Origin of the sequence: Flavisphingomonas formosensis, from assembly GCF_009755815.1 — a bacterium.
Lineage (GTDB): Bacteria > Pseudomonadota > Alphaproteobacteria > Sphingomonadales > Sphingomonadaceae > Flavisphingomonas > Flavisphingomonas formosensis.
In genome coordinates this window covers 173,015-230,685 of the sequence record NZ_WRPK01000005.1, presented here as the reverse complement: position 1 = coordinate 230,685, position 57,671 = coordinate 173,015, and the positions used below count along the sequence as shown (strand labels likewise).

Below are 57,671 nucleotides of genomic sequence, written 5' to 3'. Positions count from 1 at the left end.
GGATGTGAGGACGAGGCGGGGCGCGATGCCGAGCGCCCTCATGCGGTCGACCAGCTCGCCCCGCGCGCGATCGGGATCGCCGGCAAGCGGGTGCAGCCCTGTGTCGAGCTCACTGATGAAGCCATAAGGGCCCGATCCGAGGATCAGCATCGCGTCATAGGGCCGATGATGCGCCTGCACCCAGCCTGCCACCATGCCGCCCATCGAGTGGCCCACGCCGATCGTCCGGAAGGACGGCACCGGCGGATAGCCGTCGAGGCCCGCCCGCAGCCGCTCCGCCATCGCCGCGACCGCGGCGGCATGCGCCGCGGTGACGCGGGCGGGATCGATCATATAACCGTCGTCGACCGGCGAGCTGTCCCCGGCGCCGAGATGGTCGAAGGCGATCGTGATCCAGCCATTCCGCGCCATCGCCTCGGCAAAGCTGAAGCGCCGGTCGTTCGGACCGCCGAGATCATAATAGAGGCGCGTCATGCCGCCCCCGGGCGCGCAGAACAGCACCACCGGATCGGCCGCGAGATCCACGGGCAGCGGCGCGACAATGTGCACGGCCAGCGTCGCGCCGGGCAGATCCGGCACCGCGCCGCCGACGGCCACGCGCGCGCTGAGACGCAGCGTTTCACCCATGGCGCGGTCCTTGCGCGGCGCGGAGACGCACACGAGCCCGGGCTGCTGGGCAAGAGCCGCCCTCCCGCATGTCGCCATCCCTCGGCCGCGCCGCCCTCATCCCGATCGCTCTCCCGGCTCACGGCCCGTCCGACCGCCCTATGCCAAGGCTCGCATGGGGCACGGCGGGGAGAAAGATCATTTTCCGACACCAGAAAGGAACAGAATCTGCCTTTTCTCCCAACGCTTCTCCGCGGCGCCACAAAGCGTTTGTCATCCCGGTCCGTGGTGATAACGCTCGCCGAAATCAGCCGATCTGGAGAGTGTTGTGAAGGTCATCAGCCGGCGCGACGGCACCGTCGCGGTGCTCGCCGTCGCCAATCCGCCCGTCAACGCCCTGTCGATCCGCGCGGGCGTGATCGACGCGCTGCGCACAGCGGTGGATGCCGCGATCGAGGATGGCGATGTGGCCGCGATCGTGATTGCCGGCGAAGGGCGAATGTTCTCGGCGGGCGCGGACATCGCCGATTTCGATAGCCCGCCTGCGACACTCGACCGCTTCCGCGATCTGCTGCTCCGCATCGAGCACTCGCCCAAGCCGGTGGTCATGGCGATCCATGCCGTCGCGCTGGGCGGCGCGCTGGAGCTGGCGCTGTCGGGCCATTACCGGATCGCGACCGAGGATAGCCGGCTCGGCCTGCCCGAAGTCACCCTCGGCGTGCTGCCCGGCGGCGGCGGCACGCAGCGGCTGCCACGCCTTGCCGGCTTTGCGCGCGCTATCCCGATGATGGTCGGCGGCGGCCCGGTTTCCGCACGGGAGGCACTGGAGATCGGATTGGTCGACGCCGTCGTGGACGGCGATCCCGTGGCCGGCGCGCTGGCCTTCATCGCCGGACGGTCACCGCTCCCGCCGCGGCCGACGGGCGCGCTGCCGGTGCCGCCGGGCGGCGCGGAGGCGGTCGCCGCCGCCCGCGCCAGGCTGAAGCCGGGCGCACTCAACCAGGCGCCGGCGAAGATCGTCGATTGCGCCGAGCAGGTCTTCACCACCGATTTCGCCAGCGGCCTCGCCTTCGAGGCCGCCGGTTTCAGCACGCTGGCCGCGACCGAGGGATCCAAGGGCCTGCGCCACGCCTTCTTCGGCGAGCGCAAGGTGGCGCAGATCCCCGGCCTGCCGCGCGAGACGGCGCCTTTGCCGATCGACCGGGTTGGCATCGTCGGCGGCGGTCTGATGGGCACCGGCATCGCCATCGCGATGCTCAATGCCGGCCTGCCCGTCACCCTCGTCGAACCGCGGGCCGAGGGGCGCGACAAGGCCGCGGCGAAGATCGCCGTTACCATCGGCCGCGATGCCGAAAAGGGCCGCATCAGTCGGCAGGAAGCCGATCGCCGCATCACCCTCCTCACGATCACCGATGCGATGGACGCCGTCGCTGACGCCGATCTGGTGATCGAGGCGGTGTTCGAGGAGATGACGGTGAAGGAGGGCGTGGTTCGCGCACTCGATCGGATCGCGAAACCCGGCGCGATCCTGGCCAGCAACACATCGATGCTGGATCTCGATGTCATCGCCGGCTTCACCGGTCGGCCGGACCATGTCGTCGGCCTGCATTTCTTCTCGCCCGCCAACATCATGAAGCTGCTGGAGATCGTCCGCGGTCGGGAGACGGCGCCGGTGGCCCTCGCCACCGCCCTCGCGCTCGCCCGGAGGATCGGCAAGACCGGCGTGATCGCCGGCAATTGCGACGGCTTCATCGGCAACCGCATGTTCGAGGAATATCTTCGCCAAGCCTATTTCCTCGCCGAGGAAGGCGCTCTGCCGCAGCAGATCGATGCCGCGCTGGAGGCGTGGGGCATGGCGATGGGGCCCTATCGCACGCTCGATCTCGCCGGGCAGGACGTCGCCTGGAGCGTGCGCAAGCGCCGTGCCGTCGACCAGCCCGACCGCCCCTATTCCTGCTTTCTCGACCGGCTGTGCGAGCAGGGGCGGTTCGGGCAGAAAACCGGCGCCGGCGTCTATCTGTACGCCGACGGCCGCACCGCCGAGATCGATCCCGAGATGGAGACGCTGCTCCTCGCCCATTCGGCCGAAAAGGGCATCGCCCGCCGCCCGATCGGCGACCGCGAGATCGTGGAGCGCTGCCTCTTCGCGATGATCAACGAAGGCGCGCGGATCGTCGCGGAAGGCATGGCTTATCGACCGGTCGACGCCGACATCGTCTATCTCAAGGGCTATGGCTTTCCTGCCGAGCGCGGCGGCCCGATGCATTATGCCGACCGGATTGGCCTGCCAGTGCTGCTGGACGCGCTGCGCACCCTGTCCACCCGACGCAATGGCTGGGCCTTCGAACCTGCACCACTGATCGTCGATCTGGCGGCGCGGGGCGACAGCTTCGAAACGCTCAACGGATGAGGGCGGGCATGAACGATCGCGGCATCTCATGAGCGGTAAGGGCCTCGGATCGATACACAGCGGCGCCGAGATCGCCGCCCTCTCCTCCACCTTGCCGCCGCGCGAGAGCTTCGGCCCGGAGAGCGATCGTCCCTGCCTGGTGCTCCGCCTGGCCGATGCCGATCCCGGCCTCGCCTCCTGGCTCACCACCCTGCCGTGCCCGGTGATCGGGATCGGCCACGGGCCGCTGGCGGAGTCGTGCGACATCCAGCTCGATGACGAAAGCGCGCTGCCGCTGCTCGTCGCCAATATCGCCGAAACACCGCTCGCAGCGATGGTGCTGGTCCAACTCCTGCGCACCAGCGGCACCTTGCCGGAGGCCGAAGCTCTGATCGCGGAGAGCTTCGCCTATGCCACCATCCAGGCCGGCCCCGAGTTCCGGCGCTGGCAATCGCGCCGCTCGATCGCCTCGGCGACGATGCTCGAACCCGGACCGCCGGTGATGATGGAGCGGGACGGCGGACATCTCACCTTGACGATGAACCGGCCGGCCAGCCTCAATGCAATCGGCATCGAGATGCGCGATGCGCTGGTCGAGGCGTTCGACATGGCCTCGATCGATCCCGATATCTCGACCATCCTGCTCAAGGGCCGCGGCCGCTGCTTCTGCATCGGCGGTGACATCCGCGAATTCGGCCAGGCGAGCGATCCCGCCACTGCCCACTGGATCCGGACGCTGCGCCTGCCTGCCGCCTCGCTGCCCAGGCTGCGCGACCGCCTGACCGCGCGCGTACAGGGGGCGGCGATCGGCGGCGGCGTGGAAATCGCCGCTTTCGCCCGCCGCATCGTCGCAACACCCGATGCCTGGTTTCAGCTTCCCGAGCTCAAATATGGATTGATTCCGGGCGCCGGCGGCACGGTCAGCCTTCCCCGCCGCATCGGTCGACAGCGCACCGCCTATATGGCGCTTTCGATGCGCCGCATCTCGGCTCAGGTCGCGCTCGCCTGGGGCCTCATCGACGCGATCGAGCCCATGGCCCCGGCCAGGGCCAGGGCCAACACCGGCCGAAAGGCCAACTGACCGCCTCTTCTCCCCCTTCCCGGAGCCGATGGATTCACCATTATTTCGATCGGGAGTCCTCCGCCGCGCGCGATGAAGCCTATGCTGCGAGTTCCAGCCTGTTCCGCCCCGCGCGCTTGGCGCGATAGAGGGCCTGATCCGCGGCACGCAGAATTTCGGTTGGCGCACGGCCGTCGACCAGCGCGATGCCCGCGCTCATCGTAATCCGGATGGGGCCGCCGCTGATGGCGTGGACGGCGCTGTCCTCGATCTCGCCGCGAAGGCGATCGCAGATGCCGCGGACCATGGCAGCATCGACGTTGCGCAGCAGCAGCGCGAATTCCTCACCACCGAAGCGTGCGAGGAAATCATCGGGGCGAATCAGGCCGCGCGCGATATCGGCAAAATGGCGCAGCACATGATCGCCCGCATCATGCCCCCAGCGGTCGTTCACCTGCTTGAAATTGTCGAGATCGATCAGCGCGAGCCAGATGTAGCCGCCAGACCTTTGCCGCGCGTCGCCGACACAGCGATCGAGCGCTTCATCGAAGGCGCGCCGGTTGGGGAGATTGGTGAGAATGTCGGTATTGGCGGCGCTTGAGAGCGTCAGCTCGATCTCCTTATATTGCGATATGTCGCGCAGGCTGCTGACCACGCCGGTCAGATGGCCGGCCTCGTCCCGCACGGCACGCGAATACGCCTCGCACCAGAAGGGCTCGCCGGCCACGTTGCGCAGGCGCATCTGCGTGCGATGCGGCATCCCGCCGAGGGCGAGCACGTCCTCGATGCTCGCGGGGACGAAGAGGCCGTCACCGGCTTCGGCGAGATCACTCACCGAAAGGCCGATCAGAGCATCGGCTTGCACCCCCATCATGTCTTGCACAGACGGCGAGACATAGCGGATGACGCCTCCCCGATCGATGTTCAGCACGACGTCTATGGAGCGCTCCGCAAGCAGCCTGAAGCGCGCCTCGCTTTCTCGCAGCTTCTGAAAGGTGTGTCGCCGGGTCTGCAATTCGGTGGCCACCGGCAGTGCGATCAGCATGCAGCACACGATGTAGAATTGCAGAAACAATATCTGCTCGCCCCTGCCCGCATGCAGCAGCTGCATGGGGCCGTCGCCATAGACGGTGAGAGTGCCGCCGATCAGCACCAGCGCCAGCGTCGATCCCGCGGCGCCGATGAACTCGAACCGAAAGGCAGCCACCATCATCGGCACGATCGGCAGGAAGAGCAGCGGCCACCGATTTTGCCCGAAGACGCCGAAGGTGATAGCGACCATCACCGACAGCATGAGCATCGCGGCCCATCGTTCGACCGGCGAATTCGCCGCGAACCAGCGACGGATCTCACCACTGAAGATCCAGGAAACGACAGGCGCCAGGGTCATCGTGCCGAGACCGTGCGCGAGCGTCCAGCGCAACCAGTTGTCGAAGAATGCCGCACCGGTGAGACCTTGGATCAACACCGAAATCGGTATCGCCACCAGCGCGGGCGAGACGACCCCGACGATGAGCGCGAAAAGCCAGACCTGCTTCAGACCAGCCAGATTATAGCCTGTGATTCCGAAATATTGCAGCAGCACTGTGCCACACACCGCTTCCAGCATGAGGAGGGATGCCAGCGGAATCGCGCTTGCGAGGGGCAGGCCCGACCAGATGGTGGCCGCCATCGATCCGAAGAAGCAGCAGAAGAGGAAGACCGGCCAATCCCTGCGCGGTGCGTTGAGCAGCTTGCCGAGAAGCAATGCATTGGCAAACCAGACGAACGCGACTCCGCCGTCGAAGCGAGCGAAACGGATCACCACCGCGGACAGAGCGAAATAGCCAAATCCAAGCAGCGCACCGTGCAAGGCAATTCGCCGATACACTCTTCCTCCCAGACTCACGGCGCACGATAGCAGAGTCCGGTTAACCAAAGCTTCCTTGCCTGCCTCCGGATCGAATGATCAAAGTAGGCTAGCCGATCATCATGAGGCTGGCATTGCCGCCCGCTGCGGTGGTGTTGATAGAGGTCGACACCTCTTCGAGCAGCCAGTCGCAATGATAAGCGAGGCCGACCGCGCCATCCGCCGCATGCACCGAGACGATCGGCCCCGGCATCGCGGCGAGCTGCTCGGTCGCCGCGACCACCCGGCAGCCGGCCCCCTCCACCAGCGCCGCCGCATAGCCTTCATCCGATCTCGGCGCGAAAGTCGCGGCGACGCTGGCGGGAAGCCCCGCCGGCAGATCCATGCCCTCGACGAAGCCCCGGTTGCCGGTCGCGAGCACCGCGGCCATCTGCTCGATGAGTCCGTCGCGGGTTGCAGGCCGCATCAGGATGCGGCCGCGCGGATGCAGCGCATAGAGATTGCGCTCGCCGACCGGCCCCGGCAGCATCAGCTCGACACCAAGAGCCGACGCCTCGCCATAGCGGCGGACGATCGTGGCGGACTGCGCCTCGCCCTGCCCTTCCAGCCAGTCGGCAAAATCGTGAAGGGCCGAATCTAGATGTCCGGCGCGGGCGTCGAAGATCGGCGGCTTCGCAACGAGGCGGCCGAGATAGAGCGGGCCGCCCGCCTTCGGGCCGGTTCCCGAAAGGCCGCGGCCGCCGAAAGGCTGCACGCCGACGATCGCGCCAATGACGTTGCGGTTCACATAGATATTGCCCGCCTTCACTCGCGCGGTGACCTGGGCGATGGTCTCATCGAGCCGGGTGTGGAGCCCGAAGGTGAGGCCATAGCCGGTCTCGTTGATCGCATCGATCAGCTGCCCCACCCGCTCTCGCCGGAAACGGATGACGTGGAGCACGGGGCCGAACACCTCGCGTTTCAAATCCGCGATACTGTCGATCTCGATGATCGTCGGCGGCACGAAGGTGCCATGCGCCGCTTCCGCGGGCAGCGCCTGCTGCGCCACGCGCCGGCCGAGCCCGCGCATCGCTTCGACATGCGCCTCGATCCCCGCCTTCGCCTCGGCCGTGATGACCGGACCGATATCGATCGCAAGCCGATCCGTGCGGCCGATGCGCAGCTCCGCGAGCGCGCCTTCGAGCATGGCGAGGGTGCGGTCTGCGATCTCCTCCTGCAGGCAGAGGATGCGCAGCGCCGAGCAGCGTTGCCCCGCGCTGTCGAATGCCGACGCGATCACATCGACCACTACCTGCTCGGCCAGCGCCGACGAATCGACGATCATCGCATTCTGGCCGCCAGTCTCCGCAATCAGCGGAATCGGCTTGCCGGCGGGTGAAAGTCGGGTGGCGAGCTGGCGCTGGATCAGCCGCGCGACCTCGGTGGAACCGGTGAACATGACGCCGGCCGTCTCCGGCGCGGCGACCAGCGCGGCGCCGATCGCGCCGTCGCCAGGGAGAAGCTGCAGCGCATCGCCGGGGATGCCCGCCTCGTGCAGCAGGCGCACCGCTTCGGCCGCGATCAGCGGGGTTTCCTCGGCCGGCTTGGCGAGCACTGGATTGCCGGCGACGAGGGCGGCAGCGACCTGGCCCGTGAAGATGGCGAGCGGGAAATTCCACGGGCTGATGCAGACCACCGGGCCGAGCGGCACCTGGCCTGGGCCGAAGGTCGCACGGGCCTGGGCCGCGTAATAGCGCAGGAAGTCGATCGCCTCGCGCACTTCGGCGATGGCGTTCGGAAGCGACTTGCCCGCTTCGCGAACGATCAGGCCGAGCAGGATCGGCATGCGCGCCTGCATCGCATCCGCGGCACGATCGAGCATCGCGGCGCGTTCCGCGACCGGCACGGATGCCCAGTCGGAGGCCGCCGCCCGCCCCATGGCGGCGCGGGCCTGATCGGCCGAGGCTTCCACAACCTGCCCCACCACATCGCGATGATCCGCCGGATTGAGCACCGACCGCACTGTCCCCCGCCCGTCCGCCGAGGATGCCGCCCAGGCGATGCCAGTGCTCTGGCGCAACGCCTCCGAAAGCGTGGCGAGCGACGCTTCGTCGCTGAGATCGATGCCATCGGAATTGCGGCGATCCGGATAGAGGCCGGCCGGCAGCGCGATCTGATCGTGGCGCGCGCCGGGATGCGGCATGGCGCGCACGATCTCGACCGGATCGGCGATCATCTCCTCGATCGACACGGCCGGGTCGGCGATGCGGTTGACGAAGGAAGAGTTGGCGCCGTTTTCGAGCAGGCGGCGGACAAGATAGGCGAGCAACGTCTCATGCGTGCCAACCGGCGCATAGATGCGGCAAGGACGATCGAGCTTCGCCTTGCCCACGACCTGTTCGTAAAGCGGCTCGCCCATGCCGTGCAGGCACTGGAACTCATATTTGCCGACCGCAAAATCCGGCCCGGCGAGATGATAGATGGTCGCCAGCGTTTGCGCGTTGTGCGTCGCGAATTGCGGGAACACCGCATCGGGCGCGGCCAGCAGCTTCTTCGCGCAGGCGACATAGGCGATATCGGTATGGAGCTTACGCGTATAGACGGGGAAGCCGGCCAAGCCATCCACCTGGGCGCGCTTGATCTCGGCGTCCCAATAGGCGCCCTTGACGAGACGCACCATGATCCGCCGCTGCGACCGGCGCGCGAGATCGATGATCCAGTCGATGACGAAGGGGCAGCGCTTGCCATAACCCTGCACGACGAAGCCGAGACCATCCCAGCCGGAGAGATCGGGATCAAGCGCCAGGCTTTCGAGCAGATCCAACGAGAGCTCGAGCCGATCCGCCTCTTCCGCATCGATGTTGAGGCCGATGTCATAGCCCTTGGCGAGCAGGGCGAGCGTCTTCACGCGCGGCAGCAGCTCGCCCATGACGCGATCCGCCTGCGCACGGCTGTAGCGGGGATGCAGCGCGGAGAGCTTGATCGAGATGCCTGGCCCCTCATAGATGCCGCGCCCGTTCGACGCTTTGCCGATCGCATGGATCGCCCGCTCATAATCGGCATGGTAGCGCGCCGCATCGGCTGCAGTCGTCGCCGCCTCGCCCAGCATGTCGTAGCTGTAGCGAAAGCCTTTCGCCTCCATCTCGCGGGCGCGCTTCAGCGCTTCGGCGATCGTCTCGCCGGTGACGAACTGCTCGCCCATCATGCGCATCGCGAGATCGACGCCGCGGCGGATCACCGGTTCGCCCGCCCGCGCGAGCAGTCGCGCCAGCGCGGCGCCGAGACCGCGATCGTCGACGCTGCCGACGAGCTTGCCGGTGACCACCAGCCCCCAGGTCGCCGCATTGACGAACAGCGAGCGGCCGCCGCCGATATGCGAACCCCAATCGCCGTCGGCGATCTTGTCGCGGATCAGCGCATCGCGCGTCGCATCGTCAGGAATGCGCAGCAGCGCCTCGGCAAGGCACATCAGCGCCACGCCCTCCTGACTGGACAACGAATATTCCTGCACCAGCCCCTCGACACCCGTGCCGCGATGATTGGCGCGAAGCGTGCTCACCAGCGCGCGTGCGGTTTCCCGTATGGCGACGCGCATCGGCTCGTCCAGCGTCGCCGCCGCGATCAGCGGACTGAGCGCCTCGGCCTCGTCGCGTCGATAGGCGGCGGTGATCAACTGGCGAAGCGCGGACTGCTCGCGAATGGGGGGAGCGAAGGCGGCGAAGGGCGGCTGGCTGGTCATGGCGCACATCATAGCGACTCGGCTGGCGGCAATCCGACTTTTCAGATAGCTTCCACAGGCCGATATAACTTATATTCTCCTCATATTTAGGTGATGGTCGTGGAATATGGCGCATCTATAGCCAATCTGGACGATTTCGACCGGAAGATCATCGCGGCGCTGGTCGCGGATGGCCGGATGACCGTCACCGATCTGGCGCACGCTGTCGGCCTCTCCAAGACGCCTTGCCAGGTGCGGCTGCGCAAGCTGATTGATTGGGGCGTGATCCGTGGCTTCCAGGCGATCGTCGATCCGGCCAAGATGGGCCTCGACCATGTCGCGTTCGCGGAGGTGAAGCTGTCCGATACGCGCGAACAGGCGCTCAAGGAGTTCAACCTGGCGGTGCGCCGCATTCCCGAGGTGGAAGAGTGCCACATGATCGCGAGCAGCTTCGATTATCTGCTCAAGGTCAGAACGTCCGACATCCGCCGCTATCGCACCGTGCTCGGTGAGAAGATTTCGAGCCTGCCGCACGTCGCCAGCACCTCCACTTTCGTTGCGATGGAAACGGTCAAGGACAGCCGCGGCTGAGGCCGACGTCCGCGCGGGGATCGCATGGAAACCGAAAGAGGCTTTACATTTCGCCTCGGCGGGAGATAGTTTCTGCAAAATAAGAATGTGATTCTCGATATAAAGAGCAATATTCTCGGGAGGGGTCATGGAGCGCGAGCTTCTGATGACCGGCATCGGCGGCCAGGGGGTCCAATTGGCGACCCAGGTGCTGGCGCGTGCGCTGACGCTGGAAGGCCGCTATGTCATGTCGCTTGGCACCTATGCCGGCTCCATGCGCGGCGCCAATACCGACACGTCCCTGGTCTATGCGGATGCGCCGATCAGCACGCCGCCGATCGTCGCGCGCGCCTGGTCGGCGGTGGCGATGCATCACCGCTTCTGGGGTGACATGAAGTCGAAGCTCGCCGAGGGCGGGCTGCTCCTGGCCAATGCGCCGGTGGTGGAGAGAGACGGCGACGTCGATCGGTTCGACTATGTGGAGATTCCCGCCGTCGCCATTGCGACGGGGCTCGGCGCTGCGCTCGGCGCCGCGATGGTGATGATCGGCGCCTACGCCAGGATGACGAGCGCGGTTTCGATCGACAGCCTCCGGCAGGCCATGGCGCAATCGCTGCCGCCCTATCGCCAGAAGCATGTGGCCAGCAATATCGCGATGCTGGAGGCCGGCTATGCCCATGTCGCGCAGCCCCTGCATTCCGCCTGGGAGGCCGCCCGATGAGCGCCACGATCCTGACTCGCGGCACGGTCACGATCGACATCGCATTGTGCAAGGGCTGCGAGCTGTGCATCCCGGCCTGTCCGATCGACGTCCTCACCATGAGCGAAGCGCGCAACGATCGCGGCGAACATTATCCGGAACTTGCGCCGGGCTGCACCGGCTGCGGCGCCTGCTATTTCGTCTGTCCGGATTTCGTCTTCGGAATCTACGAATATGAGACGCCGAAGACCATTTCCGTTCCCGAGGGAGCCGCGTCATGAGCCGCGAATTCGTCGAAGGCGCCGAAGCCCTGGCGCGCGCCGCGATCGATGCGGGCTGCCGCTTCTTCGCCGGCTACCCGATGACGCCGTTCACCGAAGTGCTGGATCATATGGCCGAGAAGCTGCCGGCGGCGGGCGGCGTGTGCATCAATGCCGAGAGCGAGCTGGAAGCGGTCGGCATGGCCTGGGGCGCGCTCGCCACGGGCGCCCGCGCCGCCACCGGATCGGTCGGCCAGGGCCTGTCCCTGATGCAGGAGAGCTTTTCGGAGATCACGCGCGCCGAATTGCCGCTGGTCGTGTTCAACATGGCGCGCGGGCAATCGGACTATTTCCAGTCGACCCGCGGCGGCGGCCATGGCGACTATTATCACATCATATTATGCCCGATCGATATTCACGAAGCGATCGACCATGTCCATCTTGCCTTCGATCTGGCCGACCATTGGCGCAATCCGGTGCAGATCTATGGAGATTACCTGCTTGGACATACCTGGGAATCGGTCGATCTCTCGCCGCGTCCATCCGCGCCCCTGCCGCCGAAGCATTGGGCGCTGGACGGATCGCTGAACGGCACCGGCCGCGCCCGGAACATCAATTCGCTGGGCATGACCAAAGGCGCCAAGGGCATCGATCCGGAGAGCTTCTGGAACCGGCTGCAGGGCAAGTTCCGCCGGATCCAGTCGGCCGAGGCCCGGATCGAGACCGAGTTCACCGAGGATGCGCTCTATATCGCCGCCGCCTTCGGCACGGCCGCGAAGTTCGTGCGCCATGTCGTGCGGGAGATGCGGAGGGAAGGCTATCGGATCGGCTATGTCCGACCGATCACGCTGTGGCCGTTCCCGGCGGACGCCTTCAAGCAGGCCGCGCGCGGCGTGCGCGAGGTCGGCGTGTTCGAGCTGAACGGTGGCCAGATGATCGAGGATGTGCGGCTCAGCCTGCTCGGCGATGCGCCGGCGGTCTCGATCGGCGGGATCTCCTCGGATACGTCCGGCTTCGGCGTCGGATCGCTGCTGAACACCGCGCGCATCCGCGAGATCCTCGAGCGCAACTATGCGCGCGTCGCCGCCCGACGCGCGGCCTGACGTGCGAGGAGCAGAGACATGAGCGTCATCGACACGACCCGGCCGCCCTCCGAGCCCGCACGGCAGAAGTGGGATACCCGCCCGAAGCTGCTGATCGACGGCGACCATGATCTGTGCCCCGGCTGCGGAGAGCCGATCGCGCTGCGCTGCATGCTGGAGGTGATTGACGAAATGGGGCTTTCGCAGAGCGCCATCGGCGCAGTCGGCATAGGCTGCTACACCGCGCTGACCTCGCTGCTCGACACGGACATGGTGCAATGCCTGCACGGCCGTGCGCCGTCCGTCGCGACCGGCATCAAGCGGATGCGGCCGCAAAGCCTCGTCTATACGATGCAGGGCGACGGCGACATGGTGAACGAGGGGCTGCAGGAGATCATCCACTCCGCCGCCCGCGGCGAGAGCATCACCTGTCTTCTCCTCAACAATGGCGTGTTCGGCGAGACCGGCGGCCATATGACGGCGACGACGGTGATCGGCCAGCGCACCAAGAACACGCTGGAAGGCCGCGACGCCGCCTATCACGGCCATCCGATATCGATGACCGACCTGCTGACGCCCCTGGGCGGCGTCGGCTATGTGGCGCGCTCCACCGTCACGACGGCGAGGGACATCCAGCGCACCCGCCGCTATTTCCGCAAGGCGTTCGAGACGCAGGTCGCAGGCAAGGGCCTGTCCTTCGTCGAGGTGCTGACCATGTGCCCCACCGGCTGGTTCCTGCCGGTGCAGGAGGGGCCGTCCTATCTGAACGAGACGATGAGCCCGGTCTTCAGGATCGGCGAGTTCAAGGTCGACGGACAGATCTTCACCCCCGGCGCATAGGATAGCTGCATGGCAAGGCGCTCCGCTTCTCCCATCGATCCCGCCCCCCGGAGCGATGGCGCGCGCATGGCCGCGCAGCGCACGGTCGATCGCGTCCTGGCGCCGCGCTATGCCATCTATCTGGATGAGGTGAACCGCTTCATCGCCGCCTGCGTGAAGGTGATGACGCGCACCGGCGATTTCTCGCCGCGCGTCAAGGAGGTGATCGACGAAGCGGGCCTCTCCAACCAGGCCTTCTACCGGCACTTCGCCAGCAAGGAGGAATTGCTGCTGGCGGTGATCGATGCCGGCACGCGTGATCTGGATTCCTATCTGCGCCACCGCATGGCGTCCGTCGACACGCCCGTCGAGCGCATCCGCGCGTGGGTGAACGGCTTTGCTGCGCAGGCGATCAGCCCCGAGGCGGCCGCCGCGACGCGCCCCTTCATGATCCCGTCCGCGCGCCTGGCCGACCGCTTTCCCGACGCCGTGCGCGCCAATGGGGCGCTGCTGACCGCGAGCCTCGAGGAAGCGCTGGCCGACGCGTTCGCGGGCGGCGCGGTGCGCGGCGATATCGATCCGGTCGAGGATGCGCGCTTCATCTATGATCTGGCGAAGGAATGGCTGCAGCGCCAACTGACCGCGCCGCAGCTTCCCGCGCCCGAAGAGGCGCGGACAAGCGCCCGCCGATTGGAGGCCTTCGTCGTCGCCGCGATCGGAGGGCAATAAAAAGGAGAGGAGCATGTTCATGCCGGCGAAATTGAGCCCACGCGAAATGATCGGCACGAAACTTCTGATGGAAAATGACCGGGTACGCATCTGGGAGCTGGCGCTGCAGCCCGGCGAGCGCACCACGCTGCACGAGCATGAGCATGACTATGTCGTCGTGCAGGTCCATGGCGACCGCGTCGCCGTCGAGCCGCATCCGGATACGAAGAGCATCTACAAGCGCTATCAGGAGGAGCCGGTCATTCCCGGCCGGAGCATCTATGTCGAGAAAGGGGGCCTGGAGGTCGCCTATAACAGCGGCAATGCGCCCTATCTGGAGCTCATCGTCGAGCTGAAGGACTGAGCGCGGCGGACAATCGTCCCGCCCGGCGCGTGCGAGCCGCAACCCAGGCGGCCGAGATCCAGGGGAGCGAAGCCCGTGAAAATCGTCATAGCCTATCCGCAGGCGTGGGAAACGCGCCCGCCCGAAGACATTGCCCGCTACGACGCGGCGCTGCGGGCCCTCGTTCCCGATGCCGTGATCGTGATCGCCCCCTATGAGGAAAGCGAGCAGCTGCGCGTGCTGCGCGGGCGGCCGCCCTATGACGAGGCCCGGCGGCTGGCGCCGCAACTGACCGACGCGCAGCGCAGCGCTTTTGCCGACGCCGAGGTCATCCTGACCTTGAACCTGCCCTTCGACATGGATCGGTTGGCGCCGAAGCTGCGCTGGGTCCAATCGATCGGCGCCGGCGTCGCGCAGCTGCAATCCGCCGGCCTGGAGATCAACGGCGTCACTTTGACGAACGCCGCCGGCACCGCCTCCGTGCCGATCGCGGAGTTCGTTCTCGCCCGGCTGCTCGAGCAGTGGAAATTGCTGCCGCGCTACGCGGATATGCAGCGGCAACGGGACTGGACGCCCACCTATGGTCGCGATCTGGCCGGCAGCACGCTCGGCATCGTCGGCCATGGCGCGATCGGCGCCGCAGTCGCGGTGCGCGCGAAGGCGCTCGGCATGCGCGTGCTGGCGACGAAGCGGACGGTGACGCCCGGCCTGAAGGACGCGGCCGTGGATCGCTTCTTCGCGTTCGGCGATCTGACGGAATTGCTGGCGGAGGCCGACGCCGTCGTCCTGGCGGCACCGGAGTCGGCCGAGACCCTCCATCTGTTCGACGCACGTGCCTTCGCTGCGATGAAGGAAGGTGCCTTCTTCGTGAATGTCGCCCGCGGCTCGCTGGTCGACGAGGCCGCCCTGATCGATGCGCTTTCCAGCGGCCACCTTGCGGCGGCGGCCATCGACGTCGCCTCTATCGAGCCGCTGCCGGCGGACAATCCGCTCTGGACCGCGCCCGATATCCGCATATCGCCGCATAGTGCCGCGACGGTGGCGCGCTACTTCCACGCGGTGTGGGACCTCTTCCTCGACAACATGGGCCGCTATCGACGCAGCGAACCCTTACGTAACATTCAATCTTCGGCATATGTGGGCTAGACAATGTCCTTGACCGTCGACGAAATCATCAGCCGCAACGCGCGCTCCATTCCCGACCGCATCGCGGTGACGATGGAGGGGGCGGCGCTCAGCTATGGCGAGCTCGACGCGCTGGCGGACCGCATGGCGCATGCGCTGCGCGCCCAAGGGCTCGGCTATCGCCAGCGGGTGATCAGCTGGTCGGAGAATCATCTGCTGCTGCTGCCTTTGTTCCTGGCCACGGCAAAGCTGGGCGCCGTGTTCGCGCCGATCAATGCGCGGCTGTCGCTCGACGAGGCGGCGAAGCTGGTGGAGCTGGCGGATCCGGTGCTGATCGTCACCGACGGTCCGCGCTTCGCGATGGGCACCGAGATCGCACGGCGCGCCGGCGTGCCGATCCTGACGCTGGACGATGCTCCGCCTGGGGCCAGCCTGCCCGCTTTGGCGCGCGCGGCGCCCGGCGGTCCGGTGAAGGAGCCGCGCCTGGACGAGCGGGACGGCCAGGTCCTGTTCTTCACCAGCGGCAGCACGGGATCGCCGAAGGGAGTCATGCTCTCCCATCGCACCAATTATCTGCGCAGCTGGCAGGGGCATTATATCGACGAGCCTCTGCGCATGGTGTGCATGTTCCCGCTCTTCCACATGGGCGCCTTCACCCTGGCGCTGCAGGCGTGGCAGACGCAGGGCGAGATCACCTTCGTGCGCAGCCCCAGTGCCCGGGCGCTGCTCGACGAGGTGCAGGCGCGGCGCGCCAACCATCTTTACTGCATCCCGGCAGTGTGGAACCGCATCCTTGCCGAAGACCTCTCGCAATGGGACTTGTCGAGCCTGGCGATCGTCGACACGGGAACCTCGGCGACGCCCCCCGAGCTGATCCGGGCACTGAAGACCCGGTTTCCGGACAGTCGCGTGCGCGTCTTCTACGGATCGACCGAGGCGGGCTTCGTCGCGGGCCTGTTCGACGTCGATGTCCTGCGCAAGCCGGGCAGCGTCGGGCGACCGGGCGTGGGCGTCGAGGTCCGCCTGTCCGACAGCGGCGAAATCTGCGTCCGCACCCATCCGATGTTCGACGGCTATTTCCGCAATTCGGACGCGACCGGCCAGGCGCTGCGCGACGGCTGGTATCATTCCGGCGATCGCGGCGCCTTCGACGACGAAGGCTATCTCTACGTCACCGGACGCCTCAAGGAGATCATCCGCAGCGGCGGCGAAACCATATCGCCCGTCGAGGTGGAAAGCGCGCTTGCCGATCATCCGGCGCTGCGCGAGATCGCCGTCGTCGGCATCCCCGATCCGCAATGGGGCGAGGTCGTCTGTGCGGTCGTCATCGTGAAGGACGGCGCGCAACTGACCCTGGACGATCTACGCGCGCACGCCGAAGCCAGGCTGGCCCCCTACAAGGTCCCACGCCGGCTGGAGTTCGTGGACTCCATCCCACGCACCGCCGCGACCAACCAGATCCAGCGCGCGCTCTTGATCGAGGCGATGCAATTGAGACGCTGACCGATCCTGCTGCCAGTGAAACGATGCGTTTTTCATGACCAGGAGGGTGGCGCCGCTCCGGAAGGCAAGGCGCGACATTCAGACGGCGACACGCCGAATCTGCGACGGAAGGCTCGCGCGAAATGGCTGCTGTCGCTGAACCCGGCAGCGAAGGCGACCTGGCTCACCGAACCATGATCGGCACCGCCGTCGAACAGATAGCGATAGGCCTGATCGAGCCGGACGTCGTTGATCCAGCGGCCGGGCGTCGTACCGAGCGTTGCGAAGAGCCGGTACAGGCTTCGGCGTGACATGCCGAAGGTGCGGGCGAGCATGTCGGCGTCGATCTGCGAATTGCCAGGATCACGCGCGACCCACTCGCGCATCTTCTCGATCTGGCGGCGGCTGCGTGCATCGCAATGCACCGCCGAATGGGCACCGTGCAGAGCCTCCTCCAGCAGCGTGAGAATGGCCGAGCGGATCGCGCGCGCTTCGCCCGGATCGCTGCAATCGTCCCGCACCACGCTCTTTATTGTCCGCAACAATATCCGGCAGATGCTGCGCGTCGAGGAGAGATGCACGCCAAACAGGAATTCGGGCCGAGCCCGCAACCCGAGGAAGGAAGCGCGGGACATGCTGACCGTGAAGGCGTGCGCCTTGTCGAACACGTCGATGCTGCAGGCCTCCTTGGAATCCAGGAGTGCCATGTCGCCGCTGCGAAGCGCGACCTTGCGGCCATAATGTTCGAGGGTAAGCTCCCCATCGAGAAGGGCCAGGATGAAACCGGAATTTTGCCATTGATTGCCAAGGGATGGCCGAATGCTGCGCACGGCGGCGGCGTGGATTTCGAACCCTTCGAGCGCGGCGGACATGATCGGCCTCACCGCGCCGAATGCGCGCTCGGCCTCGTCGCGCGAGGTCGGCTCCGTCTCGAAAGCCCCATAGGCCGCGCGAAGCGATTGTTGGAACGCTTCCGCATTGGTTGAACATGACAACGTCACGCCAGCTCGCCCATCGATCACATTTCCCCGAAAAATGCGCTCTTTCGGCACATCATGCTAGATTGATCACTGTCATTTTCAAGTAGCTTGAGGAAGGCGCTATAACCGACTTTGGCACGCAGAGGCCGAAATCTGACAAGATTGGACGCGCGCCGTCAGGGCCACCACCGCCATGATGGCGGAGGCATCGGCACCCTGCGGTGCGCCGTCTTCACAACCATGCCTGGCAAGAGCGGGCAATCCGCCGCCACGAATCCAAATGGGGGCAATATGAGACTATCCGATGCGGCGCTGCTCGGCGCCGGAATGATGATGCTGGCAACCTCCGCCCACGCCGAGGCCGATGTGGGGCCCGTGCCGGGGGAAATCGTGGTCACCGCGCAGAAGCGCGCCCAGTCGCTGCTCGACGTGGGCATTACCATCACTGCGATCGGCAGCGACGACCTGCGGCGGCTGCAGGCGACGGACGTCGGCACGCTGGCCAATCAGATCCCGAGCGTCGTCGCCACGACCAGCTCGAACTTGCCCGCCTTCACGGTACGCGGCGTAGGCCTCAACGAATTTGCATCAAACTTCGATTCGCCCGTCGCGATCCACATCGACGAAGTCTATCGTTCCAAGCCCTATATGGCCAGCATGCCCTTCTACGATATCGCTCGTGTGGAAGCATTGAAGGGGCCGCAGGGTACGTTGTTCGGTCGCAACACTACAGGCGGATCGGTCAATTATTATACCAACGATCCCAGCTTTACGCATGAAGCAGCGATGAACATGCAAATCGACAATTATGGCAGGGCGCGGGTCGAAGGTTATGCCAATACCACCCTATCCCCGGATCTTGCCATCCGCGGATCCTATTTCGTCGCGCAAGGCACGGGCGGACCCTATCACAATTTGCTGACAGGGGAGCGTTTCGGTGCGCCGAACCAGATTGCCGGCCGACTGCAGGTGAAATGGAGACATGCCGGCACCGTCATCCGCCTCCTCGGCTACGGTTTCCGCGACAAGAGCGATCTCACGCCTTACAAGAGTCCGGGGCTTTACAATGCCGACGGCAGCTTCTGTTCCAATGTCTTCAACGGCGGCCTGCTCGACCATCCCGAAGCATGTCTGAAGTTCGGTGCCACCAATCCGGGGACCGATCCGCTCGGCCAGCGCGAGCCCCGGAGCATCCGCGATTTCGCGGCGGACAATCCTTGGCGCGCGAACAACCGCGCTTATGGCGCCTATGCCCGCATCGAACAGGAACTCGGCCCGGTGACCCTGACGTCGATCACGTCCTTCGATACGTTCACCAGGGACCAGACCGAGGATTCGGACGACTCCGTCTACGTCACCGCCAATGGCAATCTCTACAGCCATATCAACCAGTTGACGCAAGAATTGCGCGCAACCGGACATTTCGGCCGCTTCCGCATGCTGCTCGGCGGCTTTTACGAGCATGATTCGATACAGACCAACGAAAGCAACAACCTGTCGGCAAATCCGCTCGTCGGCCTCCCGCCCTTCGCGCCGCGGCTGGCCTCCGCATTCCATCAGACCGTCCGTTCGCTCGCCGTGTTCACCAACAACGAATATCAGCTCACCGACCAGCTCACCCTGATCGGCGGCGTACGCTACACCAGCGATCGTACCGCAGTGGACGGATCGACCTTCCTCGGTGCAAACGATCCGCAGGGCAAGAATCACGCGATTACGCCTGTCATTCCCGTCGATGCGATCGACTCGCACCGTACCGACGGTACCACCTCCTTCCGCGCCGCGATCAACTGGAAACCTTCCCGCGACCAGCTTTTCTACGCGTCGGTTTCCCGCGGCTTCCGCAGCGGCGGCTACAGTGTTCCATTTGGCGGAACCATCACCACTTTCGCCCCCGAAAAGCTCACGGCCTATGAAATCGGTTCGAAATCGCGGCTACTCGACCGCAAGCTGGATCTCAACGCCTCGTTGTTCTTCTATGATTACAAGGACATCCAGATCACGGTGAATGATCCGCTATCGCCGTTGGTCGCAATTACGCGCAATGTCGGCGGCTCGCGCACCTATGGCGCGGAGACCGAGCTGACCTGGCGGCCAGACCCCACCACCACGGTTCGACTCGGCGGCACCTATCTCGACGCCAAGTTCCGCAATACGGATGCGGTGATCCAGACCTATAACGGCCTGATCCCGCTGGACGGCAAGCGCCCGATCAACGCGCCGAAATGGTCGGCCCAGGGCTTCATCCAGAAGAGCTTCCCGATCAGCGACGATCTGTCGATCATCGCCAATACCGATTTGCGCTATGTCGGACGGCGCTTCCTGCAGCCGACCAACCAATCCTTCGACACCGCGCCCGCTTATTGGCTTCAGAATGCCCGGCTCGCGCTGGCCAGCGAAAAGGGCCGCTGGGAGGTCGCCGTGTGGGGCCGGAACATCTTCAACAAGAATTACCTTACCTACATCAACAATGTGAGCTTCTTCCGTATCGAGATCTACGGCGAGCCTGTGTCCTACGGCCTGTCCGCCTCATTCAAATTCTGATCTTCCCCGTCCGCCGGCGGGCGGACGGCCAGTTCCCAAGGGTTTTGCGATGACGACCGGATTCTATTCCGACGAACGGACTTTCTGGCACAGCGTGGGTCTTCAGGCGCTCTTTCTGCCGGTTGGCGGATGGGTGCAGCCGCCATCGGGCGCCGCCGGTGCCGACACGCCCGATTCCAAGCGGCGCCTGCTCTCCCTGGTGCAGGCGAGCGGCCTTATCGCCAAACTTCGCTCGCGCAGCGCCGAGCCGGTTTCCGAAGAGGACATGATGCGTGTCCACAGCCGGCGCTATATCGAAGAATTCCGTGCGGTCAGCACCGCCGGCGGCGGCGATATCGGCGATCATGCGCCATTCAGCCGGGGCGGCTACGAGATAGCACGCATATCGGCAGGCTTGGCCAAGGCCGCGATCGACGACGTACTGACGGGCACCGTGGACAATGCCTATGCATTGTGCCGGCCCGCAGGCCATCATTGCCTGCCCGACCGCTCCATGGGATTCTGCCTGCTTTGCAACATCCCGATCGCTGTGGAGGCGGCCCGCGCACGCCACGGCGTCGGTCGGGTCGCCATCGTCGACTGGGACGTTCACCACGGCAACGGTACCCAGGCGATCTATTACGGCCGCAGCGACACGCTCACTATCTCGATTCACCAGGAAAACTGCTTCCCGCCTGGATATGGCGGAGCCGACGATCGCGGCGAAGGCGACGGCTTCGGCCACAATCTGAACATTCCCCTGCCGCCCGGGGCCGGCGACGAGGCCTATCGCTATGCACTGGACAAGATCGTCGCGCCCGCGCTCGAACGCTTCCGGCCCGAGCTCATCGTCATCGCCAGCGGTCTCGATGCCGGCGCAGCCGATCCGATGGCGCGGATGCTTGCCCACAGCGAGACGTTCCGCGCCCTGACCCAGCGCATGGTCGAGATCGCCGCAACGCTGTGCGGCGGACGCCTGGCGGTAATTCACGAGGGCGGTTATTCCGAGGCGCTGGTTCCATTTCTGGGCCACGCGATCATCGAGGCGCTGAGCGGTTGTCGCACCGAGGTGGTCGATCCCTCGCTAGACATCTGCGTGGCTCAGCAGCCGGGCGAGGCCATGCGCGCTTTCCTGCGCGAGACCATCGACCGGCTCGCCGCGGCGGCCGGCTGAAGCCGCCCGCGGGGACGACGCCATGAACATGCGCGGGAACACCGTTGGTTCCAATCCGGGAAGCGCGGCCAATTCGTCCCACGGCAGCAGATCGGGTGGATCGCCACAAGCGGTTCGCAAGGCGGGTGAAGTGTCCGCAGAGGAAATGATGATCGCTCCATTCAAATTGCTACGCGTCCTGTCCGGTTTCGCCTTGCTGGCGACCACCCAGGCGGCTCCGGCGCAGGATGTCGGATCCGGTGCGGTCGTCTTCAAACGCTGCGCTATCTGCCATTCGGTGACATCGGGTGGCACGTCCATTGGCCCCAATCTTTTCGAAATCGTCGGCCGCAAGGCAGGAAGCTATCCCAAATACTTCTATTCGAAGGTGATGGCGGCCTCGACGCTGATCTGGGACAAGCCGACTCTCGACAAATATCTGGCGAAGCCGCAGGAAATGGTGCCCGGCAACAAGATGGCATTTGTCGGACTGTCCAATCCCAAGGACCGGCAAGACGTGATCGCCTATCTTGCCACGCTGAAGAAGTGACGAAGGGGAGGCCGACCGTGCCGATATCCGCCCGACTTGCCGCCCTGCTGCTCGGCACTGCATTGGCTGCCGCGCCCCTGGCGGCGCAGCTTCAGCCCGAAGAACTCAGCCGTGTCGAGCTGAAGGACCAGTTCCAGCCCCATTGGGTCTGGGTCAATGACGTCTCCTTCACGCGCATGGCGGACGGGCGGGCCTATCTGCTCGATGCGGACAGCGGTCAGTTTCTCGGGATGGTGAGCGGCGGGCTCGCGCACGGATCGTTGCTCCTCGCGCCGGACGGCAAATCGGTCGCGGTTCCGGCCACCTTCTATTCGCGGGGCTCGCGGGGCGAACGCACCGACGTCGTCACCTTCTACGACGCCAAGACATTGGCGCCGGGCGAGGAAGTGGTCATCCCGCCCAAGCGCTTCCAGTCCCTGCCGTTTCTCAGCGCGATGCCACTAACCGACGACGGCCGCTTCGCGCTCATCTACAATTTCACCCCCGAACAGTCGGTCACGGTGGTGGACGTCGCGCAGCACAAGCTTGTCGGCGAATATCCGACCGCCGGCTGCGGTCTCGTCTATCCGACGGGCGATCGCAGCTTCTTCATGCAGTGCGCCGACGGATCGCTCCAGGGTGCCGCCATCGGCGAAGGGGGTGCCGTGACACTGGGCAGCGGATCGCCCAAGCTCTTCGAAGACAAGGATCCCGCGACCGAAAAGCCGGTGCGGGTGAGTGCCCGCCAGTGGCTCTTCTTCACCTTCTCCAGCCAGGCCGTGCTCGTCGATGCGTCGGGCAAGGCGCCGGCGGCAAAGGCCCGTTGGTCGCTGCTCGGCCCGGACGATGCGGGGTGGCGGCTGGGCGGCTTGCAACCGGCCGCCTACCATGCGCCATCCGGCCGTCTCTATGTGCTGATGCACCAGGGCGGCCCGAGCACGCACAAGGATCCGGGAACGGAAATCTGGGTGTTCGATGTCACCGCGCGCAAACGGATCGCCCGCTATCGCCTGGATCGCCCAGCAACCTCGGTGGCGATCAGCGGCGATCCCCACCCGTTGCTCTACACCATATTGTTCGGCGCGCGCGATCTCGCCATCCTCGACCCCGACACGGGCAGGAAACTGCGCGCCGTCGACGGTCTCGGCGATGAGATGACGGTGATCCAGCCCAGCCCCGTCGCGCAGGGAAAACGCTGAATGGACCCGCTGCTTTCGGCCATAGCGCGACTGTTCGTCGGCGGCCTGTTCGTCGCGGCCGGCCTGCACAAGCTCGCCCGTCCGACCGCCTTTCGCAATGCGCTGCAGGGACATCGCGTGCTTCCCTCCGCGCTGACGGTACCGGCTATGGCGCTGGTGCCGGCAATCGAGCTGGTCGCCGGTCTCTCTTCTGCGCTCATTCTGCTGCCGGCAAGCCGGATCGGCGCGATCGCCTGCGCGGCGCTCCTCCTCGCCTATGCCGGGCTGATCGGTTTCAATCTGGTCCGCGGCAACCGCCATGTCGACTGCGGCTGCCTGGGCTTTGGCCAGGCGCGCCGGGAGCTTGGGCCGGCAATGGTGGTGCGCAACATGGCCATCGCCGCCTTCGCGCTGATCGGCGCCCTGCCTGAAACTTCCCGCGCATTGGCCTGGCTCGACGGCTTCAGCATCGCCGCCGGGCTCGCCATGCTGGCGCTGCTCTATGCGGCGTCCGATCTCGCCATCACTCTCACGCTGCGGACAAAGGCATCATGATCACGGCGCTCGTCACCACCTCGATCCTCCTATGGATCGTCGTCATCGTCCAGGCGATCATTCTCGTCGCCTTGCTCCGACAGGTCGGGCTGCTACACGAACGGCTCGGTCCGGTGGGTGCACTGACGCTACCCGGCGGTCCGCAGACAGGCGAGGCTTCACCGCGTTTCGATCTCGAAGCGATCGACGGACGTAGGGTACGGATCGGCGGCGCGGCGGACGGGCGGACGACGCTGCTCTTCTTCCTTTCTCCGACTTGCCCGATCTGCAAATCGCTGCTTCCGGTGATCAAGTCGATTGCGCGCGAAGAGGGTGACGCGCTGCGCGTCATCCTCGCCAGCGACGGCGATGTCCGTGCGCAACAGGCGATGGTCGAGCGCGAGAAGCTGGAAGCCTTTCCGCTCGTCTTGTCGACACCACTGGGTCTCGCTTTCCAGGTTTCGAAGCTGCCCCACGCCGTGCTGATCGACGAGAACAACCAGGTCGCCGCCAAAGGGCTGGTGAACAATCGCGAGCATCTCGAAAGCCTGTTCGAAGCACGAGCCCGCGGGGTGGCCTCACTTCAAGATTTCAGGATGCGCAACCCGGGCCTCAGGATCGCGCACTGATGCAGGACGGGGGAGGACGGCAATGACCCGCTTTGATCGCATTGCGGAGAAAATGGCGCGGCGCGCGGCGCGTTCCATGTCGCGGCGCAGCTTTTTCGGGCGGCTCGGCAGCTTTGCCACCGTAGCGACAATTACCCCGCTATTGCCTGTGGCGCGCGCGGCAGCGGAACGCGCACCGAACAAGCCGCAGGACGGCGAGACGGGGGATCCACAGTCCTGCGACTATTGGCGCTATTGCGCGATCGACGGCTTTCTCTGTTCCTGCTGCGGCGGTTCGGCCTCATCCTGTCCGCCGGGAACGGAGCCGTCGCCGATCACCTGGGTCGGCACCTGCCGAAATCCCGTGGACGGCAGGAACTATATCATCTCCTACAATGACTGCTGCGGCAAAAGCGCGTGCGGGCGTTGCGAATGCTCGCGCAACGAAGACGACACGCCCGTCTATCAGCCGTCGACGTCCAACGACATCAACTGGTGCCTCGGCACTCAATCCGGCGTCGTCTATAACTGTTCGACCTCGGTGGTGCTCGGCGCAGCGGACTGAGCATGTATCGCAAGGCCATCAAGCTGGGCGTCGGCCTGGCCCCGATCGGCCTCTCGGTCCTGCTCTCAGCGGCGGCGCCGGACATGCCTCCGGCGCGCTCGCCGCGGGTGAACTATGCACTCAATTGCCAGGGCTGCCATCTGCCCGACGGCAGCGGCATGCCCGGCAAGGTGCCTAACATGCGGGGCCGTCTCGCGGATTTCCTTCGCGTCGAAGGCGGCCGTGAATATATCGTGCAAGTACCGGGAGCGGCCAATTCCAAGCTGAGCGATGCCGACACGGCCCGCCTGATGAACTGGCTTGTGCAGGAAATGGGACCATCCCTGCCCGCCGATTTCCGTCCCTATTCCACCCGCGAGGTCGCCGACCTGCGCGCGCATTGGCTGCGCAACCCCGCCGACATCCGCACACGCCTGATCGCCCGGATCGACGCCCTGCCGAAGACGCCTTGAACGCCTTCACCGCGCCTGATCAGGCCGCTGCCGCCCCGATGTCGAACCGAACCAACAGATTCTGGTAACGGACGCCCCCCCCTCAACTCGTCATCGTGTCGAAGTAGGTCATTCCGGAGTTGGCGAGCAGCGATCCGCCATCCACGGCGAGCACGGCGCCGTTCACGAACGAGGCCTGCGGCGACAGCAGCCATATGATTGCCTCCGCCGCTTCCATCGCGGAACCGGCGCGGCGCTGGGGAACATGCTCGCTGACCTTGCGGTAGGCCGCGTCGAGATCGTCGCCGATCGGCAGCATGCGCATTTCCTCATCGCCCATTTCAGTCCGGATCCAGCCTGGCGCGACGACATTGGCGCGCAACTCGTAACGCGAATATTCGTAAGCGACGCTCTGCAGGAAATGGCTGACACCCGCCTTCGCCGCCGAATAGGCGCTGAGGCCGGGGCCGGTCTGGACGGCCCCCACGGAGCTTACTCCGACGATCGCCCCCCTGGTCGCCAGCAGATGCGGCAGCGCCGCCTGCGTAAGGACGAATGGCGCGGTGAGATTGACCATCAGCTGCGCATTCCAATCGTCGATGCTCATCTCGGCCACCGACGCCGAAACCAAGATGCCGGCGTTGAGCACCAAACCGTCGAGCCGACCGAACCGACCGACCACGTCGGCGATCAGCGCCCGGCACGCATCGAGATCGCTGATATCGGTGCGGATCGGATGTGCGCCCGTTCGCTCCGCGATCGCGACGAGCGAGTCCATCCGGCGCCCGCAGATCACGACGTCGTGCGTCGGAGCCAATCGCTCGGCCACGGCGGCGCCGATCCCGCTTCCGCCGCCCGTTACCAGAATGACCGGCCGCGCAGTCCCGGCGCCGGATCCGGACTTCTGCTCCGTCATTGCTCATCCTTTCTCGCTGCGTCGTGGCTGATGCGACATCAGCACAATATGGCGACACATACCAGCATTAAATCCGGACTATAGTCGAGTTTTCATTTGACAGACGCGGGCTCCGTCCGGAAGAATATTGCATCGCAACGCCGCGCCAGGGGGAAGACGCGCAGATGCTCGACCGACGTTACGCAGCCGAGATTTTTCCCCTGATCATGGGCACGTTCATCGCGATGCTGCCCATGGAAGCGACCCCGTTCGTGATCGGGGGCCTCGTCCAGGCGGGACTGAGCACGGAGCAGGCGGGCTGGGTGGGCACGACATCCATCTTCGCGGTGGCGCTGGTATCGATGTTCACGCCGCCGCTGATCTCGCGGCTGCCATTCCGCACGACCATGATCGCCTTCGGATTGGTGACCATCCTCGCTTACGCGATGCTTGGTGCGACGACATCCTTCACGCTGCTGTTGCTCATTGGGACGCTGGCGGGGGCGGGATCGGGGGGCTTGCTCGCCGGCATGGCGATGCGCGTGGCGCGCACGGCGGATCCCGACAGGTCCTACGGCTATATCTATGCGAGCACCGGCGTCGGCTTCGCCCTGCTGCTGCTGGTCCTCCCGATCGTCGGCTCGCGCTTTGGCCATGCTGCGATGTTCGTCCTGATCGCCGCGGTCGGCGGGCTGATCCTTCCCCTGCTGTGCCGTCTGCCGGTCGACCACGTCGCGCAGGAGGAGACTGGCGCGACCGATGGCGGAATATGCTGGCCTTTCGTCGCGATCGTCGTGCTGGTGATGACCGTCGCCTTTCCGATCTACGGCGGAACTTATGGTTTCGCCGAACGCAAGGCCGTCGAAATAGGCTTATCGGCACGGCAGGCGGGGCAAGTGCTCGCGGGCGCCACCATGCTGACCATCGTCGGATCTGCCATCGTCGCCTTCATCGGAACCCGCTGGGGACGGCTCATGCCGACGGTCGTGGTGATGCTGATCGCGACACTGGCCTATTATCTGGTGCTCGGCGCCCGGTCGCCGGCGGGTTACGCAGCGGGCATGCTGCTGTTCGGCCTGATGCAGCTTGCGCTCAACTCCTATTTCTTCGGCCTTGCCTCCGCGCTCGACCGTGCCGGTGGCGTCGCCGCGACGCTCCAGGGCTTTTCGTTGATTCCCTATGCGCTAGGGTCCGGCCTGTTCGGCAGCCTGACCGGCGGCGGCTCGCTTCACATGCTGGCCTTGCCAGCGGCCGGCCTCAATCTGGCGGGGCTGTTGATCCTGCTGCCCGTGCTGGTGGCACTCGATCGGAATATGAGGCGGCGCCGGCCCGAATGATCCGGCTATATCGGATCATGCGCGCCGATGCAGGATCTTGGGAATGTAGAGCGAGAGATAAGCGGAGGCCATCTTGATCGCCTCATCGACCATATGATCGGTCAAAACGCCCTCTTCGAGCAAGGAAAGGCCAAACATCAGGTCGACCGCCTCGATCGCGCGATAGAATATCCGCGAGCGGTCCGGAATTTCGGGCAGGACGAACTGCCGATCGATCTGGCCCTCGATCGCCTGGCTGTGCTCGAGATCCACCTGACGGCTCGAACGCTTGATGTCCGGCGGTGTCTTCGGACCGAACATGAGCTGCTGGGCGGAGCGATGCGCCCGAAAATAATCGGCGGCGCGATGGATCAGGGCAGCGAGCACGCTTTCCCAATCCGCCGCTGGTGACACCTCTTCGAGGAAGACGGCATGCAGCTCACGATCCTCGATCGCGGCGAGCTCCGCATAGAGCGCGTGGATGTCGGCATAGAAATGGTAGGTCGAGCTTTTCGGGATGCCGGCATGCGCCGCCACCACCGAAAGCGTCAGCTCATCGATCTCATGCGTCTGGAGCAGCAGACGGGCCGCCTCGAGCAGCTGCTCGCGACGCGCACGTCCGCGCGCCTGGGTAATTCCGCGGCGACCCTTCAACATCACGCCTCGCTTCGTCGGTCCCGTTTCGAACGGCCTCACGGCTTCCTATCGCCTGATTCGGCCAAGGGAAAGCGGCCCGCTCAGTCGTTGAAAACACAAGCCGATATCTTTCAACAGGTTACACGTCGATCCAGTGACCCGAGATAATCTCTGGCCAGACGGCATGTGCGGGCGACGAGCATCGGCCCGAGTTCCTGTGCGGTCTCAGTTTCCGGACGCGTCTGCACCCAACCGAGATACGTCGTGCCGCGCAGAAACAGGAACAGGTCCAGCAGCGCGGCATGTGTCTCGTCAAGCGCCCTCTGCGATCGATAGCCTTGCAGCAGCGCAGCGCGCAGCATGGGATAGTTGGGCTCGTCGACGTTAAAATAAAGCGCGGTCGCAAGCTCGAACAAATGCCAGCCATAGCCCGAATCATCGAAATCGATCAGCATCAGCCGTTCGCCGTGACGGAGCAGATTTTCCGGCACGAGATCGGCATGGATAAGCCCGTAACGGTCTTCGCCACGACCGAAGCGACGCAGATCCCGGCGCGCGCATTCGGCGGCGTGCTCCAGCAGCATCCGCTCCGCAGGAGCGAGTTGCGGCAATTCCCAGAAGCGGCCCCAGAAAGGCTCGTTCCCTAACAGCCCGTCCTCATCCCAGGCGTGCCGAACGAAGCCCGATGGCGCGTCCCATATTGCGCTATGATCGTGAATTCGCGCAGCCAAATAGCCGGCATCGAAGAAGAGCCGTTCGGATTCGGCCCCCGACAGCACCAATCCTTCCTCCGCCGAACCGATCGGCGTTCCCGGCAGCCAGCCAAGCATGTCGATCTGGCGCGGCTCGGGCACGCCGCCATCGGCCTCGATGACAAAGGTTTCGCCCTCCCGCGCCGGCACGATCGCGGGAACGGATATGCCATGATCGGCAAGCGCCGCCATCCAGGCGAGCTCCGAAGCGAGTGCCGCATCGCTGTGATAGCCATGACGGTGGATACGCAGAGCAACACGCACGCCATCGTCGCGATATGCAGAAAACACCGCATTTTCGCGATATTTCACGAGGTTGACGTCGCGAAACTGTCCGTGCCAGCGATCGAGTGCCTTGAGCGCGAGCCCACGCAGCCGGTCCGCCTGCGCGTCGGGAGCAAGCGCATAGAAGGAATTGGCCATCATATGCCTCACAGCGTTCCCAATGCATCGTCGAGCGTGGCGAGCAGCAGATCGGCATGTTCGACGGTGAAGATCAGCGGCGGACGCATCTTCAGGATGTTGTCGGACTTGCCGATACGGCTCATCAGCACGCCGCGCTCCCGCATGCGGTTGATGAGCAGCTTCGTCTGGGCGGTCGCCGGCGTCTTGCTCGCGCGGTCCTCGACGAGCTCGAGCCCGAAGAACAGGCCGCGCCCCCGCACGTCGCCGATGATCTCGTGGCGCGCGGCGAGCCGTTCGAGGCCGGCGCGAATATAGCCACCCACTTCACGCGCATTTCGGCGCAGATTGTCGCGCTCGACGATATCGAGCGTCGCAAGTCCCGCCGCCGCCGAGACCGGATTACCGCCGAAGGTGTTGAAATAGGTGGCCGCCTTTCCGAACGCGTCGACCAGGTCGCGGTCCGCGATCACGCCGCCGACCGGGTGGCCATTCGCCATCGGCTTGCCCAAGGTCACCAGATCCGGCACGACGCCATGATCCTGGTAGCTCCACATGCTCGTGCCCGTCCGGCCGAAGCCGCCTTGCACCTCGTCCGCGATGAACAGGCCGCCGGCCGCCCGCACCCGCTCGACCGCCTTGGCGAGATAGCCCGGCACGAGCGCCGGCAGGCCCTCGCTCGAAAAGACCGAATCGAACAGCAATGCCGCCAGCTTGATGCCGTCGGCCTCCAGCGACTGGATCGCGTCGCTCACCTTATCTGCGAACTGCTCCGCCAGCTGTTCCAGGCTTTGTCCGGGCGCCGCGCGGTAAGGATCGGGAATCGAAACCGCACGCGCATGCCGTCCGAAGCGTTCGGGAACGGAAAAGGCGGTGGTCAGCTCCGCCAGCACCATCGAATTCCCGTGATAGTTGAAGTCGCTGACGATGATGCCGGTACCGCCCGTACGATAACGGGCGAGACGCAGCGCGAGCTCGTTCGACTCCGTCCCGGTGCAGGTGAACATCGCGGCCGATAGCTGCGGCTCGAACTGCGCGGTCAGCCGCTCCGCGTAGCGCACGACATTCTCGTGCAGATAACGGGTATGAATGTTGAGCGTGGCGGCCTGCGCGGCGATAGCCTCTACGACCTCGCGCCGGCAATGGCCGACATTGGGGACATTGTTGTAAACGTCCAGATAGCGCCGCCCATCCGCATCCTCCAGCCACACGCCTTCGCCGCGCACGATGTGGAGCGGCCGATCATAGAAAAGAGGTGCGTTGCGGCCGAGCACGGAGATGCGGCGCTCGAGAAGCTCGGTATCGTTCATTGCACCAGACCTTTCAGAGACTTTGTGCGGTAGCCGCCGGCAGCGCGCTCATGAACTCGACTATAGTCCAGTTTAACGTCGGTCAAGCCCTGCTACGACAAGCCGCGGCCGATCGTGTAGCCTTCGATAGGTAAGCGAAGCGCTCTATGGTATCGCTGGTGCACAACGCCTCGGGCCAGCCCGGCCCCTGCATCGGAAGTGACAATGCGCTCGCGAGATCCCGACAGCCAGGTCGATCCCGTCGCCACCCCATCGCTGAGCTTCCTGCTGGGATTCGGCTCGATGGCGCCGATCGTGTGCGCGGGCATCGGTGCGCTCGGATGGCATGATCCGTTGCGCGCGGTGGCCATCGTAGGCGGAACGACATGGGCTTCCGCCGTCCTCATCTTCATTGCCGGTGTGCGACGGGGCTATGGCTTTGCACGGACCGCGCAACCGAGCTGGCTGACGCTGGCCGGCACGATCCTCATGTTCCTGAGCGGATTTCTGGCGATGCCGATCTTCCTGCTGTCGGCGCTCGCGGGGGTGGCCCTGCTCATGCTGGGATATGCGGCATCCGCACTGCTCGATCCGGTGGCTGCGATCGGCGGCGAGGCGCCGCGCCATTTCGTTCGGCTGCGGCCGCTTCAGATGATCGTCGGGCTGATCGGCCTCGGCCTGATCGAGATCGCCATCTTCCACGCCGTCTGAACCCCGGTCCGATCGGCGAGGCATATGCGCCGGCGGCGCCGGTAGACGCCGACTTCGGACGCGCTAAGATCCATCGGCATTGCGACTTGGGGGCGCGCCTGATGAACCCGTTGACGTTGTTCGAGCTCGTGATCGCGATGCTGCTGGCGATCATCGCCTTGCATTATGTCGCGCACAGGTTGGCGCTGCCGCCCGCCGCCGCCCTTCTCGGCGGTGGTGCGTTGCTGGCCTTCCTGCCCGGCCTTCCGGTGATCTCGCTCGATCCGGAGCTCGTGCTGGTGATCTTCCTGCCGCCGCTGCTGATGGACGGGGCCTGGTTCATCGCGCTCAGGCATCTGCGTCGGCACATGATCGGCATCGCATCGCTCGCCGTCGGCGCGGTGATCTTCACGACCATCGTCGTCGCTCTGGTGGCGCACGCTCTGCTGCCGGCGCTGCCCTGGGCCGCCTGTGCCGCGCTGGGCGCTATCGTCTCGCCCCCCGATGCGATATCGGCTCGCGCCGTGCTGCAGCGCGTGAGATTGCCGCGCCGGCTTTCGATCCTGCTCGAAGGGGAGAGCCTGTTCAACGACGCGAGCGGCCTGGTTCTCTTCCGCTTTGCGATCGCCGCCGGCGTGACTGGCACGTTCAGCGCCGTAGACGCGCTGCAGAGCTTCGTCGTGCTGGCGCTCGGCGGCGCCCTGGTGGGGATGGCGATCGGAGGCGCGTGGGCGCTTCTCGTGCGGCGCCTCGGCGATGAATATCTGATGATCGCGGCGGCCTGCCTCGCCCCTTGGACATCCTATCTGCTCGCAGAGATGCTCCACGTTTCCGGGGTGATTGCGACGGTGACCACCGGCCTGATCTGTGGATGGTACCAGCATGTCGTCTTTTCGGCTGCGGTGCGCATGCGCGGCACATCCTTCTGGACGGTGATGATCTTCCTCATGGAAGCATCCGTCTTCATGCTGATCGGATCCTCGCTGCGCGGCGTGGTCGAGCGCGTCGGCGGGTTTGGCGTGGTCGTCGACGAGATGGCGATTCCGGTCCTCCTCATCCTGCTGGCGCTCACGCTGTCGCGCTTCGTCTGGATCTTCGGTTCGGATCTGCTGATCAGGCTCGTCCGATCAGCCGGAATACGCCGATACGCGCCTCTCGGGGCGCGATCGGCCACCGTGCTGAGCTGGGCGGGCATGCGCGGCGTCGTTACGCTGGCCGTGGCGCTCAGCGTGCCCGACGAATTCCCGGGGCGCGACTTCATGCTGGTGACGGCCTTCGGCGTGATCCTGGGCACGGTGCTCCTGCAAGGCATGACGTTGGGACGACTGATCCGCTGGGCGGACCTGCGCGACCCGGAAACCGACGTCGCCCGGCTCGCCATGAGCGAAGCGGAAGCGCAGATGGCCGAGACTCAGGTACGACTGATCGAGAGCAGGGCTTATGACGAGCAGGGTAATCTGGTGCATCCCCGCCTCCTCGAGCGTTACCAGCGCAAGGCCGCGATGTCTGCGCGCTATGCAGGGCAAGAGGATCAGTTCGCGCCTCTGCTCCATGCCCACTTCGATCTTATCCTGGAGGCCATAGCGGCCGGACGCAGCGAATTGATCAGACTGCATCGCGCCGGCGACATCGACGAGCATACGTTTCAGGAGCTCGAGCGCGATCTGGACCTCGAAGAACTGAGTGCCCTCTCCGCCAAGTCATGATGCTGGACGGATTGCGCTGACCACGGACGCTTTTTCCACTCACCCTTGCGAGTGCCTTCCTCTCCGTGAAAATATCCTCCTCATACTCTTTCAAGCGGGTCGCGCGGACGCCCATCGCAAGCGCCTGGAGACTGGCTGTATCGTCTGGCAATGGGCGGTTCCTTCCCAAAGGTCCGCAACCAAAAACAGTTGAATGGCGGCCTTCTCGCCTTCATCCAGAGCAGAAGGCGGCGGCGATCCGCTTAGCCACGCCGCCGCATCGAAAGGAGCGCGTCCGTGAGCATTTCGACAATGGCTAGCCTTGGCACCCGGGAACATCAGATGTTCCCGGTGTTGAGCACCGCCCAGATCGAGACCGCCAAACGGTTCGCCAGCGGTCCCGAACGCATTTTCCAGCCCGGCGAGGAGGTGTACGCGATCGGTGATCGCGACGCCTTCTCCTGGCTGGTGCTGGATGGCGCGATCGAGGTGTTTCGGCGCGACGGTCTCGACCAGGAAGCGCGGATCACGATCCATGGCGTCGGCCAGTTCAGCGGCGAGGTGAACCAGCTTGCCGGTCGCGGATCGATCGCTGCGGGCCGGGCCGGGCCCGAAGGCTGCACCGCCGTGCCGCTGGACCCGCCTCATCTGCGCGCCCTGATGATCGGTTCCGCCGAGCTGGGCGAGATCGTGATGCGGGCACTGATCCTTCGCCGCGTCGGGCTGATAGCCGAGGGTGGTGCCGGCACGGTGCTCATCGGCGATCCCAACGGCGCAGACCTCCTCCGCCTGCAAGGCTTTCTCACGCGCAGCGGCTACCCCAATCTGGTGCTCGACGGGGCCACGGACTCGCATGGCCGAGCCTTTCTCGAACGCATGGCGGTGCGGCCGGAAGAATTGCCGCTCGTGGTCTGTCCGAACGGCGCGCTGCTGAAGCGGCCGAGCGAGGCGGAGCTTGCCGCCTGCATCGGCATCACACCCGAGATCGGCCGGGACGCGCGCTACGACGTCGTGGTGGTCGGCGCCGGCCCCGCCGGCCTAGCCGCCGCCGTCTATGGCGCCTCCGAAGGCCTGTCGGTCATCGTGCTCGACGGGCGCGCAATGGGTGGACAGGCCGGTGCGTCGGCCAGGATCGAAAATTATCTCGGCTTTCCTACCGGGATTTCCGGCCAGGCGCTCGCAGGCCGCGCATTCAACCAGGCGATCAAGTTCGGGGCGGAAATCGCCATACCGATCGAGGTGGAGCGGCTCGATTGCACGGACGGTCGATTGGCGCTCGAACTCTCTGGCGGCAGACGGATCGAGGCACGGGCGGTAGTGATCGCGTCGGGCGCCGAATATCGCCGGCCCGACATCGCCGATCTCGCCGCATTCGAAGGATCGGGGATTTCCTATTGGGCTTCGCCGATCGAAGCGAAGCTGTGTGCAGGCGAGGAGGTGGCGCTGGTCGGCGGCGGCAACTCAGCCGGCCAGGCGATCGTCTTCCTGGCACCGCAGGTCCGCAAACTCCATGTCTTCGTCCGCCGCCCACTGGCCGAGACCATGTCCCGCTATCTGATCGATCGCATTGCCGCCCTGCCCAATGTCGAGATCCATGTCGGTACGGAGCTCGAGGGGGTAGAAGGCGGCCATCCGGACGGCCTTTCCGCCATCACCGTCCGTACCCGCGCCGACGGCACGATCCATCGATACGCGATCTGCCATCTCTTCCTGTTCATCGGCGCGAAGCCGCATTCATCCTGGCTCAGGGCCTGTATCGACACTGACGAGAAGGGATTTGTTCTAACCGGCGCATCCGCGCTGCCGCTCGAGACCAACATAGCCGGCGTCTTCGCCATCGGCGACGTGCGCGCCGGATCTACCAAGCGGGTCGCTGCTGCCGTCGGTGAAGGAGCTGCCGCGATCGCCCAGATTCACAGCGCCCTGGCAAGCCGGGAAATGGAGAAAAATGTGCAGTGATCGCGATTTTCTCCAGCGTTCAGGGCCTCCTGACGCTCAGGCGCTTAGAGTCTTTTTTGGACTGCGCCTTCGGCGCATGTGCGGCACCGCCAATCCGAAGCGAAACAAGACGCCGATGATAATAAGCAGGATCATTGCAATGCGTATTGCTCGAAGAAGAACTCCATCTTCCTGGATAAGACGACATTCGATCGTCTGCCTGCTTTCGCCCCTGTCTCCCTAGTCCTATCAACGATGGGCACATATGAAAGGTTTGGACCGATCATCTGCAGGCAGAATTGACATGATCGCATGGATAACTCCGCAAGATAACCATGGTCGGTGAACAGAAGTTTCGGCGTTCTGCGTAACGGCATTTCCCCGCACTCGTCACTCTCAACGCCTGCGAGCGCAATTCACGAACGGCAAAAATGCGCATTTTCTATATTGTGAGCAGCCTTGAAGGCGGGGGTGCAGAATTTGTCATCCCGGCGATCTTTCGCGCCCTTGCGGAAGCAAGGCATGAGGTACGGCTTCTGTTCTGCGAGCCGCGCGACCGCTCGGCGGAGCGGCACCTGGTGCAGGCCGGTCTGAATTTCACGCTGCTCAGCCGCGAAGGTGAAGCGCGCGGCCTTTCGCTATGGCGGCTCGACCGATTGGTACGACGCGAACGGCCCGATCTCATCTGGACATCGCTTCCGCGCGCGACGTTCGAGGGACAGGTGGTTGGACGCCTGCGCGGCGTTCCGGTGATCAGCTGGCAACATAGTGCTTATATCCGCCCCTATAAGCGCTGGCTGGCACCTATATTGCAGCGGTTAAGCCATCTGTGGGTGGCGGATTCCCATGGCGTCGCCGATTTTCTGAAGGAGCGGATGCGCGTCGCTCCGGCACGGGTGATGACCTGGCCGCTATTCATTGCTCCGAACGACCAGCCACAGGCGGCGCCGTGGAACGGGGAAGAGCCGTTTCGCATTGGAAGCGTCGGCAGGCTGAGCCCGCACAAGGACTATCTCACCTTGCTCGCCGCCTATGCGCATTTGCGCACCGTCGCGCCCTGGCTTTACGAACGCAGTCGACTTGCAATTGCCGGAGCTGGCCCCGAAGAGCAGAGCTTGCGGCGCGCCGCTCGACAACTCGGGATCGCCGATCGGTTTGAACTACTCGGTTTCCTGGCCGATCCGAGGAAGTTTTTGTCGGGCCTTCACATATATGCACAGCCCTCGAAAATGGAGGGCATGTGCATCGCGGCGCACGAGGCGATGAGCGCGGGCCCGCCGGTTATCGCCACGCCTGTCGGCGAACTGCGCAATAGCATAATTTCCGGAGAAACCGGTTTTCTCGTGCGTCATGGCGATTTCGCCACCCTCGCATCTCGTTTTGCAGAACTTGAGGTCGATCCCCATCGAGCCCATCTCATGGGCGTGGCTGCCCGCAAGCTCATGCTCGAACGGTACGGGGCCGACCGGTTCGACGCGGCTCCGGCAGCGATCCTGCAGAAGATGGAAGCCAAACGTCCGTCAGCGGCAAGCCTTCACGAGTCCACGGCATAGCTTCACCGACGCGCTCTCCTTCCGGCCGGAACATCGCCGCCACCCGGACGGATCGATCTCCGCGCAGGGGCGATCCGTCGCAGCGGGCAGGAACCTGCGTGGCTCCGGCGCGCTTCGGTCGGAGAAGGAGAAACATCATGCATCTGGCCCATGACGGAGTCGTCGCAGTCACTGACGGACGGAAACTCCTGCTTCTGCGCAACCACGGCGACGAGAAGATGCTTGACCTCCGGGTCGAAACGCATCGGGTGCAGGACAATCCGCCGGATCGCGAACAGGGCAGCGATCGTTCCGGGCGAAGCATGAACAGCGTCGGATCCCATCGCGGCGCGATGGAAGAAACGGACTTCCACCAATTGGAGGAAGATCGCTTCGCGGCAGCGACCGTCGACCTGCTCAACCGGCGCGCGCTGGAGGATGATTTTTCCGCGTTGCTGGTGATCGCCCCGCCCAACACGCTGGGCGAGATGCGCAAACATTATCACAAGGCGTTGCAAGGCCGGATCGTCGGAGAACTCGACAAGGATCTCGCCAATCAGCCCGTTCCGGAGATAGAGCGGATCGTCGGGCAAAGCTGAGACATGCCTCGCCTTGCCGGCGGAACTGCGATTTGCCGTTTCTCAAGCCGGTTCGACGAGCGACGGCCCCGCGTTCGGCTCCTGTGGCAAACGCGCGGCAACGTAGCAGGCGGTCGCCAGGGTCACGATTCCGAGAGACAGGATTACCGGCGGCAGGCCGGACTGCCAGCGGTCGAACAACAGCCCCCCCAAGGTCGGCGCGAGCGCGCTTGCGCCGAACAAAAGGCTGCCGCATGCCGCCGCAACGCGCCCCGTCCGGTCGACGACCGCGGCCAGGCCGACAAGATATGTCCAGGCCAGAATGGAGATGCAGCTCCACAGGAGCAACGCGCCGCAATAGACCGCCGGGCGCTCGGCGGCAGCGATGGTGAACAGAATCACGCACGCCGCCGCCTGCACGGCCGCGATGGTTCGAAACCGGCCGAAGCGTTCGCCGAGCACCAGTGTCAACGCTGGCCCGGCGAGTGCGATCAGGGACGTACTGGTGAGCGTGAGAGCGAGCTTGCCCGGTTCGATGCCGAGCAGCGAGGCGCGCCTGTCGACGAGCGACCAGGTGATCCCGTCACGCAGCCAGAATGCGATTACGCCGATCAAGAGGGCAGCGCCGAGTGCCGCGGGCCGGCGGGCCTGCCTTCCCTCGTCGCGGCCGGATTGCACTGATCCGACAGGCCGGGGGCGGGCTGCCAGGACGACGAGCAGGAGCAAGCCCGCACCGATCGCCTCTACGCCCACAACGCCGGCGAGCGGAGCGCGGCCGGCGAGGAACGGCGTAACGGCCCAGACGAGCACCTGCCAGATCACCGTTAGGAACCAGATGCCGCCATTCAGGCGCACGGGATCGGCCGATGCGGCGAGCAACGCGTTGGCGCTGGCCGCGGCAAGCCCGAAACCGACGCCACCTAGGAGCAGCAGCGGCAGGCTATGGAGGCCGGGAAACAGCAGCAAGAGGCAGAGCGCGGCCAGTGCCAGCGCGCCACCCATCGCGCCCGTTGCCCTGGCATGTCCGGCGGTGAGCTTCAACGCGGCGGCTCCGGTGGTGAGGGCGATCGCGCCGAGAAGAAGCGTGCCGACGATACCGGCCTGCGTCGCGTTCAGCGCAAACTCGGAGGAGAGGCCGCTGACGAACCACGGCATCGTCATCATCGGCAGATAGGAAATGCCGTTGAGCGCAAAGGCGCTGAGCAGCAGCGGCAGCTCGTCTGCGGGCACCATCCGGCGGATATGCGCGATCGGACTCACCCAGCCACCCGAAGCGGCAATTTGGCCGCCACCGGACGCGAACGCGATACACTCATGCCGGAAGCGCCGCTATCGGTTGGAAATCGCAATCGTGGCCGAATGCCCTGGGACCAACCATATGCAGCGCCTCTGCCGTCTTCAAGAGCGCCGGCGCCTCGATCGCCAGCACCTCGACCTGCTGGCCATAGCGGATGCCCTCGGAATGGATCGGGTGGAAGGTGTCGGCGTCCACGATCGAGATGATGTCAGGCGTGGTCGCGATCAGTGCATCGTCGCGGTATGCAACCAGAAACTCGTTCTGGAAAGCGATCCGCATCAACTGGCCATCGGTACCACTCTGAGCGATTTCGATCATGCCCCTATCGAAGCCGCCGCGCGTGTCGCGGCTGCAGGCCGTGATCCGCCCTGCGAACAAGCGCCGCGTGGCGATTCCCCATTGCCGATCCAGCATGCTCGCAAGCGCTTCGAAGCGGGCTTCGGCACCGATCGTTCCGGAAATCGCCCGCCCGATCGCGCGGGCCAGGGACAATGTGCGAGGAATGGCATGGCGGCGCACGTCCTCACCCGACAGGGGATATTCGATCGAAAACGCCTTGCTTCCCATCTGAACCGACAGCGCCCGGGTCAACTCCTCGGACCTCGCATTGCTCGCTGCCGTGATGATCACCACCTCTCCGCCCTCACCTGCGACGACGGCCGGTACCGAACTATGGCCGTAGATGGAGAAGGTGACTTGGTCGCCGCGTGGAAAGGCACGCCCCATGCCGTCCGCGTCGACCACCGGCAAGCCGGTCATGGCTGAGGCAATCAACGGCACCATGCCGTTTAGCCCGCCGATCTCCGACGCGATCAACGCATCGATGGGCCGGCCGAGGCGATCCCGCATCGCATCGATGGCGGAAACGATCTCCCCCCCGCTCAGCAACTTTTCGGCAAGAACGATCGGTGCGCCGACATAGCCAACGGTCAGGATCACCTCTTCCGTCGCCAGATGTGCCGGATCGACGATCGGAATGCGGTGGCCCTGGCGGATCAATTCACCCAGCAATATGATCGCGCAATGGGTGTCACCGCCCCCGCCCGACCCCAGCATCGCGCATCCGAGTGCGATCGGCGCCAGATCCTCCGCCTGCAGGATCCAGCTCATAGCGCCTCCAGTTCGCCGGCAACACGCACACGGACGCGGCGAGCCCCGCCAGGCATGTAGGCGAGCGGCAGATCCTCGACGTCGATCGTCTCGAGCGTTTGGGGATCCGCGCCTGCCAGCACGGCCCGATCGCGCGCTTCCTCGGTAGCTGCGTGGATCGCCTTGTCCCGCTCCACACCGGAAAAGACCCGGTCCACCTCGCCGCTGATCTGCGCCATGGCCGCACCGACGGCGTTCGCAACGTCATGATGCTTGACGAAGAGCACTTCGGAGACGCCCGCCAGCCTGTCCGGCAGCAGGAAGGCGCCCCCGCCCACCGCGATCACGGGTATGTCGCCAGCCTTCGTCTTCATGCTTTCGATGCCATCCTCGAGCATCGCCCGCGTCTCGCTTTCGAATTCGGCAAGCAACTGCTCCGGAAGATCGGCGACGAGCGCCCGATCGCCGATGGCGATGCGTCCCCGCGCCACTGCGAGATCGGTCGCGGTCAGCACGTCGCCGCCGAACACCCGCGCCTCCTCGATCAGCCGATAGCCGACACTGTCAGGGCCGAGACGGAAAGGGTCGGTCCTGATCCGGCTGCCGCCGCCGAGGCCGAGGCACAGCACGTCCGGCATGCGGAACAGCGTCCGCACGCCGCCCACCTCCACGACGCCGTTGGCATTGCGCGGGAACCCGTTCACCAGCATGCCGATGTCGCTGGTCGTTCCGCCGACGTCGACGACGATCGCGTCCGAGCATCCGCTGAGCAACGCAGCGCCGCGCATCGAATTGGTCGGTCCGGACGAAAAACAGAGCACGGGCGCCTGCTCGGCAGCATCGGCCCGCATCACCGTACCGTCATTCTGGGTCAGGAAGAGCTGCGCATCCAATCCGCTGCCGCTTATCGCATCCTTGAAAGCCGCCACCGTCTTACGAGCGAGTTCGAACAACGAGGCGTTGAGCAGTGCCACATTCTCGCGCTCGAGCAATCCGGTGCGGCCGAGCTCGCTCGACAAGGTGATCTGTATGCCCGGACAGAAGCGGTCGATGATCTCGCGGGCGCGCCGTTCCTGCTCGTTGCGCAGCGCCGAGAACACGCCGGAGATGGCCACCGCGGACACGCCGGAATCCGCGATCCGACGGGCGATATCCTCCATCGTGCGGACGTCGAAAGGCGCGATCTCGCGACCATCCACCTCATAGCCGCCGGGAAGCAGGAACACATCCTGCCGGACCAGCTCGCGCAGGTCTGCCGGCCAGTCGACGAAGGGCGGCAGCGCATGAGATGCCGGCAGACACAAGCGCACGGCGGACACGCGGTTGAGACGCTTGCGCTCGACCACGGCATTGACGAAGTGGGTGGTGCCGATCACCACCGCGCGGGCACTGCGCGCCTGCTCGCCTGCGTTCTCGATCAGCGCGGCGAGTGCCGCGCGGATACCGGTCGTCACATCTGCCGTTGTCGGCGTCTTCACCGCCGCAGCTACGCTATCGCCGTCGAGCAGGGCGGCGTCCGTATTGGTACCGCCGACATCGACCCCAATTCTCAGCATGTCAGATCACCTTTGCATGGGGTGTATGGTGGTCGAATTCATATCCGAAGGCCCTGGGACCGACGGCCGCGATGGCATTCGGCGTCAGATGCTCGACCATCGCCGGGAATGAGACGACGGACACCTGCTGGGCATAACGCAAGGACTCCGTGCCGATCGGTTCACCGCGCACGGTATCGAACAGGCAAAGGAGATCCGGCACCGTCGATTGCAGCCGATCGCCGCGCATCGCCACCGTATATTCGTTCTGAAACATCAATCGCATCGACTCCGAACCATCGGTTGGCGCGATGATCGCCTCGCCGCGCACGAAGCCGCCTTCGATGCGGCGGTCGACATCGCGCACCCGGCCGCGGACAAGTTCGACGCCCGGCATGTGCGACAGCAGCTGTTCGACGACATCCCGATGCGCCGCCTGCGCGGCGAGGATCACCTCGCCCATCGCAACCGCGCGCGAATAGGTGCCTTTGAGCGCGTGGCGCCTGATGATGCGTCCCGTAGCACCGGACGCCATGCCCGCCATCGAGCCATATTCGGTGGTGACCGCACGCACCAGCGTCTCCACCCAGGGGCCGTTCTCTGCAGCCGGGATGACCACCTCGTTGCCGCGTATGTCAGCGAGGGCCATCGGTGTAAGCGAGGCGCCGGTGATCAGGAAATTGGACATGTCGATCTGCGGGAAGGATCGCCCCAGCGTATCCGCGTCGACCAGCGGCAGGCCGAGATCAGCCGCGACAAGCACGGGAATGATGGCGTTTAGGCTGCCGATCTCCGCCCCCATTACGGCATCGAAGCCATGGCCGAGATGCCGTGACAGGATCGTGGTGGCATGGACGAATTGAGCGACGTCGACCAGCCGTTCCTGCATGACGAGCGGCGCCCCCACCATCGCCACCATCACCACCCGCATGTCGTCGGCAATCGCGTCCGCCGAGATAAGCGGAACCGCGCCCCGCTCGGCCAGCACGCGGCTGGCATGGAGCACCTCATGATAGGGGAAGGAGCCCCCACCCGCGCTCAGCACCGCGGCGCCCATGCCGAGCGGCCGTAATCGTTCCGCGTCTATCGTGGTCATGCGTCAGAACTTAACGCGAACCGAAGCGCCGAACAGCCGGGGCGGCCCATATATCGATACCACCGATCCATTGGTCGTCGCGAAGGGATTGGCCGCGATCCGATAGGTCACCGCCCCGATATTCTGCACATAGGCGGCGATCTCCCACGCGTCATTCTCCGGACCGAAGGCGATGCGCGCATTGACCAGCGCATAGGCGCCCTGGTGGGTTGCCGGATAATCGATGATGTTGAGCTTCTGCCCGCTGATCCAGCGCGTATCGGCCTGGGTGATCAGCTTATAGGTGCCGATGGTCCATTCCTTGCGGACGTAGCCGGTCAGCGTTCCGCCGGGCGCGTTGGGCATGCGCTGGCGCTCCCGCGTCACTTCGCCGGTCAGCGGATTGGCGATCTCGATCGGATCGGTGAGCGTGTTCAGCAGCGAAGCCGAGGCGCCGACGGTAAGGCCTCGCGCGACGAGCGCGTTGACCTCGAGCTCGGCGCCGTAGATGCGGGCGTTGGAGTTGAACGTGAGTGTCGAGGTGCCCACCTGGCTGTAGAGTTGGACACCGTCATAGTCATAATAGAACACGCTGCCGTTCACCGCGATCCTGCGATCTGCGAGGCTGGCCTTGAAGCCCGCTTCGTAGCTGGTCAGAACCTCGTCGTTGTAGCGGGTCTGAGCCACCGTATAGGATGCGACGGTGCCCGCGTTGAAGCCGCCCGCCTTGGTGCCACGCGAGATGCCCGCATAGACCAGCAGGTCTTTCGAAGGCTCGTAGCTGAGCTGGATCTTGCCGTCCCAATTGCCAGACTTGCGATCGGGCCGCGCGCCGGCAATGCCCTCATAATAGCCGGTGCCCTGCACGATGGAGGGGTCGTCCATGCCGAAGGGCACGCAACCCTCGCCCGAGCAGGAGGCGCGATAATCGAAACGTTTCCTGTCCCACGTATAGCGCAGACCACCGATCAGCCGCAGCCCGGGCGCGACCTTCCATTCGCCCTGTCCGAAGATCGCATAGGCGTCGTTGTCGAGGGTCCAGTGATTGGCGATCAGCGCTGATGACGTCGGGTCGCTCGGAAAAAAGGAGAAGCCACTGGAATATCGGCCCTTGATCGAGAGATAATAGGCGCCGACGAGCCATTGCCCCCAATCCTGCTTGCCCGCTATGCGCAGTTCCTGCGCGATGTCGCGAGACCGGGCATATTGGTTGAAAGCCAGGATATCGGCCGAAGTCGCATCCGAATCCTCATTTTCATAATCCTTCTTCAGCCGATCGTAAGTGGTCAGCGCGGTGAGCGTTACCGTATCGGCCAATTTCAGGTTGATGGTCAGCGTGCCGCCATAGGTCGTGCGGTCGAGACCGCCTCCGCGGCGGTTGTGCGAGATATCATAGGGATTGCCGGTTTCGACGTCGCCGCTCACACAGTCGGTGGCGTCCGCGCCGACCGTCGTTCCGAAATAAGAGGAACAGAAAGCAGCAAACTCCGCGCCGTTGCCGCTGACGTAAAGTCCCGTCTTCGGATCGGGATAACTGGCACTGGCCCGCGCCGGAATGGTGCTCACCTTGTCATGCGAGTAACGCGTGATCAGGCTGACGTCGTTGCCGTCGCCGAAATCCTTGTAAAGCTGACCCCGGGCGCTGACATTGTTGCCGTCGCCCTTGCGGCCAGACTCGGCGAGATTCTTGTAATAGCCGTCGTGACTGTCCTTTACGACGCTCAGCCGTGCCAGCACACCGCCACCGATCGGTCCGCTGATCGCACCCTCGGCGCGAACCGCGTTATAATTGCCGTAGGAGAATTGCCCGTAGCCGCTAAGTTCCGCCGTCGGCTTCACGCTCACCAGCTGGATGACGCCCCCGGTCGCGTTGCGCCCGAACAGCGTACCCTGCGGCCCGCGCAGCACCTCGACCCGTTCCAGATCGAACAGATTGGCGCCGATGGCACCGAGATAAGGGATGTAGGATCCATCCGAGAACACCGCCACCGGCGATTCCTGGTGATCGCTGAAATCGAATTGCGAAACGCCGCGCAAGGTGAAGAATGTAGTGGTCGGGTTGCCGTAGTCCGTCACCGTCAGATTGGGGACGGCCTTTGCAAGCCCGTTGGAAGCCGTGATGTTCTGCTCGCGCAGCTGCTCGCCGGAGGCGGCCGTGATCGAGATTGGTACGTCGCTGAGCCGTTCCGCGCGCTTCTGTGCGGTGACGATGATTTCACCGACACCCTCAGCGTCGGCCGCCCGTGCGAGCGCCGGGACGACAAGCATGGAAACCCCGGCCAGCAGCAATCCAAATCGGTGTCTGACGATCATGGTCATTTCCCCTTTTCTGCGGCGAAGCTTCACCGACGCGAAGGCGGATGGCCATGCAGATCATTGGTAGGGGTCATTTCTTCGTTAGTAGGGGGTATATAAGAGTTTGGCAGGGGTCATCAGTTCAGGCGAGAAGACCAGCTTCTCCCGCCTTGAGCAGCGCCTGCGCCCGCGTCTCGACATGCATCTGGGCATAGGCCCGCTTGAGATGGTAACGCACGCCGTGGGGTGAAATCCCCAGCGCTATACCGATCTCCTTGTCGGTCAGCCCGTCCCTGAGCTTGGCGATCACCTCTCGAGATCTCGGAGTAAGCAGGTGCGCGAGCATCCCCTCCTCCGCGGGGCGATCGGGCGCAGCCTGCGCCTCGATCGTCAGGCGGAGGCCGCGAGCGCCCTTTCTCGACAGCAGCCCGCATCGCTCGCCGAGACGCATGTTGCCGTGCTGCTGAGCATGCCGCCGCGCCATCGCGAGCAGACGAGCGAATGTCGGATCCGGCCGGTGCGTCGCCATCGCGGCACGTGCTTCGACGCACACCTCGATCTCGCGCCACGGCCGCTTCGCGACCGCTGCAACCGTCTGGCCGCGATAGGGCTCGAGCGTCATCTGCGCCAAGGCGATTTGCCCGGCCATCACAGCGATGAGTGCCCGCTGATGATCCAGCACGAACAACAGCGGCGCGACATCCTCCCGCCGGGCATAGTCCGACCCCGCGTCGAGCAGGGCCAGCGCTCCCGCGGTATCTCCGGCCAGGAACAGCTTCTCGGAATAGGTCCTATAGGCCGCATAAAAGACGTCGGGCCAGCCCTCGAGCGTGGGCAGTTTACGGCAGATCGTGCGCAGCCGCCCGGCTTCGCCCAGATCGCCAGGATCATCCTCATGCTCCAGCTCGATGCGGAACGCGTCGCGTATTACGGCGATGCGCGGATCGAGCCGCAAAATGTCCCGATACGCCGACGAAATTCGGGCAAGTTCCGCCCGGGCCTCCTGCCTTCGCCCCTGAACTCCATCTATCACCGCAATGTCGAAATAATGGAAGAAAGTCGCATAGCGTCCGGCCCCTCCCATCGACGCCCTGACGCCATGTTCGGCAGATCGCCGCGCAGCGGACAGTTCCCCGAATATCTGATGCATGTGCGTGCGCAACATCGCAGCGACCGTTTCGAGCAACCCGATCTCACCGCTCATGCGACCAGCCAGAGCGCCCAATGCGCGATAATCCTCCTCAGATATGTCGCGCCCCTGATGAATATTGAGCAGTGACTTCGCGATCAGCACCTGGACCTGCAATTTAGGCGAGATGTCCTGCGCGCTCAGCACGGAGGCGAACCGGGTCTCCACGTCCCCGAATATCGCGCGCGCCTGCCTGAGATGGCCCGTCTTCAGCAAGGCCACGAGCGCAGCGCAGGAGACCTGAAGATTGCGGCGAGCCATGTCCGGCGGAATGAGCGCCACTATCCGCTCCAGCGGGGCGATGCCTTGACCCAGAAAAGTCGAAACGGGATCGCAAGCGTCGATAATATCCGTCAACAGCTCTTCGTCGCCGATCTCGACAGCTAGCCGGGTTGCGGCGACGAAGTGACGACGGGCCAGCAAGTCCCTCGCGGCACGTGCTTTCACCGACCCCGCTTCTTCGGGTTCGCGACCGACCAGCAGAGCCGCCAGCATGGGATTGACCACATAGCCACGCGCATCCCGATGAGAGACGGGCGCGACGACCCCCAGTTCGATCAGCCTCTCGATCACTGCGTCGGTTGCGACCAGCCGAGCAAGATTGAGATCGAAAGCGTCGATCGAGGCAAGATGCCGAACCGCGACGATATCCTCCTGCGAAAGAAATGGCATCAGGCGCGTGCGAACGAATCGAGCAGGACGTGCGTCGGCGCCCGTGCGACGATATTGGTCGATCAGCATCGCGGCGAGAGCAGGCCATCCCTGAGACTGCCGCAATATCGCTCGCGCCCGATGCGCGGTGACGCCACGGCCGCACAGGGCCCGCACATCTTCCAGTCCGAAACGCAATATGCGTCGATCGACGACATGATCGACATAGCGCTCGATCGCAGCCGGCATCTGTTCCAAGGTCAGCACGATGCGCAGATGCTTGGGCGCCAGCCTCAACAGCGGATACAACACTTCGCTGCGGACCGCTTCCGAACTGGCCAGAAAGTCGTCGATGAAAAGATGACAAGGCCCCTGCCGCCCGTCGATGGAAGCGATCAGCGCCTGGAGCGTCCGGACGATGTCGCCGCCGGTCTCCTCCGCAACTGCATCGAAATGGGCACCAAGGCCGGCTGCAATATAGGCCAGTGCGCCCGCTGCGTCGTCATGCGGATCGCACTTGAACCAGGCGGCTGCAAGACCCTGCTCTTCCGCGAGCGCGTGCCATGCAGCGAGCAGACACGTCTTGCCGAAGCCGGGAGGACCAACCACAGCGACACGGCTCGGCTCGCCTTGCTCAGCCTGCCGCACTGCCGACCGGTAGGTCGGAAGGTGCGAAAGATTGCCGGGAGGTCGCAACCGGCTCCGTATCAGCCAGCCGTCGCCTCGAACACTACCCCGGTCCTTCGCTTGCATCGCATCGGTCTACAACCTGCGTCCACACAGTTCAAACGGCGGAGATGAGACACACGTCGCTCTGCCGCTGCAGCGCCGCTGACGGCCGGATGCTCGGCCACCAATCGAAATGGAACTCACGGTCTTGCGCGGCGACGAATCGCCTCGACTGACGGCCGGAAAGATCGTTCGCAGACATGATCGTGCGCCTTGGTCCTCTGCCAAGATCTTCAGGCCCATCCGGGTCTTTCGAACTCCACATAATCATATGACGATTGCCGCCTTCCTTCGACACGACCGGGCATCTACCGAACATCTTTCCCTTGCGGAATCGCTTATGCACGCTTCCCGAAAATCGCCCCTACGGCGCCCATGACAGCCTCGCTTATTCCTTGCCTGGCGGCGGAGCGGCGCTTCGCCGGAGGTTTGCCCGACAGTCCGTCCGGGCGTGCGAAGTGCGTCCTTCTGGGGGTTACTGAATGTCCGATAAGGTCTTCGTCGGCAACATCGTCTTGCCGGATCGGGTGATCGAAGCGGGCTATGTTCTGGTTGCGGACGGGATCGTGCAGCATGTCGGCGAAGGCGATGCGCCTGCCGGAGAAGTGCATGGCGACAAGGACACGCTCGTCCTGCCCGGCGCGATCGATCCGCAGGTCCACAGCCGCAGCCAGGCCGATCAGGAGGATTTCATCTGGTCGACCAAGAGCGCGGCGGCGGGCGGCGTCACCACCATCGTCGACATGCCCTATGACGATGGCGATCTCATCTGCACGGCCGAGCGGTTCAATCTGAAGAAGGAGGAAGCCGGCGCGCAGGCACGGGTCGATTATGCCCTCTATGCCACCATCGCGCCCGAAGATGGCACGCGGCACATCGACGATCTCGTCGCGGCCGGCGCCTCGGCCTTCAAATTCTCGACCTTCGGGACCCATCCCAAGCGCTTCCCGCGCATTCCGCCGCATCTCATGCACGCCTGCTTCCAGGCGATCGCGCCGCACGGACTGATGGCCGGCGTGCACAATGAGGATGACGAGATGATCCGCGCCACCCTCGCCGCGGTGCGTGAGACCGGCGATACCAGCTATGTCGCGCATGGCCTCTCGCGGCCGCCGATCACCGAGGCGCTGGCCACCGCGCAAGTCTACGAGATCGGCGCCGCAACCGGATGTCCTGCCCACATCGTCCATTGCTCTATCGGGCGCGGCTATGAGCTGGCTGCCGCCTATCGTGCACAGGGCCATGAAGCGACGATCGAGGCCTGCATCCATTATCTGATCCTCGACGAGGAGGAGGATGTGAAGCGGCTGCGCGGACGCGCCAAGGTGAATCCGCCGATCCGGACGCGCGCCGAGCGCGAGGCGCTATGGCGCCATCTCGCCGCAGGCAACGTCACCGTCGTCTCGACCGACCATGTGAGCTGGTCGCTCGATCGCAAGGACGATCCCGACATGCTGGCCAACGCCTCGGGCCTGCCGGGACTGGAGGTGCTGCTGCCGCTGCTCGTCAAGGGGCTGGTGGAGCGTGACCTGCCGCTCACCCATGCGGCGCGCCTGCTTGCGCAGAATCCGGCGAAGCTGTTCCGCCTCGGGGCCACCAAGGGCGCGCTCGAGGTCGGACGCGACGCCGACGTCGTGTTGATGCACAAGTCGCCTTATCGCTACGATCCCGCCGCGGCCGGCGCGAACGTCGTCGAATGGAGCCCCTATGAAGGGATGGAGCTGCCCTATCGCGTCGATGCCGCCTATCTGCGCGGCGAGGCGATTGCGGTGGGCGGACAGGTGCTCGCCCAACCTGGCAATGGCCGCTTCCTGAGGCCGCAGGCGGCCGGCTGAATGGCGACTCCACAAAAGGCCGACATCGATGCGGCGCGCCTGTGGGACGATCTGATCGCGCTCGGCACCATCACCGAGCCGGGCAAGCCCTATACCCGCCGCTCCTTCACCCCGCTTTTCCAGGAGGGGCGCGATTTCCTGAGGGGCAGGCTGGAGGCAGCCGGGCTTGCCGTGCGGATCGATGCGGCGGGCAATCTGATCGGTCGCCTGGAAGGATCGGAGCCGGGGCTGCCCGCGATCGCGATGGGATCGCACAGCGACACGGTTCCGGCCGGCGGCCGCTTCGACGGCATAGCGGGCGTGATCGCGGCGATCGAGGTCGCCCGCGCGATCCGGGAAAGCGGCACGCTTCTGCGCCATCCGGTCGAGGTGATCGATTGCCTTGCCGAGGAGCCCAGCGCCTTCGGCCTCTCCTGCATCGGCAGCCGCGGCATGGTCGCCAAGCTCGACGATGCCATGCTGGCGATGACCGACGCTGACGGCCGGGTGCTGGCGGATGCGCTGCGCGCCGTGGGCGGCGATCCCGAGCGGATCGCGGAAGCGCAGCGCGACGACCTTGCGGCCTTCCTCGAATTGCATATCGAGCAGGGGCCGGTGCTCGAAGCCGAGCGCATCCCGATCGGCGTCGTCACGGCGATCGTCGGCATCCGCCGCATCGAGATCCGCTTCGAGGGGCAGGCCGCGCACGCCGGCACCGCGCCGATGCATCTGCGCCGCGACGCCGCCTATGCCGGCGCTCTCACCCTGGCGCGCATCCGCGAGCGCGCCGAGGCGCTGGCCGCCGCGGGCGAAGGTTATTTCGTCGCGACGGTCGGCATCATGGAGGTGTGGCCCGGCGGCTCGAACGTCGTGCCGGGGCGCTGCCGCATCGTCGTCGACATACGCAGCTCCGATCCCGCGCTCACCGATCGCTTCGCGGCAGGTCTCGACGCCGACAGCCGCGCGGCGGCGGACATGGCGAAGGTGGAGCGGGCCGAGTTCGCCATATTGTCCGATGGCGTGCCGGCCGTCTGCGATCCGCTGCTGCGCGAGACGATCCGGGACGCCGCCGACGCCTGCGGACAGGCCGCCATCGATATCGCCAGCGGCGCCGGCCACGACGCCGCCTTCATGGCTGCGGTCTGCCCCGCGGCGATGATCTTCATCCCCTGTCTCAGGGGGATGAGCCACACGCCGGAAGAATATAGCACGCCGGAAGAACTCGCGGCCGGGACGGCGGTTCTGCTGGAAACCGTGCTGCGGCTCGATGAGCGGCTGGATTGAACTGCCCTTTTCCTGTGCAGCACTAGGCATGCAGACGTCGCCTGCATTGCTCCATCTTCGTCATCCCGGACTTGATCCGGGATCCATTAGAGCATCGAGCGTTAAATCCGCAACACCTCCGCTCATCCTGAGTAGGGGCTGAGCCTGGCGAAGGTGAGCAGGTGAAACATGCCCCCGGCATGTTTCAGCCTCGTCCGGGGGACGAGGCGACCTGCATCACTATCGAAGGACATCCCCTGTGGCCGATCCTTCGATACCCATTTCGACACGCTCAATGGCTACTCAGGATGAGCAGATCTGATTTAACGCTCGACGCTCTAGTCGCAGCGTTGCCAATAAAGCGCGACGCTGCGGCTAATGGATCCTGACTTCCGTCAGGATGACGAAACGACATATCGACCTCCCTACGATCACCGTTCCCTGCGAAACGTCGCGATCGCGATCAGCGCGACGACTGCCGAGGCGGAGACATAATAAGCCGGCGCCTGCGGGCCGAGCCGGGTCGTCGAGAGCCAGGTGATGATCGCCGGCGCGAAGCCGCCGAAAAGGGTGAGCGCGCCATTATAGGCCAGCGACGTGCCGGTCGATCGCACCTGGGTCGGGAACAGCTCGACCAGGATCGCGGGCACGGCGCCGGCGAACAGCCCGACCAGCGCGCAGAAGCTCGCCTGGGCGAAGATCAGCATCGGCAGAGCGTGCACGGAGACGAGCAGCGCCATCAGGATGGGCGTAGCCACCAGCAGCGCCACTGCAGTCGCCATCATCAGCGTGCGGCGCCCGATTCGATCGGCGAGCCGGCCCGACACGAAGGAAGCGGCGATGAGCAGGAGATTGCCGACCAGCGCCGCCGAAAAGGCCTCGCGCGCGGAGAAGCCGAGCGCCTTCTGGACATGGACGGGCAGAAAGATGACGAGCGCATAGACGCTGACGCCCCACAGCACCGAGATGCCGAAGCCGCGCGCGACATTGGCGCCCTCCTGCCGCAACGTCGCGAGGATCGGCGCCCTTCCCTCCTCGCTGCGCGCGGCGACGAAGTCGGGCGTTTCGTCCAGGGTCGCGCGCAGCCAGATCCCCACCGGCACGATCAGCAGACCGAACAGGAAGGGCACGCGCCAGCCCCAGGCCGCGATCGTCGCCTCGCTCATCGCCGCACCGACGGCGAGCGCGACCAGCGCGCCGAGGATGTTGGAGACGGCCATGCTCGCCTGCAGCCAGGCGGCGTAGATCGCCTTGCGCCCGGCCGGTGCATGCTCGACGAGGAAGGAGGCCGCACCGCCGATCTCCCCGCCGGCCGAAAGACCCTGCAGCAGCCGGCCGACCAGCACGAGGATCGGGGCCGCCGCGCCGATCGTCGCATGACCGGGCGTGACGGCGATGATCAGCGTGCCGAGCGCCATCAGCCCGAAGGTCAGGGTCAGCGCCGCCTTGCGCCCGGCATAGTCGCCGAAATAGCCGATCAGGATCGCGCCAACCGGCCGCGCGACGAAACCGACGCCGAAGGCCAGCAGCGTCTTGACCATCCCCGCCGTCTGGCTGTCGCCCGGAAACATCGCGGCGGCGAGATAGGGGGCGAATAGGACGAAGACGGAGAAATCATACCATTCGAACGCATTGCCGATCGACGCCGCGGCAATGGCGCGGGCACGGTGGATGCGAGGCGATGGGTGCGCGGCGACCACGCCGCTCATCGCGCCGCATTCTCCAGCGGAAAGCGGAGCAGCCCCTTCGCCGCCGCCTCGTCGAGCGCCTCGGGATAACCTGCATCGGCATAGCGCATCACGCCGAGGCTGGTATCGTTGGTGAGCGAGAGGCGGATGCGTTCGTCCGCCTCCTCGCTGCCGTCGGCGATCACGGTGACGCCGCAGCTCGTCATGAAACCCGAATAGCCGCCGCCACCCGAATGGATCGCGACCAGATCGGCCTGCGACGAGGCCATGGCCAGTGCGTCGAGCAGCGGCCAGTCGGCGATCGCGTCGGACCCGTCGCGCATCCGCTCGGTCATGATCGTCGGATGGGCCATGGCGCCCGCGTCGAGATGGTCGCGCGTGAAGGCCACCGGCCCTGCCAGCCGCCCCTCGCGGACCATGCGGTTGACCGCAAGCGCCAGGCCCGTGCGCTCGCCATGGCCAAGCCAGGCGATGCGTGCCGGCAACCCCTCCACCGGCACATGCTCGCGCGCGAGCCGAATCCAGTTGGTAACGATGCGGTTGTCCGGAAACGCCTCCAGCACATGATCGTCGATCCGGGCGATGTCGTCGCGCTGGTTGGAAAGCGCGATCCAGCGGAACGGCCCGATCGCCCGGCAGAAGAGCGGGCGCAGAAAGGCTTCGGTGAAGATCGGAATGTCGAAAGCGTCGGCGATGCCGCCCTCCAGCGCCTGGCTGCGGATGAGATTGCCATTGTCGAACACCACTGACCCGGCGCGCTGGAAGCCCAGCATCGCGGCGACATGGCGGGCGATGCTGGCGCGGCCCTCGGCCATCAGCGCGGCCGGATCGCCGCGCATCGCCCGCGCTTCCTCCACCGAGCGGCCGGCCGGGACATAGCCGTAGACGAGATCATGCGCGGAGGTCTGGTCGGTGACGACATCGGGAATCACGCCGCGCGCCAATATGGCTTCGTACATCTCCGCGGCATTGCCGCACAGGCCGATCGAGACAGCGCGGCGCTGCAGCCTCGCCTCCTCCGCCAGGCGCAGCGCCTCGTCGAGATCGGACGCGACCATGTCGAGCAGGCCGACCGCCTGGCGGCGGGCGATGCGCGCCGCATCCACCTCGACGCACATGATGGTCGCGCCCGCCATGCGGCCCGCGAGTGGCTGCGCGCCGCCCATCCCGCCGAGCCCGGCGGTGAGCACCAGCCGGCCGGCAAGATCGCCGCCGAAATGCCGCTCGGCGATGCGCATCAATATCTCGTAGGTGCCCTGGATGACGCCCTGCGACCCGATATATTGCCAATCCCCGGCGGTGAGCCCGCCCCAGCAGATCAGCCCCTTCGCCTCCCAGTCGTAGAAATTCTGCGGCGTCGCCCAGCGGCCGACCATGTTGCAATTGGCCATGATCACGATCGGCGCGCGCGCATGCGTCTTGAGGATGCCGATCGGCTTGCCGGACTGGACGACCAGCGTCTCGTCCTCCGCCATCGTCTTCAGCGCCGCGACGATCGCATCATGCGACGGCCAGTCGCGCGCCGCCTTGCCGAGCGCGGCATAGACGACGAGCCGTTCCGGCGCCTCGCCGACCGCGAGCACATTTTCGAGCAGGCGGAGCAGCCCCTCCTGACGCCAGCCGCGGCAGCGTAGCACCGTGTCCGTCGGAAGAGCGAAGCTGCGCTGTGCCTCCCCCATGTCAAGCGAGCGCATAAGGAGCGATGGGAATGCCGAGGGCGCGCTCGACGACGGGATAGACGCTCGGATCGCGGACCGAAGCGCTGAGCGGGATCAACGGCTTGGCGATGTGGAACAGCAGCAGTTCGGCACCTTCCTCGACACAGCCGACGCTCACCGGCTCGCCCATCGGCGAAAGCGTCGTGATCACGTCGGGATAGGTCGCGATCCGCGTGCCGTCTTGATCGTCAGCGGCCATATATTCGTTCATGACGTGCAGGGTGCAGCCGCGACCCTCGCCCTCCAGGCGGATCGTGCCGATGTCGAAAGCCTCCGGCGTGTAGCGCACCTGCTTCGAGACGACGCGGCCGCGGGCGAGGATCGTCCCGCCGGTTATCGCGCAGATCGCATCCACCACCGCAGCGCCGCCCTGCGATTCAGCCTCCAGTATCGCCTCTCCCAATGCGAGCGCGCGCGAGATGCCGCCGAGCGCCGCGTGGCCTGCGACATAGCCGGCGCGGATCGGATTGCGGCAGCTGGCGATGAAGCCGCCCGACATGTCGGACGCCGCGCGCAAGATCGGCGAGACCTTCGCGGTGCCGCCACGCGCCACCAGCTCGATATAGCTGTTCGACGCGCGATGGCCTCCGGCGGCGGTCTGGATCATCGGCTCTGGACTGCCCGCCAGGCCGAGCGACCCCATGTCGCCGGTCGGGTGCGCGCGGATGTCGCCGACCGCGTCGACCACGGCGAGACCGAGCGTCGCCGCAGGCAGCCAGCCGTTGAGCGTGCTCGACATGCCGTTCTGGCCGATGATCAATCCGGCCAGCGGCTCGCCCAGCGCCTCCTGGAGCAAAGCCACCGCGCGGACATAGTCGCTTCCCCGCATCTCCCACTGTGTGGTTCCAGCCGGCGCGCCGATCGCCGCAGCCGTGGCGATCCAGGCATCGTCGGCCAATTCGTCGATCGAGACCAGCTCGGGCGATCCCGCCGCCATCGCCTCGCGCCCCAGCATACGGCCATGATCCGCCCAGCCGCCCCCGCCGCAGGCGAAGACCGAGCCGCCGCGAACCGCCGGCTCGACGTCGTCGATCGTCAGCCGGCGCCTCACCAGCGCACCAGCGCCACCGGCTCGCCCGGCGGCATGGCCGGGCCGGGGAAGAAGCTGGTCGCGCGCGTGCCCTTCAGGAATTCCATGATCTGCGCGGCATTCTGGTTCTGCGGCAGGCCACCCGGCGCGTCGCCGACCAGCGGCACGACCTTGCGATACGCCGCCCAGGCGGCATCCACGCCGGGCCCGAAGCTGCGCGCGGGATCCTGCGCCTTGCGCACGTCGATCCAGCGGGCGCCATTGTTGAGATCGAAGCCGATCAGGCTCAGCGTGGTCTCGACGAGCTGGCGCGCCCGTGCCGTCTTCAGCCGCGTCTGCGCCTGCAGCTCCTCGACGCCGTCGCCCATGCTGTTGCCCTCGGCCGCGATCGGCACTGCGAGGCTCTGTATCTCCTGCCAGAGATCGACCGGCGTGTAGCCGCCGGAACCGCCATAGCCCGCGCCCTTGGGCAGATAGTCCGCCGCCTTCACCACCGTGAAGAAAGGATTGGAGAAACGCTGCAGGCGATGGACGATCGCCACATCCATATTGGCGACGGCGAGCGAGAAGGCCTCCACCTCGTTCGCCAGCGGATAGGGATCCCAGTTGGCGTTCGAGAAGATGTAGCCGGACTTGCCACCGCTCTGCGGGCCGCCCTTGACGTAGTAGCGCATCATCTGCGGCGTCGCGAGCTCCCAGCTGTCCTCGGGCTTGAGCCCGACCTTCACGACCGGGTTGTGATCCGACGTGTTCATCTGGAAAAGCACGCTGTCGCGCAGCCGGCTCCACGCCTTCCACGCCGAGGCCTGGCGGATCGAGGAGGCGCGCAGGCTCTCCGGATCCTGGATGATGCGCTGCGGATCGGCGCCGAACAAATAGCTGCCCTTGATCATCTCCTTGATCTTGCCGGCATGCCAGTTGAGCCAGGGATCCGGCCGGTCCGCCTGCACCGCGAGCGACAGCGGCGTGACGGACGAGTTCATCCCGTTGAGATCGAAGGCATAGGCCATGTCGGCCCATTCGAGCATCGCCTGCGCGTCATAGACGAGCAGCGCCGCCTGCGCCGTCGCATAGGCATTGGAGCTGGTGAGCGCATTATTGTCGGCCGCGAAGGGGATGATCGGCTTGAGCCCCGCCTTGGCGAGCGCCTCCGCCGCCGGCATGCGCACTCCGTCGAGATAGGCATCGCCCGCGCCGACCATCGTCGCGCCGACGTTGGAGAGCGCGGCCAGATCGCCCTCGCCCACCGTGCCGCGCGAATTCACCACCGGCGTGACGCGATGGTTGATCAGATCGACGAGCATCTGCGCGAGCCCCGGGCTCGGCGCATTCCAGGTCATCGCATTGGCGCGGATCACCATGATCGCGCGCACCAGCTCCTCGTCGGCGATCTCCGGGCCATAGCCGCCGCTCGCGCCGCCGCGGAAGGCGCGCATCTGCGTATCGGCGACCTTGGGATAATTTTCCGGGCTTTCGGGATTGCCCGCGAACATCACCGTCTCGCGCGCGCCGCCGGCGCCGCGGTTGAACCAGTAGATCGAGACGCCCTCGGTGGATCCCTCCAGCAGCAGCCCGTAATTGTCCTTCATCCGCTGCTTGGCCTCGGGCGTGACCTGCACCTTGGAGCCGTAGCGGGCGACCGCGATCACCTGATCGAGCGTGAGGTCATGCCCGGTCAGCACCACCGTTTTGCCGGCCATCGACGGCGTAATCGCGTGGTAGGGGGGCGGATCGGCCGCCGCCGCTGCGGCGGGTGACAAAGCGAATGCGCATGCAACAATGGCGAGAACCGGAGTCAGCAGGAAACGAAACATGGCATGGCTTCTCCGGATGAGGGGACGTAAGGCGGCACGGGGCGAGGGCGGCCTGCGCCCCCTCGCTCAGGCGAATAGATTGACGCGCACGCGCTGCTCGAACCGGGTTCCGTATTGCGCCGCCATCTTCTCGAAACGACCGCGGACCTCGTCATTCACGATATCCGTCTCGCGATAGTCATTGTAGCGCATGTTGCCGATCGCCTGCGCGGCATAGTCATCAAAGTCGGCATAGCTGCGCCCTTCGGAGAAGAAGAATATGGTCTCGCTGCCGAAGGCCGGTGCGGCATGGGCCGCAAGCGCCTGCGTCGCGTTGGCGCGCACCTCCGTCTCGTCATGATAGGGCGCCATCACATATTGCGCCGGCCCCTCGGCCAGCGGTTCCGCAACGCACAGGCTGCCGCCCGGCTTCAAGAGCCGCTTCGCCTCAGCGAGCGCGGCGCCCATCGAAGACCGCGGGACATGGTGAAGTGAAAAAACGAACAGCACCGCATCCGCCGAACCATCCGGCTCGGGAATCGCATCGGCGCGCGCCTGTAGCAGCCGATAGGAACCGGCACCCTCCGAAATCTCCTCCGTAGGAGCAATGAACGGATCATATCCGTGAACGCTGGCTCCGGCCGCCGCCAGCCCGCGCGCAATCACGCCCTCGCCGCATCCGATGTCGATGATGCGCTTGCCCTCGACCGGCCCCAGCGCAGCGAGCAGCCCCTCCACGCGGGCCATTTCCCCAAGATCGGCGGCATCCTTGGTCGTCATGGCAACTCCTTCGCGATCGATTCGGTATTGCTGCAGATGCGAAGGCTAAAAACTGCACGGCCCGTCGCCAAGACCGCGCGACGTCGCTTTTCCATCAACGCCGCCGCGTTGGGTCATAAACAAAATCGCACAGGGCCCGCAGCACTTGAATGGCGAATGGCTCCGCGATGGCCAGCCCGGGATCGAGCGCCCGCACGCCTTACGAGTGGTTGCTTCACGGCTGAAACACGGGTTCGATTCCCGTAGGGGTCACCAAATCGTCAGATTGCCCATTATGGGGTCGTTTTGTCGCGGGATTGGCGTGCGTCGACTTTCCAAAATCGGCAATCATATCAAATGGTTGCCTGAGCACCGTCTCTAGGCGACCGTTGGCCCACGACCAGTTCGAAGCAACGAGTTTTAGTGCTCGCCGTTTATGGTGCGGCGCCATCGAGGCAAACGCCTTGTGGGCGTTTGTGGCCACCTCCAGCAAAGCGACGCCATCATCGCTGTACGCTTCGTCAACGCTATTCAAGTGCTCTAGGTCGCGGATCACCCTCGCCCGCTCTTCGCGCCAGGGCTTCACGATACGATCGTGATAGTCGGCCGAAATGCGGCCGTCCACCTTATCGAGGTAGATAACATCCATACGACTCTGAAGGGCGTCGGCCTCGATCATCAGTCGGCGTCGTTGCTCGTCGCGCTCCCGTTGCTCGTCGACGTGGCTCTCTTTAAGTGCCTTCTGGATCAACGCGAAGATCGCAGGGTCCAACCGTATGCGCTTCAGGGACGCCGCAAAGTGATCATCAAGCGCCTCTTGCCTGACGTAGGGCTCTGGACAC

The 57,671-nt window shown here is 65.3% G+C and carries 47 protein-coding genes (2 of these 47 running past the window's edge); 27 read left to right on the top strand and 20 right to left on the bottom strand.

The window, feature by feature from the left end:
• On the bottom strand, positions 1-627 hold the 5' portion of the coding sequence (locus tag GQY20_RS15650; protein WP_157218046.1) for an alpha/beta fold hydrolase. Its footprint begins 399 nt before the window's first position; only the first 627 of its 1,026 coding nucleotides appear in the window; the start codon lies at positions 625-627; the stop codon falls past the left edge of the window.
• A 307-nt stretch (positions 628-934) separates the two neighbouring features.
• On the opposite strand from GQY20_RS15650, the gene GQY20_RS15645 reads away from it, so the two are divergent.
• The gene (locus tag GQY20_RS15645; RefSeq protein ID WP_157218045.1) at positions 935-3,016 is read left to right on the top strand and encodes a 3-hydroxyacyl-CoA dehydrogenase NAD-binding domain-containing protein; all 2,082 of its coding nucleotides are present in this window, start codon (positions 935-937) and stop codon (positions 3,014-3,016) included.
• 28 nt (positions 3,017-3,044) lie between these two features.
• A complete protein-coding gene (locus tag GQY20_RS15640; RefSeq protein ID WP_157218044.1) occupies positions 3,045-4,076 on the top strand; it encodes an enoyl-CoA hydratase/isomerase family protein in 1,032 nt (343 codons plus the stop codon).
• 79 nt (positions 4,077-4,155) lie between these two features.
• Here the strand turns inward: GQY20_RS15640 and GQY20_RS15635 are convergent, their stop codons facing one another.
• Both GQY20_RS15635 and putA read right to left on the bottom strand, forming a co-directional pair.
• Complete coding sequence (locus GQY20_RS15635) at positions 4,156-5,925, bottom strand: sensor domain-containing diguanylate cyclase (protein WP_198350995.1); 1,770 nt, start codon at positions 5,923-5,925, stop codon at positions 4,156-4,158.
• An 88-nt stretch (positions 5,926-6,013) separates the two neighbouring features.
• Entirely contained in the window at positions 6,014-9,622 is a 3,609-nt protein-coding gene (putA, locus tag GQY20_RS15630; protein ID WP_157218042.1) for a trifunctional transcriptional regulator/proline dehydrogenase/L-glutamate gamma-semialdehyde dehydrogenase, read from the bottom strand.
• Positions 9,623-9,739: 117 nt separating this feature from the next.
• Here putA and GQY20_RS15625 point away from each other — a divergent pair, with 117 nt between their 5' ends.
• The 9 genes from GQY20_RS15625 (at position 9,740) to GQY20_RS15585 (ending at position 16,711) form a co-directional block, all read left to right on the top strand.
• On the top strand, positions 9,740-10,192 hold the full coding sequence (locus tag GQY20_RS15625) for an Lrp/AsnC family transcriptional regulator (protein WP_269769762.1): 453 nt from the start codon (positions 9,740-9,742) through the stop codon (positions 10,190-10,192).
• Positions 10,193-10,319: 127 nt separating this feature from the next.
• Positions 10,320-10,892, top strand: a complete 573-nt coding sequence (locus tag GQY20_RS15620; RefSeq protein ID WP_157218041.1) for a 2-oxoacid:acceptor oxidoreductase family protein — start codon at positions 10,320-10,322, stop codon at positions 10,890-10,892.
• Positions 10,889-11,152, top strand: coding sequence for a 4Fe-4S dicluster domain-containing protein (locus tag GQY20_RS15615; RefSeq protein WP_157218040.1), 264 nt, complete (start codon positions 10,889-10,891; stop codon positions 11,150-11,152). The genes GQY20_RS15620 and GQY20_RS15615 overlap by 4 nt, the downstream gene beginning before the upstream one ends.
• Entirely contained in the window at positions 11,149-12,234 is a 1,086-nt protein-coding gene (locus GQY20_RS15610) for a hypothetical protein (protein ID WP_157218039.1), read from the top strand. Before GQY20_RS15615 ends, GQY20_RS15610 begins: the two co-directional genes overlap by 4 nt.
• 18 nt (positions 12,235-12,252) lie before the next feature.
• Complete coding sequence (locus GQY20_RS15605) at positions 12,253-13,053, top strand: thiamine pyrophosphate-dependent enzyme (protein ID WP_157218038.1); 801 nt, start codon at positions 12,253-12,255, stop codon at positions 13,051-13,053.
• Positions 13,054-13,062: 9 nt separating this feature from the next.
• A complete protein-coding gene (locus GQY20_RS15600) occupies positions 13,063-13,761 on the top strand; it encodes a TetR/AcrR family transcriptional regulator (RefSeq protein WP_157218037.1) in 699 nt (232 codons plus the stop codon).
• Between the two features lie 19 nt (positions 13,762-13,780).
• Positions 13,781-14,104: a cupin domain-containing protein gene (locus GQY20_RS15595; RefSeq protein ID WP_157218036.1), complete on the top strand. Its 324-nt coding sequence runs from the start codon at positions 13,781-13,783 to the stop codon at positions 14,102-14,104.
• Between the two features lie 75 nt (positions 14,105-14,179).
• Positions 14,180-15,229: a D-2-hydroxyacid dehydrogenase gene (locus tag GQY20_RS15590; RefSeq protein WP_157218035.1), complete on the top strand. Its 1,050-nt coding sequence runs from the start codon at positions 14,180-14,182 to the stop codon at positions 15,227-15,229.
• 9 nt (positions 15,230-15,238) lie between these two features.
• Positions 15,239-16,711, top strand: coding sequence for a class I adenylate-forming enzyme family protein (locus GQY20_RS15585; RefSeq protein WP_198350994.1), 1,473 nt, complete (start codon positions 15,239-15,241; stop codon positions 16,709-16,711).
• A gap of 32 nt (positions 16,712-16,743) precedes the next feature.
• On the opposite strand, the gene GQY20_RS15580 is transcribed toward GQY20_RS15585, so the two are convergent.
• Complete coding sequence (locus GQY20_RS15580) at positions 16,744-17,691, bottom strand: helix-turn-helix domain-containing protein (protein WP_198350993.1); 948 nt, start codon at positions 17,689-17,691, stop codon at positions 16,744-16,746.
• 270 nt (positions 17,692-17,961) lie between these two features.
• Between GQY20_RS15580 and GQY20_RS15575 the strand changes: the two genes are divergently transcribed.
• The 8 genes from GQY20_RS15575 to GQY20_RS15540 all read left to right on the top strand — a co-directional run bounded on the left by GQY20_RS15575 (position 17,962) and on the right by GQY20_RS15540 (position 25,212).
• On the top strand, positions 17,962-20,214 hold the full coding sequence (locus GQY20_RS15575; RefSeq protein ID WP_232476070.1) for a TonB-dependent receptor: 2,253 nt from the start codon (positions 17,962-17,964) through the stop codon (positions 20,212-20,214).
• 49 nt (positions 20,215-20,263) lie between these two features.
• Positions 20,264-21,367, top strand: a complete 1,104-nt coding sequence (locus GQY20_RS15570; RefSeq protein ID WP_157218032.1) for a class II histone deacetylase — start codon at positions 20,264-20,266, stop codon at positions 21,365-21,367.
• A 148-nt stretch (positions 21,368-21,515) separates the two neighbouring features.
• On the top strand, positions 21,516-21,896 hold the full coding sequence (locus GQY20_RS15565) for a c-type cytochrome (RefSeq protein WP_157218269.1): 381 nt from the start codon (positions 21,516-21,518) through the stop codon (positions 21,894-21,896).
• A gap of 17 nt (positions 21,897-21,913) precedes the next feature.
• Entirely contained in the window at positions 21,914-23,074 is a 1,161-nt protein-coding gene (locus GQY20_RS15560) for an amine dehydrogenase large subunit (protein ID WP_157218031.1), read from the top strand.
• Positions 23,075-23,608, top strand: a complete 534-nt coding sequence (locus tag GQY20_RS15555; RefSeq protein ID WP_157218030.1) for a MauE/DoxX family redox-associated membrane protein — start codon at positions 23,075-23,077, stop codon at positions 23,606-23,608.
• Positions 23,605-24,216 (top strand): methylamine dehydrogenase accessory protein MauD, encoded by a 612-nt coding sequence (gene mauD, locus GQY20_RS15550; protein ID WP_157218029.1) that lies wholly within the window; start codon positions 23,605-23,607, stop codon positions 24,214-24,216. Before GQY20_RS15555 ends, mauD begins: the two co-directional genes overlap by 4 nt.
• Before the next feature lie 22 nt (positions 24,217-24,238).
• On the top strand, positions 24,239-24,760 hold the full coding sequence (locus GQY20_RS15545) for a methylamine dehydrogenase light chain (RefSeq protein WP_157218028.1): 522 nt from the start codon (positions 24,239-24,241) through the stop codon (positions 24,758-24,760).
• Between the two features lie 2 nt (positions 24,761-24,762).
• A complete protein-coding gene (locus tag GQY20_RS15540; protein ID WP_157218027.1) occupies positions 24,763-25,212 on the top strand; it encodes a c-type cytochrome in 450 nt (149 codons plus the stop codon).
• Between the two features lie 82 nt (positions 25,213-25,294).
• On the opposite strand, the gene GQY20_RS15535 is transcribed toward GQY20_RS15540, so the two are convergent.
• Positions 25,295-26,107 (bottom strand): SDR family NAD(P)-dependent oxidoreductase, encoded by an 813-nt coding sequence (locus GQY20_RS15535; protein WP_157218026.1) that lies wholly within the window; start codon positions 26,105-26,107, stop codon positions 25,295-25,297.
• 164 nt (positions 26,108-26,271) lie between these two features.
• Between GQY20_RS15535 and GQY20_RS15530 the strand changes: the two genes are divergently transcribed.
• A complete protein-coding gene (locus tag GQY20_RS15530; RefSeq protein WP_157218025.1) occupies positions 26,272-27,423 on the top strand; it encodes an MFS transporter in 1,152 nt (383 codons plus the stop codon).
• A 15-nt stretch (positions 27,424-27,438) separates the two neighbouring features.
• Here the strand turns inward: GQY20_RS15530 and GQY20_RS15525 are convergent, their stop codons facing one another.
• The 3 genes from GQY20_RS15525 to GQY20_RS15515 form a co-directional block, all read right to left on the bottom strand.
• On the bottom strand, positions 27,439-28,059 hold the full coding sequence (locus GQY20_RS15525) for a TetR/AcrR family transcriptional regulator (RefSeq protein WP_157218024.1): 621 nt from the start codon (positions 28,057-28,059) through the stop codon (positions 27,439-27,441).
• Between the two features lie 110 nt (positions 28,060-28,169).
• Positions 28,170-29,213: a phosphotransferase enzyme family protein gene (locus GQY20_RS15520; protein WP_232476069.1), complete on the bottom strand. Its 1,044-nt coding sequence runs from the start codon at positions 29,211-29,213 to the stop codon at positions 28,170-28,172.
• A gap of 8 nt (positions 29,214-29,221) precedes the next feature.
• Positions 29,222-30,502 (bottom strand): aspartate aminotransferase family protein, encoded by a 1,281-nt coding sequence (locus GQY20_RS15515; protein ID WP_157218022.1) that lies wholly within the window; start codon positions 30,500-30,502, stop codon positions 29,222-29,224.
• Between the two features lie 204 nt (positions 30,503-30,706).
• Here GQY20_RS15515 and GQY20_RS15510 point away from each other — a divergent pair, with 204 nt between their 5' ends.
• The 5 genes from GQY20_RS15510 to GQY20_RS15490 all read left to right on the top strand — a co-directional run bounded on the left by GQY20_RS15510 (position 30,707) and on the right by GQY20_RS15490 (position 36,925).
• A complete protein-coding gene (locus GQY20_RS15510; RefSeq protein ID WP_157218021.1) occupies positions 30,707-31,192 on the top strand; it encodes a DUF3429 domain-containing protein in 486 nt (161 codons plus the stop codon).
• A 101-nt stretch (positions 31,193-31,293) separates the two neighbouring features.
• Positions 31,294-32,877, top strand: coding sequence for a Na+/H+ antiporter (locus GQY20_RS15505; RefSeq protein ID WP_157218020.1), 1,584 nt, complete (start codon positions 31,294-31,296; stop codon positions 32,875-32,877).
• A gap of 291 nt (positions 32,878-33,168) precedes the next feature.
• Complete coding sequence (locus GQY20_RS15500) at positions 33,169-34,815, top strand: FAD-dependent oxidoreductase (protein ID WP_157218268.1); 1,647 nt, start codon at positions 33,169-33,171, stop codon at positions 34,813-34,815.
• A 410-nt stretch (positions 34,816-35,225) separates the two neighbouring features.
• Positions 35,226-36,347, top strand: a complete 1,122-nt coding sequence (locus GQY20_RS15495) for a glycosyltransferase (RefSeq protein WP_157218019.1) — start codon at positions 35,226-35,228, stop codon at positions 36,345-36,347.
• Positions 36,348-36,484: 137 nt separating this feature from the next.
• Positions 36,485-36,925 (top strand): host attachment family protein, encoded by a 441-nt coding sequence (locus tag GQY20_RS15490; protein WP_157218018.1) that lies wholly within the window; start codon positions 36,485-36,487, stop codon positions 36,923-36,925.
• Between the two features lie 42 nt (positions 36,926-36,967).
• Here GQY20_RS15490 and GQY20_RS15485 read toward each other — a convergent pair whose 3' ends face one another.
• The 6 genes from GQY20_RS15485 to GQY20_RS15460 form a co-directional block, all read right to left on the bottom strand.
• Positions 36,968-38,164, bottom strand: coding sequence for a hypothetical protein (locus GQY20_RS15485; protein ID WP_157218017.1), 1,197 nt, complete (start codon positions 38,162-38,164; stop codon positions 36,968-36,970).
• A gap of 52 nt (positions 38,165-38,216) precedes the next feature.
• Positions 38,217-39,311, bottom strand: a complete 1,095-nt coding sequence (locus GQY20_RS15480) for a DUF917 domain-containing protein (RefSeq protein ID WP_157218016.1) — start codon at positions 39,309-39,311, stop codon at positions 38,217-38,219.
• On the bottom strand, positions 39,308-40,846 hold the full coding sequence (locus GQY20_RS15475) for an ROK family protein (protein ID WP_157218015.1): 1,539 nt from the start codon (positions 40,844-40,846) through the stop codon (positions 39,308-39,310). The genes GQY20_RS15480 and GQY20_RS15475 overlap by 4 nt, the downstream gene beginning before the upstream one ends.
• Position 40,847: 1 nt before the next feature.
• Complete coding sequence (locus GQY20_RS15470; protein ID WP_157218014.1) at positions 40,848-41,921, bottom strand: DUF917 domain-containing protein; 1,074 nt, start codon at positions 41,919-41,921, stop codon at positions 40,848-40,850.
• A 3-nt stretch (positions 41,922-41,924) separates the two neighbouring features.
• Complete coding sequence (locus tag GQY20_RS15465) at positions 41,925-44,213, bottom strand: TonB-dependent receptor (RefSeq protein WP_157218013.1); 2,289 nt, start codon at positions 44,211-44,213, stop codon at positions 41,925-41,927.
• Positions 44,214-44,337: 124 nt separating this feature from the next.
• Positions 44,338-46,788 carry a helix-turn-helix transcriptional regulator gene (locus GQY20_RS15460; RefSeq protein WP_157218012.1) on the bottom strand — a complete coding sequence of 817 codons (2,451 nt, stop codon included), beginning with the start codon at positions 46,786-46,788 and terminating at the stop codon, positions 44,338-44,340.
• A gap of 458 nt (positions 46,789-47,246) precedes the next feature.
• Here GQY20_RS15460 and GQY20_RS15455 point away from each other — a divergent pair, with 458 nt between their 5' ends.
• A complete protein-coding gene (locus GQY20_RS15455) occupies positions 47,247-48,599 on the top strand; it encodes a dihydroorotase (RefSeq protein WP_157218011.1) in 1,353 nt (450 codons plus the stop codon).
• Positions 48,600-49,862 carry a Zn-dependent hydrolase gene (locus GQY20_RS15450; protein ID WP_157218010.1) on the top strand — a complete coding sequence of 421 codons (1,263 nt, stop codon included), beginning with the start codon at positions 48,600-48,602 and terminating at the stop codon, positions 49,860-49,862.
• Positions 49,863-50,272: 410 nt separating this feature from the next.
• Here GQY20_RS15450 and GQY20_RS15445 read toward each other — a convergent pair whose 3' ends face one another.
• The 6 genes from GQY20_RS15445 to GQY20_RS32180 all read right to left on the bottom strand — a co-directional run.
• Entirely contained in the window at positions 50,273-51,550 is a 1,278-nt protein-coding gene (locus tag GQY20_RS15445; RefSeq protein WP_157218009.1) for an MFS transporter, read from the bottom strand.
• Positions 51,547-53,208 carry a urocanate hydratase gene (locus GQY20_RS15440; RefSeq protein ID WP_157218008.1) on the bottom strand — a complete coding sequence of 554 codons (1,662 nt, stop codon included), beginning with the start codon at positions 53,206-53,208 and terminating at the stop codon, positions 51,547-51,549. The genes GQY20_RS15445 and GQY20_RS15440 overlap by 4 nt, the downstream gene beginning before the upstream one ends.
• Before the next feature lies 1 nt (position 53,209).
• A complete protein-coding gene (locus GQY20_RS15435) occupies positions 53,210-54,298 on the bottom strand; it encodes a DUF917 domain-containing protein (RefSeq protein WP_157218007.1) in 1,089 nt (362 codons plus the stop codon).
• A complete protein-coding gene (locus GQY20_RS15430) occupies positions 54,295-56,091 on the bottom strand; it encodes an aromatic amino acid ammonia-lyase (RefSeq protein ID WP_157218006.1) in 1,797 nt (598 codons plus the stop codon). Before GQY20_RS15430 ends, GQY20_RS15435 begins: the two co-directional genes overlap by 4 nt.
• A 66-nt stretch (positions 56,092-56,157) precedes the next feature.
• On the bottom strand, positions 56,158-56,850 hold the full coding sequence (locus tag GQY20_RS15425; RefSeq protein ID WP_157218005.1) for a class I SAM-dependent methyltransferase: 693 nt from the start codon (positions 56,848-56,850) through the stop codon (positions 56,158-56,160).
• A gap of 214 nt (positions 56,851-57,064) precedes the next feature.
• A protein-coding gene (locus tag GQY20_RS32180; protein ID WP_198350991.1) for a recombinase family protein crosses the window boundary here: on the bottom strand, positions 57,065-57,671 show its 3' portion. Its footprint extends 320 nt past the window's final position; 607 of the gene's 927 nt are visible here — the last part of the coding sequence; its start codon lies beyond the right edge, outside the window; it ends in the stop codon at positions 57,065-57,067.

Coding starts and splice junctions, on each gene's coding strand:
- GQY20_RS15640 (WP_157218044.1), top strand. CDS start 3,045: ATGAGCGGTAAGGGCCTCGGATCGATACACAGCGGCGCCGAGATCGCC.
- putA (WP_157218042.1), bottom strand. CDS start 9,622: ATGACCAGCCAGCCGCCCTTCGCCGCCTTCGCTCCCCCCATTCGCGAG.
- GQY20_RS15620 (WP_157218041.1), top strand. CDS start 10,320: ATGGAGCGCGAGCTTCTGATGACCGGCATCGGCGGCCAGGGGGTCCAA.
- GQY20_RS15615 (WP_157218040.1), top strand. CDS start 10,889: ATGAGCGCCACGATCCTGACTCGCGGCACGGTCACGATCGACATCGCA.
- GQY20_RS15610 (WP_157218039.1), top strand. CDS start 11,149: ATGAGCCGCGAATTCGTCGAAGGCGCCGAAGCCCTGGCGCGCGCCGCG.
- GQY20_RS15605 (WP_157218038.1), top strand. CDS start 12,253: ATGAGCGTCATCGACACGACCCGGCCGCCCTCCGAGCCCGCACGGCAG.
- GQY20_RS15600 (WP_157218037.1), top strand. CDS start 13,063: ATGGCAAGGCGCTCCGCTTCTCCCATCGATCCCGCCCCCCGGAGCGAT.
- GQY20_RS15595 (WP_157218036.1), top strand. CDS start 13,781: ATGCCGGCGAAATTGAGCCCACGCGAAATGATCGGCACGAAACTTCTG.
- GQY20_RS15575 (WP_232476070.1), top strand. CDS start 17,962: ATGAGACTATCCGATGCGGCGCTGCTCGGCGCCGGAATGATGATGCTG.
- GQY20_RS15570 (WP_157218032.1), top strand. CDS start 20,264: ATGACGACCGGATTCTATTCCGACGAACGGACTTTCTGGCACAGCGTG.
- GQY20_RS15565 (WP_157218269.1), top strand. CDS start 21,516: ATGATCGCTCCATTCAAATTGCTACGCGTCCTGTCCGGTTTCGCCTTG.
- GQY20_RS15555 (WP_157218030.1), top strand. CDS start 23,075: ATGGACCCGCTGCTTTCGGCCATAGCGCGACTGTTCGTCGGCGGCCTG.
- mauD (WP_157218029.1), top strand. CDS start 23,605: ATGATCACGGCGCTCGTCACCACCTCGATCCTCCTATGGATCGTCGTC.
- GQY20_RS15545 (WP_157218028.1), top strand. CDS start 24,239: ATGACCCGCTTTGATCGCATTGCGGAGAAAATGGCGCGGCGCGCGGCG.
- GQY20_RS15540 (WP_157218027.1), top strand. CDS start 24,763: ATGTATCGCAAGGCCATCAAGCTGGGCGTCGGCCTGGCCCCGATCGGC.
- GQY20_RS15535 (WP_157218026.1), bottom strand. CDS start 26,107: ATGACGGAGCAGAAGTCCGGATCCGGCGCCGGGACTGCGCGGCCGGTC.
- GQY20_RS15530 (WP_157218025.1), top strand. CDS start 26,272: ATGCTCGACCGACGTTACGCAGCCGAGATTTTTCCCCTGATCATGGGC.
- GQY20_RS15525 (WP_157218024.1), bottom strand. CDS start 28,059: ATGTTGAAGGGTCGCCGCGGAATTACCCAGGCGCGCGGACGTGCGCGT.
- GQY20_RS15520 (WP_232476069.1), bottom strand. CDS start 29,213: ATGGCCAATTCCTTCTATGCGCTTGCTCCCGACGCGCAGGCGGACCGG.
- GQY20_RS15515 (WP_157218022.1), bottom strand. CDS start 30,502: ATGAACGATACCGAGCTTCTCGAGCGCCGCATCTCCGTGCTCGGCCGC.
- GQY20_RS15510 (WP_157218021.1), top strand. CDS start 30,707: ATGCGCTCGCGAGATCCCGACAGCCAGGTCGATCCCGTCGCCACCCCA.
- GQY20_RS15505 (WP_157218020.1), top strand. CDS start 31,294: ATGAACCCGTTGACGTTGTTCGAGCTCGTGATCGCGATGCTGCTGGCG.
- GQY20_RS15500 (WP_157218268.1), top strand. CDS start 33,169: ATGGCTAGCCTTGGCACCCGGGAACATCAGATGTTCCCGGTGTTGAGC.
- GQY20_RS15495 (WP_157218019.1), top strand. CDS start 35,226: ATGCGCATTTTCTATATTGTGAGCAGCCTTGAAGGCGGGGGTGCAGAA.
- GQY20_RS15490 (WP_157218018.1), top strand. CDS start 36,485: ATGCATCTGGCCCATGACGGAGTCGTCGCAGTCACTGACGGACGGAAA.
- GQY20_RS15480 (WP_157218016.1), bottom strand. CDS start 39,311: ATGAGCTGGATCCTGCAGGCGGAGGATCTGGCGCCGATCGCACTCGGA.
- GQY20_RS15475 (WP_157218015.1), bottom strand. CDS start 40,846: ATGCTGAGAATTGGGGTCGATGTCGGCGGTACCAATACGGACGCCGCC.
- GQY20_RS15470 (WP_157218014.1), bottom strand. CDS start 41,921: ATGACCACGATAGACGCGGAACGATTACGGCCGCTCGGCATGGGCGCC.
- GQY20_RS15465 (WP_157218013.1), bottom strand. CDS start 44,213: ATGATCGTCAGACACCGATTTGGATTGCTGCTGGCCGGGGTTTCCATG.
- GQY20_RS15460 (WP_157218012.1), bottom strand. CDS start 46,788: ATGCAAGCGAAGGACCGGGGTAGTGTTCGAGGCGACGGCTGGCTGATA.
- GQY20_RS15455 (WP_157218011.1), top strand. CDS start 47,247: ATGTCCGATAAGGTCTTCGTCGGCAACATCGTCTTGCCGGATCGGGTG.
- GQY20_RS15450 (WP_157218010.1), top strand. CDS start 48,600: ATGGCGACTCCACAAAAGGCCGACATCGATGCGGCGCGCCTGTGGGAC.
- GQY20_RS15445 (WP_157218009.1), bottom strand. CDS start 51,550: ATGAGCGGCGTGGTCGCCGCGCACCCATCGCCTCGCATCCACCGTGCC.
- GQY20_RS15440 (WP_157218008.1), bottom strand. CDS start 53,208: ATGGGGGAGGCACAGCGCAGCTTCGCTCTTCCGACGGACACGGTGCTA.
- GQY20_RS15430 (WP_157218006.1), bottom strand. CDS start 56,091: ATGTTTCGTTTCCTGCTGACTCCGGTTCTCGCCATTGTTGCATGCGCA.
- GQY20_RS15425 (WP_157218005.1), bottom strand. CDS start 56,850: ATGACGACCAAGGATGCCGCCGATCTTGGGGAAATGGCCCGCGTGGAG.